38 protein-coding genes and 2 pseudogenes are annotated in these 40,721 nt (G+C 67.1%); 27 read left to right on the top strand and 13 right to left on the bottom strand.

The genetic code is table 11. The features are described from left to right. The 12 genes from LDO54_RS31940 to flhA form a co-directional block, all read left to right on the top strand. Nucleotides 1–1,243, top strand: a 1,243-nt coding sequence (locus LDO54_RS31940; RefSeq protein WP_224015627.1) for a chemotaxis protein CheW, incomplete at its 5' end; no start/stop codon positions are given. A gap of 94 nt (nucleotides 1,244–1,337) precedes the next feature. Beyond that, the gene (locus tag LDO54_RS31945) at nucleotides 1,338–1,877 is read left to right on the top strand and encodes a chemotaxis protein CheW (protein WP_224015629.1); all 540 of its coding nucleotides are present in this window, start codon (nucleotides 1,338–1,340) and stop codon (nucleotides 1,875–1,877) included. A 259-nt stretch (nucleotides 1,878–2,136) separates the two neighbouring features. Next, complete coding sequence (locus LDO54_RS31950; protein WP_224015631.1) at nucleotides 2,137–3,981, top strand: methyl-accepting chemotaxis protein; 1,845 nt, start codon at nucleotides 2,137–2,139, stop codon at nucleotides 3,979–3,981. Between the two features lie 323 nt (nucleotides 3,982–4,304). Next, nucleotides 4,305–5,303, top strand: coding sequence for a CheR family methyltransferase (locus tag LDO54_RS31955; RefSeq protein WP_224015633.1), 999 nt, complete (start codon nucleotides 4,305–4,307; stop codon nucleotides 5,301–5,303). Continuing rightward, entirely contained in the window at nucleotides 5,300–6,103 is an 804-nt protein-coding gene (cheD, locus tag LDO54_RS31960; RefSeq protein ID WP_224015635.1) for a chemoreceptor glutamine deamidase CheD, read from the top strand. Before LDO54_RS31955 ends, cheD begins: the two co-directional genes overlap by 4 nt. Nucleotides 6,104–6,108: 5 nt before the next feature. After that, on the top strand, nucleotides 6,109–7,227 hold the full coding sequence (locus LDO54_RS31965; RefSeq protein ID WP_224015700.1) for a protein-glutamate methylesterase/protein-glutamine glutaminase: 1,119 nt from the start codon (nucleotides 6,109–6,111) through the stop codon (nucleotides 7,225–7,227). 148 nt (nucleotides 7,228–7,375) lie between these two features. Then, on the top strand, nucleotides 7,376–7,771 hold the full coding sequence (gene cheY / locus LDO54_RS31970) for a chemotaxis response regulator CheY (RefSeq protein WP_065065604.1): 396 nt from the start codon (nucleotides 7,376–7,378) through the stop codon (nucleotides 7,769–7,771). A gap of 1 nt (nucleotide 7,772) precedes the next feature. Beyond that, entirely contained in the window at nucleotides 7,773–8,489 is a 717-nt protein-coding gene (gene cheZ / locus LDO54_RS31975; RefSeq protein WP_224015637.1) for a protein phosphatase CheZ, read from the top strand. A gap of 515 nt (nucleotides 8,490–9,004) precedes the next feature. Next, the gene (locus tag LDO54_RS31980) at nucleotides 9,005–9,547 is read left to right on the top strand and encodes a DUF2844 domain-containing protein (protein WP_224015639.1); all 543 of its coding nucleotides are present in this window, start codon (nucleotides 9,005–9,007) and stop codon (nucleotides 9,545–9,547) included. A 17-nt stretch (nucleotides 9,548–9,564) separates the two neighbouring features. After that, nucleotides 9,565–10,920: a DUF3443 domain-containing protein gene (locus LDO54_RS31985; protein ID WP_224015641.1), complete on the top strand. Its 1,356-nt coding sequence runs from the start codon at nucleotides 9,565–9,567 to the stop codon at nucleotides 10,918–10,920. A 350-nt stretch (nucleotides 10,921–11,270) separates the two neighbouring features. Next, nucleotides 11,271–12,551 carry a flagellar biosynthesis protein FlhB gene (gene flhB / locus LDO54_RS31990; RefSeq protein WP_224015643.1) on the top strand — a complete coding sequence of 427 codons (1,281 nt, stop codon included), beginning with the start codon at nucleotides 11,271–11,273 and terminating at the stop codon, nucleotides 12,549–12,551. Further along, the gene (gene flhA / locus LDO54_RS31995; RefSeq protein WP_224015645.1) at nucleotides 12,548–14,647 is read left to right on the top strand and encodes a flagellar biosynthesis protein FlhA; all 2,100 of its coding nucleotides are present in this window, start codon (nucleotides 12,548–12,550) and stop codon (nucleotides 14,645–14,647) included. Before flhB ends, flhA begins: the two co-directional genes overlap by 4 nt. Before the next feature lie 71 nt (nucleotides 14,648–14,718). On the opposite strand, the gene LDO54_RS32000 is transcribed toward flhA, so the two are convergent. Both LDO54_RS32000 and LDO54_RS32005 read right to left on the bottom strand, forming a co-directional pair. After that, nucleotides 14,719–15,027: a Txe/YoeB family addiction module toxin gene (locus tag LDO54_RS32000; RefSeq protein ID WP_224015648.1), complete on the bottom strand. Its 309-nt coding sequence runs from the start codon at nucleotides 15,025–15,027 to the stop codon at nucleotides 14,719–14,721. Next, the gene (locus LDO54_RS32005) at nucleotides 14,975–15,313 is read right to left on the bottom strand and encodes a type II toxin-antitoxin system Phd/YefM family antitoxin (protein WP_224015650.1); all 339 of its coding nucleotides are present in this window, start codon (nucleotides 15,311–15,313) and stop codon (nucleotides 14,975–14,977) included. The genes LDO54_RS32000 and LDO54_RS32005 overlap by 53 nt, the downstream gene beginning before the upstream one ends. Before the next feature lie 384 nt (nucleotides 15,314–15,697). Here LDO54_RS32005 and flhF point away from each other — a divergent pair, with 384 nt between their 5' ends. From flhF to LDO54_RS32020, 3 genes and pseudogenes are all read left to right on the top strand, one after another. Continuing rightward, entirely contained in the window at nucleotides 15,698–17,800 is a 2,103-nt protein-coding gene (gene flhF, locus LDO54_RS32010; RefSeq protein ID WP_224015652.1) for a flagellar biosynthesis protein FlhF, read from the top strand. Continuing rightward, nucleotides 17,793–18,575 (top strand): annotated as a pseudogene (locus LDO54_RS32015) (MinD/ParA family ATP-binding protein); the annotation flags it as partial. The gene flhF and the pseudogene LDO54_RS32015, both read left to right, overlap by 8 nt. Nucleotides 18,576–19,004: 429 nt before the next feature. Further along, nucleotides 19,005–19,736, top strand: a complete 732-nt coding sequence (locus tag LDO54_RS32020) for an RNA polymerase sigma factor FliA (RefSeq protein ID WP_065065662.1) — start codon at nucleotides 19,005–19,007, stop codon at nucleotides 19,734–19,736. 210 nt (nucleotides 19,737–19,946) lie between these two features. Here LDO54_RS32020 and LDO54_RS32025 read toward each other — a convergent pair whose 3' ends face one another. The 3 genes from LDO54_RS32025 to flgA form a co-directional block, all read right to left on the bottom strand. Further along, entirely contained in the window at nucleotides 19,947–20,393 is a 447-nt protein-coding gene (locus LDO54_RS32025) for a flagella synthesis protein FlgN (protein ID WP_224015655.1), read from the bottom strand. 42 nt (nucleotides 20,394–20,435) lie between these two features. Beyond that, on the bottom strand, nucleotides 20,436–20,801 hold the full coding sequence (gene flgM / locus LDO54_RS32030) for a flagellar biosynthesis anti-sigma factor FlgM (protein WP_224015657.1): 366 nt from the start codon (nucleotides 20,799–20,801) through the stop codon (nucleotides 20,436–20,438). A 147-nt stretch (nucleotides 20,802–20,948) separates the two neighbouring features. After that, the gene (flgA, locus tag LDO54_RS32035; RefSeq protein ID WP_224015659.1) at nucleotides 20,949–22,310 is read right to left on the bottom strand and encodes a flagellar basal body P-ring formation chaperone FlgA; all 1,362 of its coding nucleotides are present in this window, start codon (nucleotides 22,308–22,310) and stop codon (nucleotides 20,949–20,951) included. A 226-nt stretch (nucleotides 22,311–22,536) separates the two neighbouring features. Between flgA and LDO54_RS32040 the strand changes: the two genes are divergently transcribed. From LDO54_RS32040 to flgL, 12 genes and pseudogenes are all read left to right on the top strand, one after another. Continuing rightward, the gene (locus tag LDO54_RS32040; RefSeq protein WP_224015661.1) at nucleotides 22,537–23,040 is read left to right on the top strand and encodes a flagellar basal body protein; all 504 of its coding nucleotides are present in this window, start codon (nucleotides 22,537–22,539) and stop codon (nucleotides 23,038–23,040) included. Nucleotides 23,041–23,112: 72 nt separating this feature from the next. Further along, nucleotides 23,113–23,538: a flagellar basal body rod protein FlgC gene (gene flgC / locus LDO54_RS32045; protein ID WP_224015663.1), complete on the top strand. Its 426-nt coding sequence runs from the start codon at nucleotides 23,113–23,115 to the stop codon at nucleotides 23,536–23,538. Between the two features lie 208 nt (nucleotides 23,539–23,746). Then, nucleotides 23,747–24,394: a flagellar hook assembly protein FlgD gene (locus LDO54_RS32050; protein ID WP_224015702.1), complete on the top strand. Its 648-nt coding sequence runs from the start codon at nucleotides 23,747–23,749 to the stop codon at nucleotides 24,392–24,394. Nucleotides 24,395–24,417: 23 nt separating this feature from the next. Next, on the top strand, nucleotides 24,418–25,653 hold the full coding sequence (gene flgE, locus LDO54_RS32055; protein ID WP_224015664.1) for a flagellar hook protein FlgE: 1,236 nt from the start codon (nucleotides 24,418–24,420) through the stop codon (nucleotides 25,651–25,653). A gap of 32 nt (nucleotides 25,654–25,685) precedes the next feature. Continuing rightward, the gene (flgF, locus tag LDO54_RS32060; RefSeq protein ID WP_224015667.1) at nucleotides 25,686–26,444 is read left to right on the top strand and encodes a flagellar basal-body rod protein FlgF; all 759 of its coding nucleotides are present in this window, start codon (nucleotides 25,686–25,688) and stop codon (nucleotides 26,442–26,444) included. Between the two features lie 54 nt (nucleotides 26,445–26,498). Next, nucleotides 26,499–27,287, top strand: a complete 789-nt coding sequence (gene flgG, locus LDO54_RS32065) for a flagellar basal-body rod protein FlgG (protein WP_224015669.1) — start codon at nucleotides 26,499–26,501, stop codon at nucleotides 27,285–27,287. Nucleotides 27,288–27,352: 65 nt separating this feature from the next. After that, complete coding sequence (gene flgH, locus LDO54_RS32070) at nucleotides 27,353–28,066, top strand: flagellar basal body L-ring protein FlgH (RefSeq protein ID WP_224015671.1); 714 nt, start codon at nucleotides 27,353–27,355, stop codon at nucleotides 28,064–28,066. Beyond that, nucleotides 28,060–29,259 carry a flagellar basal body P-ring protein FlgI gene (locus LDO54_RS32075; RefSeq protein ID WP_224015674.1) on the top strand — a complete coding sequence of 400 codons (1,200 nt, stop codon included), beginning with the start codon at nucleotides 28,060–28,062 and terminating at the stop codon, nucleotides 29,257–29,259. Before flgH ends, LDO54_RS32075 begins: the two co-directional genes overlap by 7 nt. A 15-nt stretch (nucleotides 29,260–29,274) precedes the next feature. Continuing rightward, nucleotides 29,275–30,278 (top strand): annotated as a pseudogene (gene flgJ, locus LDO54_RS32080) (flagellar assembly peptidoglycan hydrolase FlgJ). A gap of 408 nt (nucleotides 30,279–30,686) precedes the next feature. Next, the gene (locus tag LDO54_RS32085) at nucleotides 30,687–31,442 is read left to right on the top strand and encodes a flagellar brake protein (RefSeq protein WP_224015678.1); all 756 of its coding nucleotides are present in this window, start codon (nucleotides 30,687–30,689) and stop codon (nucleotides 31,440–31,442) included. Between the two features lie 386 nt (nucleotides 31,443–31,828). After that, nucleotides 31,829–33,826, top strand: coding sequence for a flagellar hook-associated protein FlgK (gene flgK, locus LDO54_RS32090; RefSeq protein ID WP_224015680.1), 1,998 nt, complete (start codon nucleotides 31,829–31,831; stop codon nucleotides 33,824–33,826). An 11-nt stretch (nucleotides 33,827–33,837) separates the two neighbouring features. After that, nucleotides 33,838–35,079: a flagellar hook-associated protein FlgL gene (gene flgL / locus LDO54_RS32095; RefSeq protein ID WP_224015681.1), complete on the top strand. Its 1,242-nt coding sequence runs from the start codon at nucleotides 33,838–33,840 to the stop codon at nucleotides 35,077–35,079. Between the two features lie 94 nt (nucleotides 35,080–35,173). Here the strand turns inward: flgL and fliR are convergent, their stop codons facing one another. The 8 genes from fliR to LDO54_RS32135 form a co-directional block, all read right to left on the bottom strand. Further along, nucleotides 35,174–35,965 (bottom strand): flagellar biosynthetic protein FliR, encoded by a 792-nt coding sequence (gene fliR / locus LDO54_RS32100; RefSeq protein ID WP_224015683.1) that lies wholly within the window; start codon nucleotides 35,963–35,965, stop codon nucleotides 35,174–35,176. Between the two features lie 37 nt (nucleotides 35,966–36,002). Next, nucleotides 36,003–36,272 (bottom strand): flagellar biosynthesis protein FliQ, encoded by a 270-nt coding sequence (fliQ, locus tag LDO54_RS32105; RefSeq protein ID WP_224015686.1) that lies wholly within the window; start codon nucleotides 36,270–36,272, stop codon nucleotides 36,003–36,005. A gap of 10 nt (nucleotides 36,273–36,282) precedes the next feature. Then, entirely contained in the window at nucleotides 36,283–37,071 is a 789-nt protein-coding gene (gene fliP, locus LDO54_RS32110; RefSeq protein WP_224015688.1) for a flagellar type III secretion system pore protein FliP, read from the bottom strand. Nucleotides 37,072–37,113: 42 nt separating this feature from the next. Next, the gene (gene fliO / locus LDO54_RS32115) at nucleotides 37,114–37,722 is read right to left on the bottom strand and encodes a flagellar biosynthetic protein FliO (protein WP_224015690.1); all 609 of its coding nucleotides are present in this window, start codon (nucleotides 37,720–37,722) and stop codon (nucleotides 37,114–37,116) included. Next, entirely contained in the window at nucleotides 37,719–38,189 is a 471-nt protein-coding gene (fliN, locus tag LDO54_RS32120) for a flagellar motor switch protein FliN (RefSeq protein ID WP_224015692.1), read from the bottom strand. The genes fliO and fliN overlap by 4 nt, the downstream gene beginning before the upstream one ends. After that, nucleotides 38,182–39,183 (bottom strand): flagellar motor switch protein FliM, encoded by a 1,002-nt coding sequence (gene fliM, locus LDO54_RS32125; RefSeq protein WP_224015703.1) that lies wholly within the window; start codon nucleotides 39,181–39,183, stop codon nucleotides 38,182–38,184. The genes fliN and fliM overlap by 8 nt, the downstream gene beginning before the upstream one ends. Nucleotides 39,184–39,228: 45 nt before the next feature. Continuing rightward, complete coding sequence (gene fliL, locus LDO54_RS32130) at nucleotides 39,229–39,729, bottom strand: flagellar basal body-associated protein FliL (RefSeq protein WP_224015695.1); 501 nt, start codon at nucleotides 39,727–39,729, stop codon at nucleotides 39,229–39,231. Between the two features lie 517 nt (nucleotides 39,730–40,246). After that, a partial coding sequence (locus LDO54_RS32135; RefSeq protein ID WP_224015698.1) for a flagellar hook-length control protein FliK occupies nucleotides 40,247–40,721 on the bottom strand: 475 nt, incomplete at its 5' end.

Raw genomic sequence — 40,721 nt, forward strand, 5'->3', positions numbered from 1 at the left:
GGCCGCCGCCGCTTCGGCGGAAGGCAGCTCGATTCGCGTCGGCGTGGAAAAGGTCGACCAGCTGATCAACCTCGTGGGCGAGCTCGTGATCACCCAGGCGATGCTGGCGGAAACCAGCAGCGCCTTCGATCCGGCGCTGCACGACCGCCTCTTCAACGGCATGGCGCAGCTCGAACGCAACGCGCGCGATCTGCAGGAAGCGGTGATGTCGATCCGCATGATGCCGATGGATTACGTGTTCAGCCGCTTCCCGCGTCTCGTGCGCGACCTCGCCGCGAAGCTCGGCAAGGAAGTGGAACTGGTCACGTTCGGTCAGGCGACCGAACTCGACAAGAGCCTGATCGAGCGCATCATCGATCCGCTGACCCACCTCGTGCGCAACTCGCTCGACCACGGCATCGAAACCGTGGAAGCGCGCCGCGCCGCAGGCAAGGACGCGACCGGCCAGCTCGTGCTGTCCGCCGCGCACCACGGCGGCAATATCGTGATCGAAGTGAGCGACGACGGCGCGGGCCTGCGCCGCGACAAGATTCTCGCCAAGGCGGCCAAGCAGGGCATGACGGTCAGCGACACGATGACCGACGAGGAAGTCTGGAACCTGATCTTCCTGCCGGGCTTCTCGACGGCCGAACAGGTCACCGACGTTTCGGGCCGCGGCGTGGGCATGGACGTGGTCAAGCGAAACATCCAGGCGATGGGCGGCCACGTGGAGATCAGCTCGCACGCGGGCAAGGGCAGCACGACGCGCATCGTCCTGCCGCTCACGCTGGCGATTCTCGACGGCATGTCGGTGAAGGTCGGCAACGAGATTTTCATCCTGCCGCTGAACTTCGTGATGGAGTCGCTGCAGCCGCGTCACGAAGACATCTACACCGTCACCAACGGCGACCGCGTGGTGCGCGTGCGCGGCGAATATCTGCCGCTCGTCGCGCTGCACCAGTGCTTCAACGTCGATGGCGCGCGCACGGATCCGACGCAGGGCATCGTCACCATCATGGAGACCGAAGGCCGCCGCTTCGCGATGCTGATCGACGAACTGGTCGGCCAGCAGCAGGTCGTGGTGAAGAACCTCGAAACGAACTACCGCAAGGTGCACGGCATTTCGGCGGCGACCATTCTGGGCGACGGCAGCGTCGCGCTGATTGTCGACGTGGCCGCGCTGAACCGCGAAACGCGCGCGTCGCATGGCGTGGGCGCGGGCATGAAGAGTGCCAACGCCGGTTCGTTCCAGGAATTCGCCTGAGCGCGCCCCAACGGGCGGGCGCTTGACGCCCGCTCGAAGCACGCTCGATACAGAACGCATCAACCAACCATTTCCCAACCGTTCAGGGGCTAACGTGGCAGAAGTCCAATCCATCCAGGGCGGCGGCGCACAGGGCGCTGTCGCTGGCGCGCACCGCCGCGACGCGCAACAGGCCGACGCAGGCGGTCAGGAGTTCCTCGTCTTCACGCTGGGCGCGGAAGAGTACGGCATCGACATTCTCAAGGTCCAGGAAATCCGCGGCTACGAGAGCGTCACGCGCATCGCCAACGCGCCCGATTTCATCAAGGGCGTCATCAATCTGCGCGGCATCATCGTGCCGATCGTGGATATGCGCATCAAGTTTCATCTGGGCCGCGTCGAGTACGACCACCAGACCGTCGTGATCATCCTGAACGTCGCGCATCGCGTGGTGGGCATGGTGGTCGACGGCGTGTCGGACGTGCTCACGCTGCAGGCCGACCAGATCATGCCGGCGCCGGAATTCGGCGCGACGCTCACGACCGAGTACCTCACGGGTCTCGGCACCGTGGACGGCCGCATGCTGATCCTGATGGACATCGAGAAGCTCATGACGAGCCGCGAGATGGAACTCATCGAGGCGCTCACCGCTTAACGCGGCGCAGCACACGGCACACGGCATACGGCATTGGCACGGCAGCGCAGGCACGCACAGTACGAGCAGGCACGACAGGGCAACAAGGCGAGGTAGCTTCGGGGGTGAGGCCGCAAGGCCCGCGTTAGAGGAAAGAGCGGAGAGCCGCCGGCATCAGACCGGTCAGAGCGGCACACCGCCATCGTCCCGACGCGTCCGCACAACCCGGCGCCACCTTGACGAAGCCGCCCGCGAACGTCGCACAGGACAGGAGCAAACGATGTTGCACAGATGGTCGATCCGCACGACGCTCACGGGCGTCGGGGTCATTCTCCTGGCGCTGACCGTGCTGGTCGGCGCGCTCGGGCTCGTCGCGCTCGGCAACGCGAGCGACTCGCTTGCCACGATCGCGCGCGGCGATCTCGTCGCGATGCGCTCGCTCAACGACACGTCGTCGTATCTGCTGCGCTCGCGCGTCTCGCTCGACCGCGCCAACTCGCTCTATGCGGCCGGTCAGAACGACGAGGCGAAGAAGGTCATCGACCGCGCCGACTTCCTGCTCGGCAAGTCGAACGACGCCTGGAAGGCTTTCCAGTCCGCGCCGAAGACCGGCCTCGACGCCGCCGCGCTCGACGCGCTCAACACGAAGCGCGCGTCGCTGCTCAACGACGGCGTGCAGCCCGAGTTCGCGGCGCTGCGGGCCAACGATCAGGCGGCCTATCACGCGATCGCGGACACGAAGATCAGCCCGATGTTCGTCGACTACGACAACTCGGCGGCGCCGATCGCTCAACAGCTGCAGGACGGCGCGCAGGCGCGCGAGGAAGGCGCTCGCTCGCAGATCGCGCTGATGCGCACGCTGATCGGCGTGGCGATTGCCGTGGCGCTCGTGCTGGTGGTGGCGATCCGCTTCGCGATGCGCGGCCTGATCGTGCAGCCGCTCGAAGACGCGGTGCAGGCCTTCGAGCGCATCGCGCAGGGCGATCTCACCGAACGCATCGAGGTCTACAGCAACAACGAGATCGGGCGTCTGTTCGCGGGCGTCAAGCGCATGCAGGACAGCCTCGTTTCGCTCGTCTCCGCCGTCCATAACGGCGCGGGTTCGATCGACGTGGGCGCGCGCGAGATCGCAATGGGCAACACCGATCTGTCGCAGCGCACCGAGCAGCAGGCCGCGTCGCTGCAGGAGACGGCGTCGAGCATGGAGCAGCTCACCGGCACCGTGCGCCAGAACGCCGAGAACGCGCGCCAGGCGAGCCAGCTTGCCGTGAACGCGTCCGATATCGCGACGCGCGGCGGCGAGGTGGTCGGCGAAGTCGTGCATACGATGCAGGACATCGCCGCGAGTTCGGCGAAGGTCGTCGACATCATCAGCGTGATCGAAGGCATCGCGTTCCAGACTAATATTCTCGCGCTCAACGCGGCCGTGGAAGCGGCGCGCGCGGGCGAGCAGGGCCGCGGTTTCGCCGTGGTCGCGGGCGAGGTGCGCACGCTTGCGCAGCGCAGCGCGGGCGCGGCCAAGGAAATCAAGGAACTCATCAGCGATTCCGCGCAGAAGGTACAAAGCGGCTCGCAACTGGTGGGCCGCGCGGGCACGACGATGGACGAGATCCTTCAGGCCGTGCGTCGCGTGACCGACATCATGGGTGAGATCAGCGCGGCATCCGAGGAACAGTCGAGCGGCATCGAGCAGGTCAATCGCGCCGTCACGCAGATGGACACGGTCACGCAGCAGAACGCGGCGCTCGTGGAAGAAGCGGCGGCTGCGGCGGCATCGCTCGAAGAACAGACGCGCAATCTGCAAGGCGTGCTGGGCACGTGGCGCACTAATGGCGGCGACCGCGGCGCTTCGAATGGCGCTTCGAATGCTGCTTCAAGCGGCATGGCACGCAGCCATAACGTAACAAAGCCTTCAGTTTCCGCCGCGCCTGCCGTTGCTGCAAAGACGGATGCGAAGTTTGCGGCGGCGTCGGCGAAGCGCGTGACGCCGACAGCGTCGAAGCCCGCCGCGTCGGCACCGGCTGCGAAGGCGGCGAAACCGGCGGCAGTGCGCGCCGAGCCGCAAGCGGCGCCGGTCAGCGTGGCGGCTTCCGCGAAGGACGATTCCGATTGGGAGACGTTCTGATCGGCGGTTCTGATCGACTCAAGACGGCCACGCAGGCAGAGCACGTAGAACACGCAGCAAAACGGCAGCAAAAAAAGCAGTCGAAAAAGCAGTCGAAAAATTAGCACCGGCAGCACGGCAATCATCCACGCAACAACCAGAAGTAGACATAGGCAGACGAGAACGGCAATGCAACTGAGCGCAACATCCCGGCATGATTCGCACCGCGCCGCTGCCCGCCTGGCAGCGAGCGCACCGCGCGCCGCGCTTACGCTGGCATTGCAGGAGGCCGGAAGTGCGCAGTCACACGCGGCAGTGCGCGCAGCGCGCGTAGGGGCAGGGTCATGAGGTCCCGCACCGAACGCAACACCCAGGCCGATCGCGGCGACGCAACGCGTCTCGCATCCGGCGCATCGGGCGAAGGCGCCACGCGCGACTTCGATTTCACGACGGCGGATTTCGAGCGCATCCGCGCACTGATCCATCGCCGCGCGGGCATTTCGCTCTCGGACCACAAGCGCGACATGGCCTACAGCCGTCTCGCGCGGCGTCTGCGCGCGCTCGGCCTCGACAGCTTCCGCGAATACCTCGACGAACTCGAAAAGCGCAACGACGCGAGCGAGTGGGAAGCGTTCACCAACGCGCTCACGACCAACCTCACGGCGTTCTTCCGCGAGGCGCATCACTTCCCGATCCTCGCGGATTTCGTGAAGCGCCGCGCGCAGCCGGTCTCGGTCTGGTGCTCGGCGGCCTCGACGGGCGAGGAACCGTACTCGATCGCGATGACGCTGATCGAAGCGCTCGGCGACCGCGCCGCCCGCGAGGCGCGCGTGCTGGCCACCGATCTCGACACCCAGGTGCTCGCGAAAGCGGACGCGGGCGTCTACGCCTGGGATCAGGTCAAGCACCTGACGCCCGAGCGCCTGAAGCGCTTCTTCCTGAAGGGCACGGGCTCGCACGCGGGTCTCGTGAAGGTGCGCCCGGAACTGCGCCAGATGATCAAGTTCGAGCAGCTCAATCTGACCGATTCGGACTACGGCCTGCGCCAGAACTTCGACGCGATCTTCTGCCGCAACGTGATGATCTACTTCGACAAGCCGACCCAGGCGCAGGTGCTCACGCGCTTCGAGCCGCTGATGAAGCCGGACGGCCTGCTGTTCGCCGGCCATTCGGAGAACTTCACGTACGTGACGCAAGCGTTCCGTCTGCGCGGCCAGACCGTCTACGAACTCACGCGCGGACGCGGCGCGAGTCCGTCGGCTACGAGCACGACGAGCGCCGCGAGCACGGTTAGCGGCGCGAAGACGCCCGCGAAGTCCGAACCGCTGGGAGCGAGCGTATGAGCACCCGTCTGCCGATCGCGACCAACCGCTACTTCGACGCGCACTTTCAACGCCCCGGCGTGAAGCTGCTGCCGAACGAATTCTTCACGACGAACGAAGACATGGTGCTCGTCACCGTGCTCGGCTCGTGCGTGGCGGCATGCATCCAGGACCGCACCGCAGGCATCGGCGGCATGAATCACTTCATGCTGCCCGACGATGGCGCCGACGCGGGCACCGCGCCGGTCGGCTCCGACGCGATGCGCTACGGCGCCTACGCGATGGAAGTGCTGATCAACGAACTGATCAAGGCGGGCGGCCGCCGCGAGCGCTTCGAAGCCAAGGTGTTCGGCGGCGCGGCCGTGCTGGCGGGCATGACGACGATGAACATCGGCGACCGCAACGCCGCGTTCGTGCGCCGCTATCTCGCGACCGAAAGCATCCGCATCGTCGCGGAGGATCTGCAGGGCTCGCATCCGCGCAAGGTCGCGTTCCTGCCGCGCACCGGCCAGGTGATGGTCAAGAAGCTGCGCCTGTCGCAGGAGACGAGCGTGACCGAGCGCGAACAGGCGCTCGCCCAGCAGTCGGCCGAAGCGCGCGCCGAGCGTCTGGCACGCGCGCGCGCCCGCGTCGAGCTGTTCGGACTCAACGGCGCGGCGCGCCCGGGCGCGCCTGGCGCGAACGGCGTCGCGGCCGGCAACCACTTTTCAACATCCACGCCGCAGCCGGCGCGGCCGCGCGTCGAGTTGTTCGGCGCGGGCTCGGCCCCGGCCACGCGGCATCCCGGCCATGACAACGCCCGGACAGTAGAGGAGGCGTGAACGCTGTGCAAAAAATCAAGGTTCTGTGCGTCGACGATTCGGCGCTGATCCGCAGCCTGATGACCGAGATCATCAACAGTCAGCCGGATATGACCGTCGTTGCGACCGCGCCCGACCCGCTCGTGGCGCGCGAGCTGATCAAGCAGCACAACCCCGACGTGCTCACGCTCGACGTGGAAATGCCGCGCATGGACGGTCTCGACTTCCTCGAGAAGCTCATGCGCCTGCGGCCGATGCCGGTCGTGATGGTCTCGTCGCTGACCGAACGCGGCAATGAAATCACGCTGCGCGCGCTGGAACTGGGCGCGGTCGATTTCGTCACGAAGCCGAAGGTCGGTATCCGCGACGGCATGCTCGACTACGCCGAAAAGCTCGCCGACAAGGTGCGCGCCGCCGCGCGCGCCCGCGTGCGTCCGGCCGCGCCCGCGCGTGCGGCCGCCGCGCCGGCCGCCGGTCATCCGGCCGCCGCGCATGGCGCCGCGCACGCACCCGCCGCCGCCGCGCCGATGATCAACAACCCGCTCGTCTCGACCGAAAAGCTGATCATCGTCGGCGCGTCGACGGGCGGCACCGAAGCGATCCGCGAAGTGCTGCAGCCGCTGCCGCCCGACGCGCCCGCGGTGCTGATCGCGCAGCACATGCCGCCGGGTTTCACGAAGTCGTTCGCACAGCGCCTGAACGGGCTGTGCCGCATCACGGTGAAGGAAGCGGAGCACGGCGAACGCGTGCTGCCCGGCCATGCCTACATCGCGCCGGGCCACGCTCACCTGTTGCTCGCGCGTAGTGGTGCGAACTACATCGCGCATCTGTCCGACGACCCGCCGGTGAACCGGCATCGTCCGTCGGTGGATGTGCTGTTCCGCTCGGCCGCGCAACACGCGGGCAAGAACGCGATCGGCGTGATTCTGACGGGCATGGGCCGCGACGGCGCGCAAGGCCTGCTGGAAATGCGCAAGGCCGGCGCGTTCACGCTCGCGCAGGACGAAGCGAGCTGCATCGTGTTCGGCATGCCGCGTGAAGCAATCGCGCTCGGCGCCGCCGACGAGATCGCTTCGCTCGCCGACATGAGCCGCCGCGTGATGACGCGTCTCGCTTCGATGGGCGATCGCGTCCAGCGCGTGTAATATGCCGGCCTCGCGGGGCGCGTACTTTTTACGAGAGATCGTGGGGCTTTGTAAGGCTTGCGCGATCGATCACGATTAATTTATCTGGATAGGCACTGCGCTTGTCTGGATAATTGCCCAGGTTTTAGCCTGGAGGAATGGAACCGAGATGGACAAGGGAATGAAGATTCTGGTGGTGGACGACTTTCCGACGATGCGCCGGATCGTCCGCAACCTGCTCAAGGAACTGGGCTATGCGAACGTCGACGAAGCCGAAGACGGCGCAGCGGGCCTCGCGCGCCTGCGCGGCGGCAACTACGAGTTCGTGATTTCCGACTGGAACATGCCGAACCTCGACGGTCTGGCGATGCTCAAGGAAATCCGCGCCGACGCCTCGCTCTCGCACCTGCCGGTGCTGATGGTGACGGCCGAGTCGAAGAAGGAAAACATCATTGCCGCGGCCCAGGCGGGCGCGAGCGGCTACGTCGTCAAGCCGTTCACGGCGGCGACGCTCGACGAGAAGCTCAACAAGATTCTCGAAAAGATGGCGAAGACCGGGAGCTGACGTGAACGAGCCCATTGATGCGGCGCATGAAGGCGCCGCGGAGTCGGGCGATCTCGCGACGGACCGCATCCTCGCGCGCATCGGCCAGCTGACGCGCACGCTGCGCGATTCGATGCGCGAGCTCGGTCTCGACAAGCACGTGGAGCGCGCCGCCGAAGCGGTGCCCGACGCGCGCGACCGGCTGCGCTACGTCGCCAACATGACGGAGCAGGCCGCCGAACGCGTGCTGTCGGCCATCGAGCTCGCCAAGCCGCTGCAGGAAAAGGTCGAAGCCGACGCGAAGGAACTGTCGTCGCGCTGGGCGACGTGGTACGACGCGCCGATCGGCCGCGAGGAAGTGCGCTCGCTGATGGACGACACGCGCCAGTTCCTCGACGGCGTGCCGGAAGTCACCACGGCCACGAATCAGCAACTGCTCGAAATCATGCTCGCGCAGGATTTCCAGGATCTGACCGGTCAGGTGATCAAGAAGATCATGGACGTGGTCTACGTGATCGAGCAGCAACTGCTGACGGTGCTGGTCGAAAACATCGCGCCCGAGCGGCGCGAGCAGTTCGCGGCGACCGCCGCGCTGCTGGCCGAGGCGCAAGCGCAGGCGAGCAGCACGGGCAGCCCGGAAGGCCTGCTCAACGGTCCGCAGATCAACCCGGAAGGCAAGACCGACGTCGTCCAGGATCAGGCTCAGGTCGACGATCTGCTGGCGAGTCTCGGGTTCTAAGGCGGACAGCCGGGCGCGGGCGGGACGCCGCGCCGGTCGGCGAGCGTGGGTTTGCCGCGCCGCACCTGGCGAAATTGCCGACTGTCGGGTGTCATCGTCGACAGGCATACTTGACGGTGAACGCTGTTGTCCCGCCTCGGCGCCCGCCGTGGCGGCGTCAGGCAGCGCAGCCAGCCGCTTCCCGTTCCGCCGCCGCCCTCGCTTGAGCTTGTTCGACCGGGCGCGCGCGGCGCCGTGTGCGGGAGCGTGCCACCGAGAGAGGGAGGGCCGCCTTGTATCCGCTTGCCTCGTCCGTCGCGTTCGCCGCGACCCGCCGTGCCGGTTCGCCCGGCGCGCACCTGCCTGCTGATCCGTCCGTTTCCGGTTGCTTCGCGGATTCTGGTTCCAGATTGGGTTGGGCTGCTCCGGTTTCTGTTTCGCCTCCTGTCTCGCTGTTTTCGTCGGTTTTCTCCCCGCTTTCCTCCCCGCTTTCCCCCCGGTTTCCCGCTTCGATATTCGCCGCGTTGCAGCGCGCCGTGGCCACGCTCGTCTGCGCGGCCGGGCTGCTGGGCATCGCCCAGCCGGCCAGCGCCGCGCTCGGCGGTGCGCCGATGACCACGCCGGCCGGCGCGACCGTCGGCGCGCCCAGCACCGCGAACACGGCGGTGTCCACCGTGAAGCGCCAGGCCGTGCAGGCGAGCGCGGCGGCTTCGTCCAGTGTGTCGGCGAGCACGTCCACCAGTGCATCCACCAGCGCCAGCTCGACCGCCTACACGGTGCGCGAAACCACGCTCGCCAACGGCACCGTCGTGCGCGAGTACCTTTCCTCGGCGGGCACGGTGTTCGGCGTCGCGTGGAACGGGCCGCAGCCGCCCGATCTCGCGTCGCTGCTCGGCAGCTACTTCCCGCAATACGTCGCCGGCGTGAAGGCCAATCGCGCGGCGGGCGTGCGCGGGCCGGGCGCGGTCGACAGCAGCGGCCTCGTGGTCCACTCGGGCGGCCACATGGGCGCGTTCTCGGGCGAGGCGTGGCTGCCGCAGGCGCTGCCATCGGGCGTCAGCGCCTCCGACATTCAATGACGAACGGGAGACGACGCGTGTTCACCATCGGCTTCTCCAATCTCATTCCCCGCGCACTGCACGTCCTCGACGCGCTGCGCGCTCTGCGTACCTTGAGCGCCGGTCCGGCCCTCGCGCGCGGCGGCCTGCTGGCAGCGTGTTTCGCGCTCAGTGCGGGCCTCGCGGCCTGCGGCGGTGGCGGCGGTTCGGACAACAGCAGTTCGAGCAGCAACAGCGCCAGCGACACCTCGAAACTGCCCGCCGGCCCCACGCAGCAGCCGATCGCGGTCGGCGCGGCCAATACCGTCGGCGTGACGGTGAATGCGGGCGTCACCGGCAACATGCCGAACATTCCCACCATCAGCGTGACGCTGTGCGTGGCGGGCACGAGCACCTGCCAGACCATCAGCAATGTTCAGGTCGATACGGCGTCGTACGGGCTGCGCATCGCCGCTTCCGCGCTCAACAGCACGATGACCGGCGCGCTGCCGCTCACGACGGCCTCGGGCGGCACGCTCGCCGAGTGCACGGCCTTCGCGGACGGCTACACCTGGGGCACGGTGCGCAACGCCGACGTGAAGATCGGCGGCGAAACGGCCAGCAACATCCCGGTCCAGGTGGTCGGCGACCTCAGCACGAGCAGCGTGCCGCAAGCCTGCGCGAGTTACGGCGCCGCGCAGAACTCGCCGCAGGAGCTGGGCGCGAACGGGCTGATCGGCATCGGCGTGGCGCCGTGGGACTGCGGCTCGCGCTGCGCGACCAACGTCAATAACACGAGCAGCTACTACAGCTGCCCGAACGGCAGCAATTGCAGCACCGTCGCGGTCGCCACGGGCGCGCAGGTCGCCAATCCCGTCGCGCATTTCGCCACCGACAACAACGGCGTGATCCTGCAGATGCAGCCCGTCTCGCTGAACGGCCAGGCCAGCGCGACCGGCACGCTGGTGTTCGGCATCGGCACGCAGTCGAACAACACGATGAGCGCCGGCCAGACCTTCGCGACCGATCAGTGGGGCGACGTGGTCGGCAGCTACAAGGGGCGCTCGCTCGCGGCCTTCCTCGACTCGGGTTCGAACGGGCTGTTCTTCAACGACAGTTCGATCGGGCAGTGCGGCGGCAATCTCGGCACCTTCTATTGCCCGTCGACGCCGCTCGCGCTCTCGGCGACGCTGACCGATCTCAACAACAAGACGGCCACCGTGAACTTCAACGTGGTGAGCGCGCAGGTGCTGCTCGGCAACGGCACGAACTACGTGGCGAACGACCTCGGCGGCGAGTTCGGCTCGAACGCTAACCTCGACCTCGGCCTGCCGTTCTTCTACGGCCGATACGTCTATTACGGCTTCGACAAGACCGCCACGGGCGGCACGCAGACGCCTTACTTCGCGTTCTGAGCGTGTCCGGCGTCCTGCGTCTTGCGCCGCCGCTGGCCGGGCGGCGCAGGGCGCGGGTGGCTGTGGCGCTCGCTCGCGTTCGCGCCCTCATTGCGCCGCTTTCCCGCCGTTTTCTCACCATTTACCAGCCGCCGACGCGACATCCCCGCGTCACGAACCCACCATCCTCACGCCGATCCGGCCCGCCTCGCGCCGGTTCCGGCCTTCCATCCAGTGAAATACCCCGGTTTCCCCGCCTTACTCCGCCAATCGCCGCTTGCCCCGCGCGGCAATAATCGCTCTCACTGAAAAAGGCTGTGCGCCGTCACCGTTGGGGTGGCGGGCCGCGTGCGGCGCCGACCGGAGCATCCGTGGCAGAGGACAGCGACCTCGAAAAAACCGAATCAGCCACTCCCAAGCGCCTCGAAAAGGCGCGTGAGGAGGGGCAGGTCGCGCGTTCGCGGGAGCTGGCTACGTTCGCGCTGCTGTCGGCGGGGTTCTTCGGCATCTGGATGCTCTCGGGCACCATCGGCGAGCATCTGCAGGCGATGCTGCGCGGCTCGTTGACGTTCAACCACGCCGACGCATTCGAGACCAGACGCATGCTCATCGGCGCCGGTGTGGCCGCGCGCGAGGGCTTGTACGCGCTGTTCCCGGTGCTCGCGCTGACCGGCGTGGCCGCCTTGCTCGCACCGATGGCGCTCGGCGGCTGGCTCTTTTCCACCAAGTCGCTCGAAATGAAGTTCGACCGGCTGAACCCGATCTCGGGCCTCGGCCGCATCTTCTCGATCAACGGCCCGATCCAGCTCGGCATGTCGCTCGTGAAGACGATCATGGTCGGCGCGATCGGCGGCTCGGCCGTGTGGAACCGGCGCGACGAGATTCTCGGCCTCGCGATGCAGCCCGCGCCGCGCGCGTTCGCCGACGCCTTCCACCTGATCGCCGTGTGCTGCGGCACGACCGTCGCGGGCATGTTCGTGGTGGCCGCCATCGACGTGCCGTATCAGCTCTGGTCGTATCACCGCAAGCTGCGCATGACGAAGGAAGAAGTGAAGCGCGAGCATCGCGAGAACGAAGGCGATCCGCACGTGAAGGGCCGCATTCGCCAGCAGCAGCGTGCGATGGCTCGCCGCCGCATGATGGCGCAGATTCCGAAGGCCGACGTGGTGGTCACCAACCCGACCCACTTCGCGGTCGCGATCCAGTACACCGACGGCGAGATGCGCGCCCCGAAGGTCATCGCCAAGGGCGTGAACCTCGTGGCCGCGCGCATCCGCGAACTGGCGACCGAGAACAACGTGCCGCTGCTCGAAGCGCCGCCGCTCGCGCGTGCGCTCTATCACAACGTCGATCTCAACCGCGAGATTCCCGGCCCGCTCTACGGCGCGGTCGCGCAGGTGCTCGCGTGGGTCTATCAGCTCAAGCGCTTCCGCGAACACGGCGGCGACGTGCCGATGGCGCCGACCGATCTCGACGTGCCGGCGGATCTCGACAAGGGCCCCGTCAGCGACGACGACGCCGCCGAAGAAGCCGACGACGCGCTCTCGCCCGAAGGCGCCGCCGACGCGTCGCGCGACGCCAACACCACCGCATCGAACCCCGCAGGCCGCGCCGACACCGCGCGCGGCGGCAATGAAGGAGCAACAGAATGAACGCCCGCACCGGTTTCCTCGCGCGGCGCCCGGAGGTGCTGCAAGGCACGAATCTGCGCGCGCTGGCGGGGCCGATCCTGATCTGCATGATCCTCGGCATGATGATTCTGCCGTTGCCGCCGTTCCTGCTGGATCTGCTGTTCACCTTCAACATCGCGCTCTCGGTGATGGTGCTGCTCGTCAGCATGTACACCATGAAGCCGCTCGATTTCGCGGCGTTCCCGAGCGTGCTGCTGTTCTCCACGCTGCTGCGCCTGTCGCTGAACGTGGCGTCGACGCGCGTCGTGCTGCTCGAAGGCCACACCGGCCCCGGCGCGGCCGGCCAGGTGATCGAGTCGTTCGGCCACTTCCTCGTCGGCGGCAACTTCGCCGTGGGCATCGTGGTGTTCGTGATCCTGATGGTGATCAACTTCATGGTGATCACGAAGGGCGCGGGCCGTATCGCGGAAGTGTCGGCGCGCTTCACGCTCGACGCGATGCCCGGCAAGCAGATGGCGATCGACGCCGACCTGAACGCCGGTCTCATCAACGAAGAAGCCGCGCGCAAGCGCCGTACGGAAATCTCCCAGGAAGCCGAGTTCTACGGCTCGATGGACGGTGCGAGCAAGTTCGTGCGCGGCGATGCGATCGCCGGTCTGCTGATCATGGCGATCAACATCATCGGCGGCCTGATCGTCGGCGTGGTGCAGCACGGCATGCCGCTCGCGGCGGCGGGCGAGACCTACACGCTGCTGACCATCGGTGACGGCCTCGTCGCGCAGATTCCGTCGCTCGTGATCTCGACGGCCGCGGGTGTGATCGTCTCGCGCGTGGCGACCAACGAAGACATCGGCACGCAGCTGACGGGCCAGCTGTTCACCAACCCGCGCGTGCTGATGATCACGGGCTCGATCATCCTGATGATGGGCCTGATTCCCGGCATGCCGCACTTCGCGTTCTTGCTGCTGGGCGCGGGCGCGATCCAGCTCGGCCGCGTGCTGAAGAAGAACGCCGAGGCGAAGAAGGCGAGCAGCGTGCTCGCGGACATCGCGCCGGCCGCCGTCGCGCCGGTCGAGAACACCGAGGCGAGCTGGGACGACGTCACGCTCATCGACACGCTCGGTCTCGAAGTGGGCTATCGCATCATTCCGCTCGTCGACCGCAACACCGACGGCGAACTGCTCAAGCGCATCAAGAGCATCCGCAAGAAGTTCGCGCAGGAAATCGGCTTTTTGCCGCCGGTCATTCATATTCGCGACAACCTCGAACTGCGTCCGAACGCCTACCGCATCGCGCTCAAGGGCGTGGAAGTGGGCACCGGCGAGGCGTTCCCGGGCCAGTGGCTCGCGATCAATCCGGGCCAGGTGAGCGCGGTGCTGCCGGGCATGCCGACCACCGATCCGGCGTTCGGCCTGCCCGCGATCTGGATCGATTCGAACATGCGCGAACAGGCGCAGGTGTTCGGCTACACGGTGGTCGATTCGAGCACGGTGGTGGCGACCCACCTGAATCACCTCGTGGTGATGCACGCCGCCGAACTGCTTGGCCGCCGCGAAGTGCAGTCGCTGATCGAACGCGTGCAGAAGGACACGCCTTCGCTCGTCGACGACCTCGTGCCGAAGGTGATGTCGGTCACGACGCTGCAGAAGGTGCTGCAAAACCTGCTCGAAGAAGGCGTGCCGATCCGCGACATGCGCACAATCATGGAGTCGCTTTCGGAGCACACGCCGCGCCTGTCCGACGCGCACGATCTCACGGCGGCGGTGCGCATCTCGCTGGGCCGCGCGATCACGCAGCAGTGGTTCCCGGGCAGCGGCGACATGCAGGTGATGGGGCTCGACGCGAATCTGGAACGCGTGCTCTCGCAGACGCTGACCTCCGGCCCGAATCCGGGCCTGGAGCCGGGCCTCGCGCACACGCTGCTTACGCAGACCGAAGCGGCGATGCAGCGTCAGCAGGCGATGGGGCTCTCGCCGGTGCTGCTGGTGCAGCATGCGCTGCGTCCGATGCTCTCGCGTTTCCTGCGCCGCAGCCTGCCGCAGCTCAAGGTGCTCTCGTACGCCGAAGTGCCGGATACGCGCAACGTGCGCGTGGTGAACGTGGTGGGCACGAACTGAGGCTGAGTTGCGGTGGATTTTTTAGAAGCCCGCTGGGAGGTTACGGCGGGCTTTTTTGCATCGTCGCGGCCTTATCGCTCGTAGTGAAAGCGGCACTGCATGACGTAGATCACGCCTTCCTGGACGAGGTAAACGAGCCGGTCCGCCTGCGTGATGCGACGCGACCAGAAGCCGGTGAGACTGCCCTTGAGCGGTTCGGGCTTGCCGGTTCCACGAAACGGATCGCGCGCGATTTCCTCGATCAGTCCGTTGATTTCACGGACGATCGCCATGTTGGTTTTCTGCCAGTGCAGATAGTCGTTCCAGCCGTGGTCGGACCACGCGACCTTAACGCCGCTTGCCGCCTTGTGCTTGTTGCGCGCCTTCTTCTGCTGACTCATCGATCAGCCCTCGCAGCGCGGTGCGGCCGGCCTTGAACTGGGCGATGGATTCGGACAGGCGCTGGGCGTTCTCGGGCGACCCGAGCAGATGCAGGCTTTCCTGCAGGCCGTTGAAGTCTTCGAGCCGGTCACAGATGGCCTCCCACGCGCTTGCCGGTATCAGATAGGCGACCGGCTTGTTGCGGTTGAGGATGGCGACAGGGCTTTGGGCCTTCTCGATGGTTGCCATGGGATTCATCTTTAACTCGCTGATGCCGATCGATGTGCTTGCCAGAATGCGTTCCATTTTGCGGAGTCCCACGTAGAAGCGAACAAAGCGACTTCGGCGCCCAGTGACACCGATCAATCGACCTGATTATAGGTCAACTGGTTAGTCGCTTATTTGGTCGATACGGCTGCGCCGCGACCACGCGCCGCGCACCCGAGGCCATGAGCGTCCCACGCCTTGCCGCGCCATGCGCCGCTCGATCCGCGCGCCGCCGCCCGGCACCGTGCGCGCGCCCCATCCCCCGAATTACCCACATTTCCCCGTCCTGATCCACCGATCGTGAAGGGCTCACCTTCGAAATAATTCCAACATCGGAGAAGGGCATGCGCGGCGCGCGGCCCGCAGCGCTCCACAGCAATCGACCGGCGGCGCCAGGCCGCTCACCTCAATCAGGGGCTTAGCTTGAACATTCGCAAATTCATCGGTGGCAACAGCCGCGACGCTTTGCGCCTCGTGCGCGAAGCGCTCGGTGCGGACGCCGTCGTGCTGTCGAACCGCACGCTCGACGACGGTAGCGTCGAGATCGTCGCGCTCGCCGACAGCGACCTCGCGGCCATCGCGCCCGCCGAGGCTGCGGCTGGCTCGCCCCTGAGCGCGGCGTTCGGCGGTTTGCCCTTCGGCGGTTCGCAGCAAGGCTCGCAGTTGCAGGCGGCGCTGGGTCTCGCGCAAAAGCCTTCGCGTCCGGCGCTGCCTTCGGCTTCGTCGGCTTCGTCGGCTTCGTCGGCTTCGTCGACTTCGTCGACTTCGTCGGCACCGACGGCTTCGGCGGGCAATCCCTACGCGAGCGGCATGCCGGACGTGTTTTCGTCGGTGTTCGGCGCGAGCCCGGAAGTGGGCGCGGACCCCTCGGCCGCAGCCGCCGACGACCACGCCGACGCCGATAACGGCGACGACGCCGGCGTCTCGCTCGCCCAATCGATTCAAGCCAAGACCGCGCCGAACGACACGCCCGAAAGCTCAGCGCAGCCGTTCGCCGCGTCGCGCGCCGCCGCCGGCCAGCACGCGCAGCAGTCGACGATGCCGCCGACCGCGCAGGCCATGCAGTCGATGCAATCGCAACACGCTACGCAGCCGTTCGGCACGCTGAAGGCCGCGCCCGCAAGCCAGGCTTCGGCGCGCGACGCCGCGTCGCTGCTCGAACAGGCGGTTTCGCAGTCGTTCCCGCAGTCGTTCCTCGAATCGAACGCGCCGCGCACGATGGCCGAGACGAATCCCTGGCTGATCGACCACGCGCGCCGCATCGCCAATCAGCAGAACGGCCAGGACACGCGCGCGCCGGGCCTGACGCCCGCCGCCGCGATGGCGCGCGGCTTCGGCACGACCGCCGATCCCGTGCATCCGGCCGACGTCGACGCCACGCAGCCCGAGTGGGCGCTCAAGGCGGCTCACGTCGCGGCGCGCCGCGCGGCCCGCAGCATCGGCCAGAGCGCCGACGCCGCCGGTCCGTGGCCCGACGAAGACGGCGCGAAGTCCGCGACCACGGCGGCGAACGTCAGCGAAGCGATTCGCGCGCGCATCGAGCAGGTCGTCAACGAAACCGTGATGAACGAACTGGCCTCCATGCGCGGCATGATGGAAGAACAGTTCGCGGGCCTGCTCTGGGGCGAGCGCCAGCGCCGCAGCCCGGTGCAGGGCGCGCTCACCAAGCAGCTGTTCGCGGCCGGTTTCTCGGCGCAGCTCGTCAAGATGATGATCGAGCGCCTGCCGGACGTGGAAACCGAAGGAGCTGGCATGGAATGGATGCAGTCCGTGCTCGAATCGAACCTGCCGGTGCTGGAGGACGAAGAAGCGCTGATGGAGCGCGGCGGCGTGTTCGCGCTGATGGGCCCGACGGGCGTCGGCAAGACCACGACCACGGCCAAGCTCGCCGCGCGCTGCGTGATGCGCTTCGGCGCCAGCAAGGTCGCGCTGCTCACGACCGACAGCTACCGTATCGGCGGCCATGAGCAACTGCGCATCTTCGGCAAGATCCTCGGCGTTTCCGTGCACGCGGTGCGCGACGGCGCGGATCTGCAACTCGCGCTCACTGAACTCAAGAACAAGCACATCGTGCTGATCGACACGATCGGCATGAGCCAGCGCGACCGCGCCGTGGCCGACCAGATCGCCATGCTGTGCGGCGCGGGCCGTCCGGTGCGGCGTCTGCTGCTGCTCTCGGCGACCAACCACGGCGACACGCTCAACGAAGTCGTGCAGGCCTACCAGAGCGGCCCGGACAATTCGCCGCTCACCGGCTGCATTCTCACCAAGCTCGACGAGGCGACCAACCTCGGCAGCACGCTCGACACGGTCCTGCGCTACAAGCTGCCGGTGCATTACGTCTCGACGGGCCAGAAGGTGCCCGAGAACCTGTACGTGGCCACGCGCCGCTTCCTGATTCGCAGCGCCTTCTGCGTGCCGCGCGACCGCTCGCCGTTCGTGCCGCACGAGGACGACATTCCTGCATTGCTCTCCGCGCTGTCGAATCGTTCGAACGCGCAAGCACCCGAGGTCCGGTTTGGATAAGTTCGTGATCGATCAGGCCGAGGGCCTGCGGCGCCTGCTTGCGCGCGAAGGTTCGCGCGTGATCGCGGTGACGGGTGGACCCGGCGCGCCGGGACGCACGACTGCCGTGATCAATCTTGCGGCGGCGCTGACCGGCCATGGCAAGGACGTGCTCGTCATCGACGAATGTCTCGGGCAGCGCTCGGTTAGCGCGCTGCTCGGCGGCGTGCGCGGTGCGGGCAACTTCGCGGCGGTGATGCGCGGCGAGATGGGGCTCGACGAAGCCGCAGGGCGTCACGCGCTCGGCTTCCGCGTGCTGGCCGCCTCGCGCGAGCACCGCTCGCAGTACACCAGCGCGCAACTGAACAAGGTGCTGACCGGTCCGGCCGACATCGTGCTCATCGATGCCGAGCTCGACGCCGAAGGCGCGCTCTCGCCGCTCGCGATGCATGCGCACGACGTGCTGATCGTCATGCGCGTCGCCGCGCAGGCGATCACCGATGCCTACGCGTGCATGAAGCGGCTGCATTTCGCGCATGCGATCGGCCAGTTCCGCGTGCTCGCGAACCATGTCGCGAGCGCGACCGACGCGCAGGCGGCGTTCGACAACCTTGCGGGCGTGGCCAGCCGCTACCTGACGGTCTCGCTCGAGAACGCCGGTTGCGTGGCCGCCGATCCGCACATGCCGCGCGCGGTGCAACTGTCGCGCTGCATCGTCGATGCGTTCCCCTCGACGGCCGCCGCGCGCGATTTCCGCCACGTGGCCGCCGAGCTGCCGCACTGGCCGATGCGTCCGGCGTTGTCGGCGCGCTCGACCACGGCGGCGGATTTCGCCGAAGCGGTGGCGTCGTCCGACGCCGAGGTCAAGGCGGCGCGCGCGAGCGCGGCGGCGGCCTCCGCTGCGGTGTCGGCGAATGCGTCGGCATCGGTATCGGCAGGACAGACCGGCACGGCGGGCGCAGCGCGCGCGCCGATCGTCGGGACCGCGCCCGCCGGCGTGGCCGCCGCCGCCGTTTCGGCGCTGGCGAGCGCACAGGCGGCAGGCGCGCAGGCAGCACAAACAACCGAATCATTCGTTTCGACCGTCACAGGCGTCCCATCCGCGCCCGCGCCGGCCCACGCCGGATGGCGGGCGGACCCGCCCGTGCAGCGCCCCGCGCCGCAGCACGCATGACGTGCGGCGGACGACAGGTGCAGCAAGGGAAAAGAGAAGCAGGAGAGCATGATGTATAACGCTCAAGGAAAAATTTCGCAGGCCGATGTCCTCGCGAAATACGCGCCGCTGGTCAGGCGTCTGGGTCTGCAGCTCGTGGCGAAGATGCCCGCGAGCGTGGATCTGGACGACCTCATCCAGGCCGGCATGATCGGTCTGATGGATGCGGCCAACCGCTACAAGGAAGACCAGGGCGCGCAGTTCGAGACTTACGCGAGCCAGCGGATTCGCGGCGCGATGCTCGACGAGCTGCGCAGCAACGACTGGCTGCCGCGCAGCCTGCGCCGCACCTCGCGCGAGGTGGAGAGCGCCGTGCATCAGGTGGAGCAGCGGCTCGGACGCTCGGCGAGCGAAACCGAGATCGCCGACCATCTGAGCATGCCGCTCGACGAGTATCAGTCGATGCTCCAGGATCTGCATGGCAGCCAGCTGATCTATTACGAAGACTTCGACCGTTCCGCCGAGGACGAGCCGTTCCTCGACCGCTATTGCGTCGATCATTCGGATCCGCTGTCGGCGCTGCTCGACGACAGCCTGCGCGGCGCGCTGGTCGAAGCGATCGAGCGTCTGCCCGAGCGCGAGAAGCTGCTCATGTCGCTCTACTACGAGCGCGGCATGAACCTGCGCGAGATCGGCGCGGTGATGGAAGTCAGCGAGTCGCGCGTGTGCCAGCTGCACAGCCAGGCGGTAGCGCGTCTGCGTACGCGTCTGCGCGAGATGTCCTGGGCCGGCACCGAGAATTGACGGCGGCGTAGTTCAGAGAGGTAAGAGCCGGAGTGCGAAAGCGCTCCGGTTTTTTTATGCGCGCGTGAATGACGGGCGCGTGAAGGAGTGAAGGCGCGAAGGCGCGCAGCGCACGCCGCACGGAAGCCCAAAAACAAAAAAGCCGAAGCAGACCGCTTCGGCTTTTTTCGTCGCTTCGCGCAGCGTCGTGCCGCGCGAATCCGTCCAGGCTCAGAGCCCGAACGCAGGCAGTCTGCCGTCGGGGCCGTACAGCATCGATGCGCCCGTATTGGTCTCGCCGCGCAGGATCGCGAGTGCGCGACGGTTATGTTCCATGCGCGTGCGGATCATCATGCCGATGGTGAGGTTCTGGCGGCGTGCGCGCTCGGTCGAGCCCTTGAGCAGCGCCCATTGGCCCGCGAGACGCGTGTCGCCGTCGCAGGCCAGCTCGATGCCCTTGCGGCCGCCCGGCAGGCCGAGACCGGCCAGCTGCGCGTCGCGCACCTTTTCGAGACCGGCGAGGCGCTGCGTCAGCGTCGTCTTCTGCTCGACGATCTGCGGCAGCGAGTCCATGCCGTCGGTCGACGTGAGCGCCTTCTCCTCGAAGGCGAGCAGCGACGCGAAGGCCTCAACGGCGGCGTGTTCGTCGATCAGTGTGGCGAGCAGGGCGTCTTTCATCGGTACCACCAGTCAAAGCGGGTTGCGGGCCGGCGCCGGCGATCAGTTGCCCGTTGCCGGCTGCTTGATCAGGCCGCGCGCCGTGTCGAGAATGCCATCGGCGATCTTGCCGGTGTCGATCTGCAGCGTGCCGTTCTTGATAGCGTCCTTGATCGACTGGACGTGGTCCATGTCGATGTCGGCGCTATCGCTCGACGGCGCCGAGCGCAGCGTCGAGGAAAGCGAGGAAAGGCTCACGTTGGCGTCGCCGCGCGTGCTGCCTGCCGCCGCGGTGTTCGCGGCCGGCGTGCTGCTGGCGGACGCCGTGTTGCTGGCGCCAATCGCGCTCGCGGTATCGCCTTGGCCGGTACGCGCCAGGCCGTCTTGCAGCGGACGCGCGTCGTTGCGATTGGAGGTGTCGATGTTCACGATGGGGCTTCCTGATCCGTATGCCTTTGATAACGGCGGGCGCGGCGCGAACTTTAGCGCAAATATCCCGACGTTACATGCTGTTACGTGTGCTGGCGCACATGGCCGGAGGTCCCGTTTTTCACCTTTCCGATCGCGATTTCGACCCTAAATCTGGATCTGCACGGTGGACGCGTCCTTGACGACACCGCTGATGATTTGGCCGTTTGGCGTGCGCACGCGCACCATCTGGCCGGGCGCGGCGTTGTTGAGCACGCTGCCTTCGGAGGAAATCGTGAAATTCGTGCCCACGGCGATCACCTTGACCGTCTGGCCGATGACCACCGACGAGGCGCTGCGCAGCATGTCGGAGCGCAGCGGCAGGCCTTGCGTGATGCGCATGAGCGCGACCGCGCCGTTGGCCTGATCGGGATCGGTGATGATGGTCTGCGGCAGGCTCGCGAGGTCGCCGTCGCGCGGCACGTAGTCGGCGGCGGACAGCGCCTCGCCGGCGTTGATCTGGCGCGCGGCCACGTAATAGGTGACGTCGACCGCGACGCGGCCGACCACGTAGAGCGTCCACGGCTTCGCGCCGACGCAGCGCACGCCCACGGTCGTGCGGCCCCACATGCGCGCGCCCGGCGGCATGAACGGTTCGAGCGCGGCGCAGGCCGCGAGGCCGCGCGGGAACACCGTCCCGACCGTCACGTTGACCTTGCCCGGCAAGCCCGCCGACTGCTGCTGCAGAAACGCGAGCGCGGTGGCGCGGATGCGCTCGCCGTCTTCCTGGCCCGGGGGCACTTGCGCGGCTTGCGCTTGCGCCTGCGCGGCGGCGTTCATCGCGGCGGCGTTGCCGTTCGCGTTGACAGCGGCGCGCGGCGCGTAGCTCGCGCGCATGATCGCGCCGTTGGCGCGGGTGTTCGCGTTGGTATTCGCGCTGGTATTCGCGTAGGTGTTCGTTGCGTTGGCATTGACCGCAGGAACATTCGGCTGCACGACGCGCGGCGCGGCCTGCACCACCACGGGCGCGACCGCGCGTTGCGGCGTGCTCGCGGCGCCCGATGCGCCGACCGTGACGATGGTGGGCGCGTCGTTCTGCGCGGCGGCGTTGCCGCGCTCGCCCGCGCCGGGAATCGTGATCATGCCGGGCTGCTGCGCCTCGGCTTCGGCGCGCGCTTGCGCGCTCGACCCGGCGTTATTGCGCGTGAGCAGCGCGGCGCGGTCGGCGTAAGCCTTCGCGTTGGCGGCCGGATCGGCGGCCCTGGCGGGCTGCGCGAGCATCGCGCTCATCTTCGCGGCATCGGAGCCCGCGCGGTCGCCGGGACCGGCGATATAGATCTGCTGACCGGATGCGCCCGACGAAGCCGACGCATCGCTCTGCGCCCGCGCCGCCGTCGCGAAGGTCATTGCGCTGATCGCGCTCATCGCGCCCAGCAAAGCCGCCGTGGCGGCCGCGAGGCGCTGCGAACGGCCGCGCGCGTGCCGGTGCGCCGTCGCGCGTCGCGCGTTCGGGTGGGCAGTCTGCGGCATCGTCGTTCTCCATCCATTGCATTGACACGCATCGCATTCTAGGCGTCGCTCCCCGCTCGCTAACGTCGAATAGAGGGGGGCTTTACCGGCTATTCGTCCGATTGGTTCTTGCGTCACCCGCCTACTATTCCTCTCCATGCGAAAAGGCCTGCGCGGCCGATCCACCGGACGGATGCGTGTTGCATGCCCGGCGCAGCCTTTCATTTCGTGTAACGGAGAACGCCCGATGCTGGACAAACTCGATGCCGAATTCGCCTTCGGACGCGAAGCGCTCGATGTGCGCGCGACGCGCCAGGCGCTGATCTCGTCGAACATCGCGAACGCGGACACGCCTGGTTACCAGGCGCGCGACGTCGACTTCTCGTCCTCGCTCGCCGGCGCGCTGCGCCAGGCTGGAGCGGGCACGTCGGGCGGCGGCGCGGCGGGCAACTTCCAGCCGCTCGTGATGGCGCAGCCCGCGGGCGTGACGACCGGCATGTCGATGGCGTCGACCGAAGCGGGCCATATGCCCGGCAACGCGAAGCTGGTCGCGACGGGCGGCCCGACCGAGGCGTATTCGAGCGCGGTGATGTACCGCAACCCGACGCAGCCCGCGCTCGACGGCAACACGGTCGACCTCGACACCGAACGCGTGCAGTTCGCGGACAACGCGCTGCACTTCGAGTCGGGCATGACCGTGCTGTCGAGCCAGATCAAGACGATGCTCTCGGCGATCCAGTCGGGCTCGTAACCCGGGCTCGCAAGCCACCAGCCGCACGCCAAGTAAGAACACACAGCAGCATTTTGTGAGGTCACCGAAACCATGCCATCCCTGATGAATATCTTCAGCGTTGCCGGGTCCGCCATGTCGGCGGAATCGCAGCGCCTGAACGTGACGGCGTCCAACCTCGCCAACGCGGACAGCACGACCGGCCCCGACGGCCAGCCCTACAAGGCCAAGCAGGTGGTGTTCGCGGTCGATCCGCTCGGCGGCGCGCGCAGCGCGTCCGGCCAGCAGGTGGGCGGCGTGAAGGTGACGGGCGTGATCGACGACCCGACGCCGATGAAGCAGAGCTACGACCCGGACAATCCCGCCGCCAACGCGGAAGGCTACGTGACGATGCCGAACGTGGACCCGGTGCAGGAGATGGTGAACATGATCTCGGCGTCGCGCTCGTATCAGGCCAACATCGAGACGCTGAACACCGCGAAGACGCTGATGCTCAAGACCCTCACCATCGGCACTTGAAGCGGCACTTGAAGCGCCCCGTAATTCGGGCACGTAAAGAAGACCCCTGAACAGGCGTCCGGGGCCGCGGCGAAACGCGGCACGAGACTACACCACAGACCACACGCTACCCAGTTAGCCGGGCGTATCCGAGGAGAACGCGTTGACTTCCAGCAGCACCACCATCGGCGGCAGTTCCGCCACCGTGTCGCAGTCCCTGCTCGACACCATGAACGGCACGTCGTCGACGTCGTCGTCGAGCGGCACGAGCGGCACCAGCGGCAGCGATCTGCAGAACACCTTCCTGCAACTGCTCGTCGCGCAGCTCAAGAACCAGGATCCGACCGATCCGATGGACAGCTCGCAGATGACCTCGCAGCTCGCCCAGATCAACACGGTCTCGGGCATCGCGAACCTGAACACCTCGCTGACGTCGCTGTCGACGCAGCTGTCGGCCGGCCAGAACGCCCAGGCCGCGCTGCTGATCGGCTCGACCGTGCTGGCATCGGGCACGACCGCGACGGTGTCGAGCGGCTCGGCGCCGCAGCTCGGCGTGCAGCTCACGTCGGCGGCTTCGGACGTCAAGCTCACGATCACGAACTCCGCGGGCAAGGTCGTCAACACGCTCGACCTCGGCGCGCAGTCGGCCGGCACGGTGCCGATCACGTGGAACGGCACGGACGCGTCGGGCGCCACGGTCGCCGACGGCGACTACACGGTCACGGCCAGCGCGACGATCAACGGGCAGGCCGCCACGGCCACCGCGCTCGTGGCGAGCAAGGTCCAGGCCGTCATCCAGCAGCAGGACGGCACCGCGAGCCTGTCGCTCGCCAACGGCAAGACGGTCGCGCTTTCGAACGTGGCCGGCATTCTTTAAACGACAAAGCGGAGTAGAAACTCATGGGCTATCAGCAAGGTTTGAGCGGACTCGCCGCTTCGTCGAACGACCTCGACGTGATCGGCAACAACATCGCCAACGCCAACACGGTCGGCTTCAAGCAGAGCACGGCGCAGTTCGCGAACGTCTACGCGAACACCATCGCGACCTCGGTCAACACGCAGATCGGTCTCGGCGCGGCGCTCTCCGAAGTGCAGCAGAACTTCTCGCAAGGCACGATCACCACGACCGGCCAGGCGCTCGACGTCGCCATCAACGGCAACGGCTTCTTCCAGATGTCGAACAACGGCACGATCACGTACTCGCGTAACGGCGTGTTCCAGCTCAACAAGAGCGGCTACATCGTCGACGCGGCCGGCAACGACCTGATGGGCTACGCAGCCGACAGCACGGGCGTCGTCAACACGGCGCAGACGGTGCCGATCCAGGTCCCGACGACCAACATCGCGCCGGTCACGACCAGCAAGATCACCGCGCAGGTCAACCTGAACGCGCAGTCGACCACGCCGACCGCCACGCCGTTCTCGGAAACCGACTCGAACACGTACAACTACTCGACCTCGGTCACGGCGTACGACTCGCTCGGCGGCAAGCAGCAGGTCAACATGTATTTCGTGAAGAACGCGACGAGCGGCCAGTGGGACGTCTACGCGGGCACCACGGGCAACGCCTCGCTGGTCGGCTCGATGACGTACGACTCGTCGGGCAACCTGACGGGCACGACCGACTCCGCGGGCCTCGCGACCACGCTCGGCGAACTCTCGCTGACGATCAACCCGACCGACGGTTCGGCGACCAACCAGAAGATCACGCTCGACGTCACCGGCTCGACGCAGTACGGCAGCGCCAACGGCGTGAACAATCTGGACCAGGACGGCTACCCGAGCGGCACGCTGTCGAACTTCTCGATCGGCGCCGACGGCTCGATCACGGGCAACTACTCGAACGGCCAGACGATGACGCTCGGCCAGATCGTGCTCGCGAACTTCAACAACCCGAACGGCCTGCAGAACCTCGGCGGCAACCAGTTCGCGGCGACCTCGGCTTCGGGCGTCGCGCAGGTGTCGGTGCCGGGCAGCACGAACCACGGCTCGCTCACGGGCGGCGCGGTGGAGTCGTCGAACGTCGACCTGACGAACCAGCTCGTCGACCTGATCACGGCACAGCGCAACTATCAGGCGAACGCACAAACCATCAAGACGCAGCAGACCGTCGACCAGACGCTGCTGCAGATGTAAGCGCGCCACGCCATTAACGCACCGGGCACATCATGGACCGACTGATCTATACCGCGATGACGGGCGCGAGCCAGGCGCTCGAGCAGCAAGCCGTCGTCGCGAACAACCTGGCGAACGTCTCGACCACGGGCTTTCGCGCGCAGCTCGCGAATTTCCGCTCCGTGCCGATGTCGTTCGGCGACGGCTCGACCGTCAACGACTCGACCACGCGCACCTTCGTGCTCTCGGCGACGCCTGGCTCCGACATGACGCCCGGTGCGATCTCGCGCACCGGCAATCCGCTCGATATCGCGGTGCAGGGCAACGGCTTCATCGCCGTGCAGACCGCCGACGGTAACGAGGCGTACACGCGCGCGGGCAACCTGCACGTCGACGAAAACGGCCAGCTCGTCACGGCCAACAACCTGCAGGTGATCGGCGGCGGCGGCCCGATCGCGGTGCCGCCGGGTTCGGCGGTCACGATCGGCTCGGACGGCACGGTCTCGGCGATCGCGCCGGGCAGCCCCGCGAGCGCCATCGCCATGATCGACCAGATCAAGTTCGTGAACCCGCCCGCGGGCTCGCTCACGCGCGGCGACGACGGCCTGTTTCACACCGGCGACGGCAATCCGGCCGACGCGGACCAGTCGGTCCAGATCGCGACGGAATCGCTCGAAGGCAGCAACGTCAATCCGGTGGCCGCGATGGTCTCGATGATCACCAACGCCCGGCAGTTCCAGATGCAGACGAAGCTCTTGCAGAACGCCGACCAGAACGAGCAGTCGGCGAACCAGCTGCTCAACTTCAGCTAAGACATTTAAAGGCTGCGGGCTCTACAGCAGACGCCGCGCCGGGAGAAATACACCGTGAACCGATCGCTCTACATCGCCGCCACCGGCATGAACGCCCAGCAGGCGCAGATGGACGTGATCTCGAACAACCTCGCGAACGTGAGCACCAATGGCTTCAAGGGCTCGCGCGCGGTGTTCGAGGACCTCATGTACCAGACGCTGCGTCAGCCGGGCGCGAACTCCACGCAGACCACCGAACTGCCCTCGGGCAGCCAGGTCGGCACCGGCGTGCAGCAGGTCGCGACCGAGCGTCTCTACACGCAGGGCAACCTGCAGCAGACCGGCAACTCGAAGGACGTGGCGATCAACGGCGCGGGCTTCTTCCAGGTGCAGATGCCCGACGGCACGACGCAGTACACGCGCGACGGCTCGTTCCAGACCAACTCGCAGGGCCAGCTCGTCACGTCGAGCGGCTACCAGGTGATGCCGGCGATCACGGTGCCCGCCAACGCGACCTCGCTGACCATCGGCAGCGACGGCGTGGTGACGATCACGACGCCGGGCTCGGCCAACGCGACGACCATCGGCTCGCTGCAGCTCGCCATGTTCATCAACCCGACCGGCCTGCAGTCGAACGGCCAGAACCTCGTGTCGGAAACGGCGTCCTCGGGCGCGCCCACGGTCACCACGCCGGGCCTGAACGGCTCGGGCTCGCTCAATCAGGGCTACGTGGAATCGTCGAACGTCAACGTCGTGCAGGAACTCGTCAACATGATCGAGACGCAGCGCGCGTACGAAATCAACAGCAAGGCGGTCACGACGTCCGACCAGATGCTGCAGACGCTGAGCCAGATGCAGGTCTGATGACCGCGGCATCGAAGTCAGGCAAACGGTAGCAACAGCAACACGGAATCGAAGTGGTGAGGAGCATGGGCCAGTCCGTTCAATTCAACTTTCGCGCAGGCGCGCGGCGTCAGGCGACTTACGTCGCCGTGGCGGCGGTCGCGCTCGCTGCGCTCTCGGGCTGCGCCTATATCCCCAACCGGCAGCCGATCGTGCAGCAGCCGATGACGGCGCTGCCGCCGGCGCCGCCCGTCAACAGCTCGCCGGGCTCGATCTACAACCCGGGCTACGTGGGCCGTCCGTTGTTCGAGGATCAGCGTCCGCGTAACACCGGCGACATCCTCACGATCGTCATCTCCGAAAACATCAACGCGACGAAGTCCTCGGGCGCCAACACCAAGCGTGGCGGCAGCACGGCCTTCAGCGTGCCGGTCGCGGGCTTCGCGCCGGGCTTCTTCTCGCGCGCGAACCTCTCGGCCACGGGCGCGAACCAGTTCGACGCGACCGGCGGCGCGAACGCCTCGAACACGTTCACGGGCGTGATCACCGTGACGGTCACGAACGTGCTGCCCAACGGCAACCTGGTGGTGTCGGGCGAAAAGCAGATGCTCATCAACCAGGGCAATGAATACGTGCGCTTCTCGGGCGTCGTGAATCCGAACACTGTTGCCGGAGACAACTCCGTGCTCTCGACCGACGTCGCCGACGCGAAGATCGAATACTCCGCGAAGGGCGTGATCGACGAAGCCGAGACGATGGGCTGGCTGCAACGCTTTTTCCTGAATGTCGCGCCATGGTGAAGATCCGTTTCCAACGCACGCGCCGCTCGCGCGTGAAAGACCTGCTGGCCGCCTTCGGCGTCGCGGCCGGTTTCGTGTTCGCGTGCGGCGCGCTGCTCGCCTACGCGACGCCCGCGCGCGCCGAGCGCGTCAAAGACCTCGTGACCTTCGCCGGCGTGCGCGACAACCCGCTGATCGGCTATGGCCTCGTGGTGGGTCTCGACGGCACGGGTGACCAGACCACCCAGGCGCCGTTCACGACGCAGACGCTCGCGAACATGCTCGCGAACCTCGGCATCTCGATCAACAACACGTCGAGCTCGTCGGGCTCCTCGCAGACGCTGAACAACATGCAGCTCAAGAACGTGGCGGCGGTGATCGTCACGGCGACGCTGCCGCCGTTCGCGCGCCCCGGCGAGCAGATCGACGTGACGGTGTCGTCGCTCGCGAACGCCAAGAGCATTCGCGGCGGCACGCTGCTGCTCACGCCGCTCAAGGGCGCGGACGGCCAGGTCTACGCGCTCGCGCAGGGCAACGTGGCGGTGGGCGGCGCGGGCGCGTCGGCCAACGGCAGCCGCGTGCAGGTGAACCAGCTCGCGGCTGGCCGCATCTCGGCGGGCGCGACGGTCGAGCGCGCGGTGCCCTCGCCGGTCGCGCAGCAGGGCGGCATCCTGCAGATGGAAGTCAACGACATGGACTACGACACGACGCAGCGCATCGTGGCGGCGGTCAACAACCTGTTCGGCGACGGCACGGCGGCAGCGGTCGACGGCCGCACGATCCAGGTGCGCGGCCCGAGCGATCCGGCCTCGCAGGTGGGTTTCATCGCGCAGATCCAGAATCTCGACGTGCGCCCGGCGCAGCCGGCGGCGAAGGTGATCCTCAACGCGCGCACCGGCTCGATCGTGATGAACCAGATGGTCACGCTCGAAAGCTGCGCGGTGGCGCACGGCAATCTTTCGGTGGTCGTGAACACGCAGACGGCGGTGAGCCAGCCGGGCGCGTTCTCGAACGGCCAGACCGTGGCGGCGCGGCAGTCCCAGATCCAGCTCAAGCAGGACAATGGATCGCTCAAACTCGTCACGGCGGGCGCGAATCTCGCGGAAGTCGTGAAGGCGCTCAATGCGCTTGGCGCAACGCCGGCGGATCTGATGTCGATCCTCCAGGCGATGAAGGCGGCGGGCGCATTGCGTGCCGACCTCGAAATTATCTAAGGATGTGAACAATGGATAACTCGAAACTCGGCGGCAGCGGCGGCCTCGACCTGACCAACCGTTTCGCGCTCGACGTGCAGGGCTTCGACGCCATGCGCGCCGCCGCGAACGCTTCGCCGCAGCAGGGCGTGAAGGCGGCCGCGAAGCAGTTCGACGCGGTCTTCACGCAGATGATGCTCAAGAGCATGCGCGACGCGACGCCCGACGACGGCCCGCTCGATTCGAAGGACGGCGCGCAGTTCACCTCGATGATGGATCAGCAGCTCGCGCAGCAGATGTCGAACAAGGGCGTCGGCGTCGCGAACGCGATGATCAAGCAGCTCATGCGCAGCATGGGCGGCCAGGCGGGCATGGACGGCGCGGGCGGATCGAGCGGCGCGGGCGGCATCGCCGGCGCGATGCAGGGTCTCTCGGGCGCGGGCGGCAGCGGCAGCGAAGGCAACCTCGCGATGCTCAACGCACTCGGCCGCGCGTACGGCAACGCCGCCGCCAATGGCGCGCTCGGCAAGGGCCAGGGCTGGGACGCGAACAGCGCGCTCACGCCGGCGATGCGCGGCAACGGCGACGACAAGGTCGACGCCTTCGTCAACAAGCTCGCCACCGGCGCACAGCAGGCGAGCGCGGCGACCGGCATTCCGGCGCGCTTCATCGTCGGCCAGGCCGCGCTGGAGTCGGGCTGGGGCAAGCGCGAGATCATGAAGGCGGACGGCAGTACCAGCCACAACGTGTTCGGCATCAAGGCGACCAAGGACTGGACCGGCAAGACCGTCACGACCATGACGACCGAATACGTGCACGGCAAGCCGCAGCGCGTGGCCGAGAAGTTCCGCGCCTACGACTCGTACGAAGACGCGATGACCGATTACGCGAGCATGCTCAAGAACAACCCGCGCTACGCGTCGGTGATCAACGGCTCGCACAGCGCCGAGAGCTTCGCGCACGGCATGCAGCGCGCCGGTTACGCGACCGATCCGCACTACGCGAAAAAGCTGCTGTCGATCATGCAGCAGATGGTCTGATCGGCGCCGATCGGCTTCGATTTACCGTTTTACAGCGCGCGCGGGCGGCGTACTCAGCCCGCATCGACTGCAACGCGGCGCGCCTCGCGCGGCCGCGTTTGCGTACGTCGCCCTGCTTTTTGGGGACTTGCCGGGCCATGCCCGAGCGGCGCGCGTTGGCGTCATGCAAACGTTCCCTCGCCGACGATGCGCGCCGGATGCGCGCACGTTGCGCGACGATCCGCGCATCAGCGCGGGCGAAATGTGCGCCGCAACACAGTTTTTTTACGGCCAAGCCCTAAATTTCCGCGTCAGCCTGCCGCTAATGCAGGCGAGATCGAAAAGATTCAAGGGCGGCAGAACCGCCCGGACGGCGCGCAGCGGGCAGTCCGTCGCGCGCCGGCATGTCCACGAAATTCCGGCAGGCCGATGAATACCGTTCATTCGAATCAACAGGAAGCCTCCGAGGGCGAAGGCACCGACTTTGGCCGGCGTAATCCGCTGGAAGTCGGGGTGCAGTTGCGCAACCTCGCCAACCGGGGCGATTTCCTCACCTTGCAATACCGCGGCGGCCAGCTGGTCACGCGCATCCTCGACGTCAATACGCGCGAGCGCACCTTCACGTTCGACTGGGGCGCGCTGCCCGAGCAGAACCGCGAGGTGCTGGCGGCGCAGGAATGTCAGTTCCATGCCTCGCCCGACGGCGTGCGCGTCGAGTTTTCCACGGGCGCGCCGCGCGAGACCGAGTTCGAAGGGCGGCCCGCGTTCGAAGCCGGCTTCCCCGAGGTGCTCTTTTACGTGCAGCGGCGCGAGTATTTCCGCGTCGATACGCCCGTGCTCGAACCGTGCCTGTGCCGCGGCGCGCTGCCGGCGGACGGCCTGCGCTTCCAGTTCGAGGTGCACGACCTGTCGCTCGGCGGCATCGGTCTGCGCACGACCGACCCGCGCGCGGCCGAGTTCCAGATGGGCCTGACGATCCGCGACGTGGAGCTGGATCTGCGCTCGCAAGGCACGCTGCGCGTCGATCTGGCGCTGGCCGTGCTGCGCTTCGTCGATCTGCCGAACGGCGACCGCCGCTATCACCTCGGCTTCCGTTTCGAGGCGCTGCCCGGCGCGGCGGAAAACAGCCTGCAACGCTACATCACGCAACTCGAGATGAAGCGGCGCGCGTTCCAGCGCGCCTGATGCGTCGGCGGCGCGCCGGAGCTTGCGCGCGCCGCCTTCGTATCGCCGCGGCAGTGCGGCGGCAGTATCGGGATACACCGTTAAAAAGGGCCTCGAACGAGGTCTGAAAGAGCGCCTCGACGGCGCCTGCGCTCGACGTGGCGCTCCACGGCAAGCACGTTTGCGCCAGTCGTTTCGGACTGCCGCACGTTGTTGCACGCCGCCGCCGCGCATGCCTCGCGCATCGTCCTGCCCACGCGCGCTTCGCGAGCGTTCCGGGCAAACGTTTTCTGCGCGAAATTCCCGATCCTTACGCTTAATTTTCGCCTCGCGCTGCCGTTATAAAAGGGGTTCACCCACGCGGCCCGAGCGATCAATCCGACGACGGCCGTTCATGAGGATCATGCATGTCCAACATTTTCTCGATCGGCCTGAGCGGCTTGCAGTCGGCCCAGATCGGTATCGCCACGGCTGGCGAGAACATCAGCAATTCGTCCACCGCGGGCTACAACGTGGAAAAGGCGGTGTTCACCGAGGCGAACGGGCAAAATTCGGGCAGCGGCTACATCGGCGCCGGCGTCAACACGGCCACGGTGCAGCGCGCCTATAGCCAGTACATCACGACGTCGCTGAACAACGCGCAGTCGACCAACAGCGCGCTGACGGCTTCGTACACGCTCGCCACCCAGCTGTCGAACCTCGTGGGCAGCCCGACCTCGGGCATCGCATCGTCGATCACGTCGTTCTTCTCGGGTCTGCAGGACGTGTCGAACTCGCCGGACAGCACGGCGACGCGCCAGACTGCGCTGTCCGACGCGCAGTCGCTCGCCGACCAGATCAACGCCGCCGGCGAGCAGTACGACTCGCTGCGCCAGAGCGTGAACACGCAGCTGACGAACGCCGTTTCGCAGATCAACACCTACACGCAGCAGATCGCGCAGCTCAACACGCAGATCGCCACGGCGAGCGCGTCGGGCCAGCAGCCGAACCAGCTGCTCGACCAGCGCGACCTCGCGGTGTCGAATCTTTCGCAGCTCGTGGGCGTGCAGGTCGTGCAGAACAGCAGCGGCTACAGCCTGTTCCTCGGCAACGGCCAGCCGCTCGTGGTGAGCGGCCAGAACTACAACCTGACGACGCAGCCGTCGAGCACCAATCCGACCGAGATGACGGTGGCCTGGCAAGGCCTGCCGGGCTCGACCACCGCCGCGCAGCCGCTCACCAGCGCGGCGCTGCAAGGCGGCACGGTCGGCGGCCTCGTGTCGTTCATGCAGGGCACGCTCGATCCGGCCGAAGCGCAGCTCGGCGCGATCGCCACCAGCTTCGCGGCGCAGGTCAACGCGCAGAACGCGCTCGGCCTCACGCAAGGCGGCGCGGCGGGCGGCGACCTCTTCACGGTGGGTGCGCCGGTCGTCACGGGCAACCTGAACAACACCGGCACCGCGACGGTCTCGGCTTCGCTCACGAATCCCACGAGCCCGCCGACCGACAACTTCACGGTCTCGTATTCGAGCGGCACGTGGACGCTGACCGACACCACGACCAACACGGTCGTGGGTTCGTCGACCACGCAGCCGAGCACGACCAGCCCGCTCACGGGCGGCGGCGTGTCCGTCAGCATGACGGGCACGATGGCGAACGGCGATTCGTACTCGATCAATCCGACGGCGGGCGCGCTCGACACCTTCGCGGTGGCGACCAGCGATCCCTCGGCGATCGCGGCGGCTTCGCCCGTGCTGGTCTCGGCGCCCACCACGAACACCGGTACGGCCGTGGTCACGCAAGGCGCGGTGACCTCGGGCTACACGATTTCCTCGACGCCGACCACGCTCACCTACGACTCGTCGACGGGCTCGCTCTCGGGCTTCCCGGCGAACTCGACGATCACGGTGACGGTGCCGGGCTCCAGCACGCCGACGACCTACACGATCGACGCGACGGGCACGACCACGGTCCCGTACGACTCGACCACGGGCGCGACCATCGCGATCGCGTCGAGCACGGGCACCGACATGAACAACGTGAGCTTCACGCTCACGGGGGCGCCCGCGAACGGCGACACCTTCACGATCGCGCAGAACTCCGGCGCGGCGCAGGACGGCCGCAACGCGCTGGCGATCGCGAACCTGACCTCGGGCACGTCGTTTACGAACTCGCAGACGCTGACCAACGCGTACTCGAACTACGTGAACTCGATCGGCAACACGGCCAGCCAGTTGAAGGCGTCGAGCACGTCGCAGACCTCGCTCGTCACGCAGCTCACCTCGCAGCAGCAGTCGGTGCAGGGCGTGAACCTCGACGAAGAAGCGGCCAACCTGCTGCAGTACCAGCAGCTCTATCAGGCCAACAGCAAGGTGATCCAGACGGCGGCGTCGCTGTTCCAGACCCTGATCGGCATTTTCCAGTGAGGCGCTGAGCCATGCGTATCGCGACTTCCCAGATTTACAGCTCCAGCGTGTCGACGATGGAGAACCAGCAGTCCCAGATGCTCAACGTGCAGCAGCAGATTTCGACCGGTATCGCCATCGCGAATCCGGCCGACAATCCGCTCGGCGCGGCGCAGGCCGTGCAGCTTTCGGCCACGGGCGCGACGCTCTCGCAGTACGCGTCGAACCAGACCACCGCGCTGTCGACGCTGCAGCTCGAAGACTCCACGCTGACGAGCATCACGAGCACGCTGCACAGCATCAACCAGCAGCTTCAGTCGGCGGTGAACGGCTCGCTCAACGACTCCGACCGCCAGGCGCTCGCGCAGCAGCTGCAAGGCGAACGCAACCAGCTGCTGACGCTCGCCAACACCACGGACGGCCAGGGCAACTATCTGTTCTCCGGCTTCCAGAGCACCACGGCGGTGTTCGCGAACAAGAGCGGCGGCGGCGTGACCTACAACGGCGACGGCGGCCAGCGCACGATCCAGGTGGCCGGTTCGCGCACGATCGCGGTCAGCGACACGGGTTCGTCGGTGTTCCAGAGCGTGTCGGCGGTCGGTTCGTCGGCGGTGACGCGCGGCAACACGGCGAACACGGGCACGGGTGTGATCGGCGGCGTCACGGTGACCGACACCACGCAGGCGACCAACAATCACAGTCTGTCGATCCAGTTCAGCGACGCGAGCGGCTCGCTCACGTATTCGGTGATGGACAATTCGACCTCGCCCGCGACGGCGCTCTCGTCGAACCAGCCCTACACGGACGGCCAGGCGATCGCGCTCGGCAGCGGCATGAACGTGACGGTCACGGGCACGCCCGCGAACGGCGACTCGTTCTCGATCACGCCGGCGACGGACCCGCAGAACAGCGACATGTTCCTGAGCATCGACAACGCGATCGCCGCGCTGCAGACGCCGGTCAACGGCGACGTCGCCGCGAAGGCCACGCAGACGAACGCGCTGACGACCGCGCTCACCTCGATCGGCAACTCGCTGTCGAGCGTGATCACGACGCAGGCTTCGGTGGGCGGCCGCGAGCAGGAAGTGAAGGCGTTGCAGGCCGTCACGTCGACCAACTCGCTGCAGACGACGTCGAACCTCAGCGATCTCACGGACACCGACATGACCGCGGCGATCTCGCTGTACGAGCAGATCTCGAACGCGCTGTCGGCCTCGCAGAAGAGTTTCGCGGCCACGCAGAATCTCTCGCTGTTCCAGTACATCAACCCGTAAGACGCGCGGGTTCGGAAACGCAAAACGGCGGTGCGCGAGAAGCGCACCGCCGTTTTCTTTTGTGTCTTTTGTGTCTTTAGCGCCGCGCGCGGATTCAGGCCGCCGGCTTGAGCGCGGCCGCCACGCGGCCCATCTGCTCCAGCCCGCCGTCGATCAGGCGCGCGAAGTAGGGAATCATGTTCGGCGTCATCGCCATGATCAGCAGCAGGCCGACGAGCATGGTGATCGCAAAGCCGATCTGGAAGATACCGATCTGCGGCGCGGCGCGGTTGAGAATGCCGAGCGAGAGATTGGTGATGAGCAGCGCCACCACCACGGGCAGCGACAGCAGCAGGCCCGCGTTGAACACCGTCGCGCCCCACTCCGCGAGCAGCCGGTAGCCGTTGCCGGACAGCACGTTGGCCGAGATCGGCACGCTCGTGAAGGTCTGCATGAGCGCGGCGATCATTTGCAGATGGCCGTCGAAGGCGAGGAAGGCGAGCATCGCCATCATGTTGAGCCACGACGACAGCGCGGGCGTGGTGCTATTGGCCTGCGGATCGAAGAACGAGGCGAAGCCGAGGCCCATGCCGAGACCCATCAGGTCGCCGGCGGCCGTCACGATGGCGAACACCATCTGCATCGTGAAGCCGAGCGCGATGCCGATCAGGAACTGGTTGACCAGAATCCACACGCCTTCGGCCGAGAACACCGTGGTTTGCGGCATCGGCCCGAGCGTGGGCGCGACGATCAGCGTGATGAAGGCGCCGAGGCCGATCTTCACGCGCATCGGCACCGAGCGGTTGCCCACGATCGGCGCCACCGCGATCAGCGCGAGGATGCGCGTGAACGGCCAGAGAAACGCGGTGAGCCAGCCGTTGAGCTGCGCGTAGGTGACGGTGAACATCGTGAGGAATGCGCGGCGGCGCCCGGCGGGGCGGGCCTCAGCCCGCGAGCGACGGAATGCTCGTGAACATGTGGCGCATGTAGTCGAGCATGGTGGTGAGCATCCACGGACCGGCGATCACCAGCGTGACCGCGATCGCGATGAGCTTCGGAATGAACGAGAGCGTACTTTCGTTGATCTGCGTGGCGGCCTGGAACAGGCTCACGATCAGACCCACGGCGAGCGAGACGAGCAGCAGCGGCGCGGCCAGCAGCAGGGCGACGTACATCGCCTGATGCGAGAGCGTCATGACCATTTCGGGCGTCATCGTCGGGTCCTCAGGTGAAGCTCTGCGCGAGCGAGCCGATCAGCAGTTGCCAGCCGTCCACGAGCACGAACAGCATGAGCTTGAAGGGCAGCGAGATCGTCGCGGGCGAGACCATCATCATACCCATCGACATCAGCACGCTCGCCACCACCATGTCGATGATGAGAAACGGAATGAACACCGTGAAGCCGATCTGGAAGCCGGTTTTCAGCTCGCTCGTGATGAACGAGGGCACCAGCAGCGTGAGCGGCACGTCCTCGGGGCCCTGCATCGGCGGCGCGTGCGCGATGCGCGCGAACAGCGCGAGATCGGACTCGCGGGTCTGGCGCAGCATGAAGGTCTTGAACGGCGCGACGCCGCGCGTGACCGCTTCCTCCATCGGCAGCGTGCCGGCGGAGAAGGGCTTGTAGCCGTCGTTGTAGGCCTTGTCGATGACCGGCGACATCACGAACAGCGTCAGGAACAGCGCGAGGCCCACGAGCACCTGGTTCGGCGGCGTGGTGGTCGTGCCGAGCGCCTGGCGCAGCAGCGAGAGCACGATGATGATGCGCGTGAAGCTCGTCATCATCAGCACCATCGCGGGCAGGAACGTCAGCATCGTGAGCAGCAGCATCGTCTGCACGCTCAGCGAGTAGGTCGTTCCGCCGGCGGCGCCGGGGCTCGTGGTGAAGGCCGGCAGGCCTTGCGGGCCGGCGGCGGCTTGCGCGTGCGCCAGATGCGGCAGCATCAGCGCCACGGCGCCCGCGCCGAATGCGAGCGCGACGGGCAGCGCCGCGCGCGAGAACTTTACGGAAGTCATGAGGGAGGACGAGGGCGCGTCGTGAAGGGTACGGCCGTGCATTTACTGCGCTCCGCCGTCGTGACGCTTGAAACGTTTGCCGGCTTCGTGTTTCAGCGCGTCACGAAAGCGCTGTCCGAAGCTGCCTTGCAGGGCGGGGCCGCCCGTTGCCGCATTGGCCGCATTGGCTGCGTGGGCCGCATTCGCGGCGGGCAATTCGCCCGCGGGCATCGTGTGCAGGAGGCGCACGCTGCCGGGCGCCGCGCCGAGCACGAGCCAGGTGTCGCCGATCTCGACCACGGCCACGCGCTCCTTGCCGCCGAGCGAAGCGCCGCCGACGGTTTTGACGAGCGCGTTTTTCGGGCCGTGCTGCAAACCGAGACGCCGCGCGAGCCACGCGCAGCCGAACACGACCGCGATCACCAGCGCGAGTCCGAACACCGTTTGCAGCAGCGCGCCGAAACCGAGCGCCGGCACCGCGCTGCCCGCGACGACCGCCGAAGCGTTCGAGGCGTTCTGCGCCGCCTGCGTCGCCTTGTTCACGGCCTGCAGATCGGCGGCGTTGGCCGCGCCGGCTGCGCTCGCCGCGCCCGAAAGGGCCAGCGCGAGCGCGAGGTGGAACGTCCGGCGCGCGCGAACGAAGCGCGCTGCGGGCACGGCGGCCGGTTTCATCGATTCAGCTTCCGGATCCGTTCGGACGGCGTGATGATGTCGGTCAGACGGATACCGAACTTGTCGTTCACCACCACCACTTCGCCCTGGGCGATCAGGCAGCCGTTCACGAGCACGTCCATCGGTTCGCCGGCGAGGCCGTCGAGTTCCACGACCGAACCCTGCGCGAGTTGCAGCAGGTTGCGGATCGCGATCTTGGTGCGGCCGAGTTCGACGGTCATCTGGACGGGAATGTCCAGAATCATGTCGATGTCGTTGCGCGTCGAGTTCTGGTCGACCTTCGAGAGCGGCTGGAACACGGCGGCGGGCGCGGCGGCCGGCACGTCGTTGCTGTTCTGCTCGGCCATCGCGGCCGCCCAGTCGTCCAGCGACGCCTCATCGGCGCCCGAACCCGGCACATCGGCCGCGGCTTCCTGACCCGCTTCGAGCACGGGTTCTTCGCCTTGCGTGGCGTTCACGTCACTCATATCCACCTTCCTTCATCGTGTCGGCTGCGCTGATCATCTTCTGGACCCGCAACGCGTATTGACCATTGAAAATTCCGTAGCCGCATTCCATCACCGGCACGCCGTCGACCTTCGCGACGATGTGCTCGGGAATGTTGACCGGCAGGACATCGCCCTTCTTCATGTTCAGGATCTGCTCGAACGTGATGGGCACCTGCGCGAGATCGGCGGTGAGCTCCACTTCGGCGGCCTGCACCTGCTGCGAGAGCACGCGCACCCAGCGGCGGTCCACGTCGAGCACTTCGCCTTGCAGCGGCGAGGCGAGCACGTCGCGGATCGGCTCGATCATCGAGTACGGCATGCAGATGTGCAGCGTGCCGCCCGTCGCGCCGAATTCGATCGAGAACTGCGTGACGATCACGATCTCGTTGGGCGTCGCGACGTTGGCGAACTGCGTGTGCATTTCCGAGCGCACGTATTCGAAGCTCAGCGGGCGCACGCTTTTCCACGCCGTCGTGTAGTGCTCGAAGACGAGGTTCAGCAGGCGCTGGATGATGCGCTGCTCGGTCTGCGTGAAGTCGCGGCCTTCCACACGCGTGTGGAAGCGGCCGTCGCCGCCGAACAGGTTGTCGACCACGAAGAACACGAGATTCGGGTCGAACACGAACAGCGAGGTGCCGCGCAGCGGCTTCACATGCACGAGGTTCAGGTTCGTCGGGATCGGCAGGTTGCGGGTGAACTCGCTGTACTTCTGCACGCGCACCGGGCCGACGGAAATCTCGGCGGTGCGGCGCATGAAGTTGAAGACACCCACGCGCAACAGCCGCGCGAAACGCTCGTTGATGATTTCGAGGCCGGGCATCCGGCCGCGCACGATGCGTTCCTGCGTCGCGATGTTGTAGGGCCGCACGCCCTGCTTTTCGGACGAGCTGGAGTCGCTGTCGACTTCGCCGGTGACGCCCTTGAGGAGGGCATCGACCTCCTCCTGCGACATGAACTCGTCGTGACCACCCATGCTCATGATGCGAGGCTCCCGGATATCTGCGCGCTGTGCATGGCGTTACTGCACGACGAATTCGGTGAACAGCACGTCTTCGACCTTGGCGGGCTCGCCGTGCGGGTCGGAGGGCTTCGAGATCAGCGCGGCCAGCTCGGTGGCGAGTTCGCGCTTGCCGTCGAGCGGCGCGAGGTCCGACGGATGCTTGTTCGAGAGTGCGAGCAGCACGCGGCTGCGGATTTCCGGCATATGCGAGACGAGCGCGTCCTGGGTCGCCTGGCTGTCGAGCTTGAGCGTGAGGCCGATGCGCAGATAGTGCGTGTCGCCGTCGTCGGACTGCAGGTTCACCGTCATCGGTTCGAGCGCGTAGTAGACCGGCAGCGGCGGCGGCGGCGGTGCGCTCGCCGTGGCGGCGGCCGGATGGCGCGACATGAAGAACCACACGCCCGCGCCGGCGGCGCCAGCGGCAAGGATCGCGATGATCACGATGAGGAGGATGCGCTTGAGCGGTCCGGGTTTCGCGCCCTGGGGCGCAGCTTGATCTTTTGCGGTCGTGGTCGCCATGTCGGTCGTAAGCCTGGGTGGTGCGGTGTTGGGGCCGAGTGTGGGGCCGTCGGGTCGGGAGAACGTCCGGCGCTTCGCGCAATTCGCGCGCCGCGTGCGTCATCAATCCCGGCAGCCTGCATTGTTCCGGCTTTTGCCTTACAGCGAAGGGAGGAATAGACGGGGGATTTCCGGCTATCTCGTGGTTTTGTCGCGGGTGCGGCGCGCGTGCCCGAAAGCGCCGATGCGCGCGGCATCGCGGGCGCCGGGGCGCGCTCGCATCATGTTGGAGAGCGATGCCCGACGATCGGCGCGTGATGGGGTTCGATCAGAGGCGATCGAGCGTGGAAGCGTGAAAGCCCGGCGGGCCCGGCGTGTAAAAAACGGCCGGCGGCGCTGCGTGCGCCGCTGGCCGTGCCGATGAGCGCTTCTAACCGCGCATGACCCCGCATGACCCCGCATGACCCCGCATGAGCCCGCATGAGCCCGTATGACCGCCGATGACGGTCTCTGGCCGCGCCGCCGGGTTTTATGGCACTCAGGCGAACGTGTCGATCAGGCCGACCGTGCGCGTGGTGGGCGCCGAGGTGGTGCTGCCGATCGCGTCGTCGGCGCTGCTGCCGGACGCGAGGCTGCTGCCGCCCGAACGCGACGAGCGCGAGCCGCTGCCCGAGCCGTTGCCGCTGTCCTGCTGCGCCTGCTGGTTCATCTGGCGCGAGAAGCCGTCGCTGACGCTCGCGCTGCCGAGGCCGATGCCGTTTTCCTGCATCTGCTCGCGCAGCTTCGGCAGGGCCGCTTCGACGGCCTCACGCACCTGCTGGTGCTGCGAGACGAAGAGGGCGTGCGCGTGGTTCTCCGAGACTTGCAGCACCACTTGCAGCGGGCCGAGATCCTTCGGGTTGAGCGTGAGTTCCGCCGAGCTCTGGTGCGCGCTCGACAGGAACACGACCTTCTGGCTGAGCGCGTCTTCCCAGTCGCTCGTGCCCACCTGCGGCGCGAGCGTGGCCGAAGCC

The organism is Paraburkholderia tropica (assembly GCF_914484835.1).
In the GTDB taxonomy this organism is placed as follows: domain Bacteria; phylum Pseudomonadota; class Gammaproteobacteria; order Burkholderiales; family Burkholderiaceae; genus Paraburkholderia; species Paraburkholderia tropica_A.

What these genes read in the sequence shown, in the direction of transcription:
- LDO54_RS31950 (WP_224015631.1), top strand. Translation starts at nt 2,137, where the DNA reads ATGTTGCACAGATGGTCGATCCGCACGACGCTCACGGGCGTCGGGGTC.
- LDO54_RS31955 (WP_224015633.1), top strand. Translation starts at nt 4,305, where the DNA reads ATGAGGTCCCGCACCGAACGCAACACCCAGGCCGATCGCGGCGACGCA.
- cheD (WP_224015635.1), top strand. Translation starts at nt 5,300, where the DNA reads ATGAGCACCCGTCTGCCGATCGCGACCAACCGCTACTTCGACGCGCAC.
- cheY (WP_065065604.1), top strand. Translation starts at nt 7,376, where the DNA reads ATGGACAAGGGAATGAAGATTCTGGTGGTGGACGACTTTCCGACGATG.
- flhA (WP_224015645.1), top strand. Translation starts at nt 12,548, where the DNA reads ATGAACGCCCGCACCGGTTTCCTCGCGCGGCGCCCGGAGGTGCTGCAA.
- LDO54_RS32000 (WP_224015648.1), bottom strand. Translation starts at nt 15,027, where the DNA reads ATGAGTCAGCAGAAGAAGGCGCGCAACAAGCACAAGGCGGCAAGCGGC.
- LDO54_RS32005 (WP_224015650.1), bottom strand. Translation starts at nt 15,313, where the DNA reads ATGGAACGCATTCTGGCAAGCACATCGATCGGCATCAGCGAGTTAAAG.
- LDO54_RS32020 (WP_065065662.1), top strand. Translation starts at nt 19,005, where the DNA reads ATGTATAACGCTCAAGGAAAAATTTCGCAGGCCGATGTCCTCGCGAAA.
- LDO54_RS32025 (WP_224015655.1), bottom strand. Translation starts at nt 20,393, where the DNA reads ATGAAAGACGCCCTGCTCGCCACACTGATCGACGAACACGCCGCCGTT.
- flgA (WP_224015659.1), bottom strand. Translation starts at nt 22,310, where the DNA reads ATGCCGCAGACTGCCCACCCGAACGCGCGACGCGCGACGGCGCACCGG.
- LDO54_RS32040 (WP_224015661.1), top strand. Translation starts at nt 22,537, where the DNA reads ATGCTGGACAAACTCGATGCCGAATTCGCCTTCGGACGCGAAGCGCTC.
- flgC (WP_224015663.1), top strand. Translation starts at nt 23,113, where the DNA reads ATGCCATCCCTGATGAATATCTTCAGCGTTGCCGGGTCCGCCATGTCG.
- LDO54_RS32050 (WP_224015702.1), top strand. Translation starts at nt 23,747, where the DNA reads ATGAACGGCACGTCGTCGACGTCGTCGTCGAGCGGCACGAGCGGCACC.
- flgE (WP_224015664.1), top strand. Translation starts at nt 24,418, where the DNA reads ATGGGCTATCAGCAAGGTTTGAGCGGACTCGCCGCTTCGTCGAACGAC.
- flgF (WP_224015667.1), top strand. Translation starts at nt 25,686, where the DNA reads ATGGACCGACTGATCTATACCGCGATGACGGGCGCGAGCCAGGCGCTC.
- flgH (WP_224015671.1), top strand. Translation starts at nt 27,353, where the DNA reads ATGGGCCAGTCCGTTCAATTCAACTTTCGCGCAGGCGCGCGGCGTCAG.
- LDO54_RS32075 (WP_224015674.1), top strand. Translation starts at nt 28,060, where the DNA reads ATGGTGAAGATCCGTTTCCAACGCACGCGCCGCTCGCGCGTGAAAGAC.
- LDO54_RS32085 (WP_224015678.1), top strand. Translation starts at nt 30,687, where the DNA reads ATGAATACCGTTCATTCGAATCAACAGGAAGCCTCCGAGGGCGAAGGC.
- flgK (WP_224015680.1), top strand. Translation starts at nt 31,829, where the DNA reads ATGTCCAACATTTTCTCGATCGGCCTGAGCGGCTTGCAGTCGGCCCAG.
- flgL (WP_224015681.1), top strand. Translation starts at nt 33,838, where the DNA reads ATGCGTATCGCGACTTCCCAGATTTACAGCTCCAGCGTGTCGACGATG.
- fliR (WP_224015683.1), bottom strand. Translation starts at nt 35,965, where the DNA reads ATGTTCACCGTCACCTACGCGCAGCTCAACGGCTGGCTCACCGCGTTT.
- fliQ (WP_224015686.1), bottom strand. Translation starts at nt 36,272, where the DNA reads ATGACGCCCGAAATGGTCATGACGCTCTCGCATCAGGCGATGTACGTC.
- fliP (WP_224015688.1), bottom strand. Translation starts at nt 37,071, where the DNA reads ATGACTTCCGTAAAGTTCTCGCGCGCGGCGCTGCCCGTCGCGCTCGCA.
- fliO (WP_224015690.1), bottom strand. Translation starts at nt 37,722, where the DNA reads ATGAAACCGGCCGCCGTGCCCGCAGCGCGCTTCGTTCGCGCGCGCCGG.
- fliN (WP_224015692.1), bottom strand. Translation starts at nt 38,189, where the DNA reads ATGAGTGACGTGAACGCCACGCAAGGCGAAGAACCCGTGCTCGAAGCG.
- fliM (WP_224015703.1), bottom strand. Translation starts at nt 39,183, where the DNA reads ATGGGTGGTCACGACGAGTTCATGTCGCAGGAGGAGGTCGATGCCCTC.
- fliL (WP_224015695.1), bottom strand. Translation starts at nt 39,729, where the DNA reads ATGGCGACCACGACCGCAAAAGATCAAGCTGCGCCCCAGGGCGCGAAA.